At 43.1% G+C, this 57,308-nt stretch carries 60 protein-coding genes and 2 pseudogenes (1 of these 62 running past the window's edge); 16 read left to right on the top strand and 46 right to left on the bottom strand.

Annotation, left to right across the window (positions count from 1 at the left end; translation table 11 throughout):
• From R8O11_RS11175 to R8O11_RS11085, 19 genes are all read right to left on the bottom strand, one after another.
• A protein-coding gene (locus R8O11_RS11175; RefSeq protein WP_005387141.1) for a CesT family type III secretion system chaperone crosses the window boundary here: on the bottom strand, positions 1–348 show its 5' portion. Its footprint begins 111 nt before the window's first position; only the first 348 of its 459 coding nucleotides appear in the window; it begins with the start codon at positions 346–348; its stop codon lies off the left edge, out of view.
• Between the two features lie 230 nt (positions 349–578).
• The gene (gene vopR, locus R8O11_RS11170) at positions 579–1,556 is read right to left on the bottom strand and encodes a type III secretion system effector VopR (RefSeq protein ID WP_205461529.1); all 978 of its coding nucleotides are present in this window, start codon (positions 1,554–1,556) and stop codon (positions 579–581) included.
• 10 nt (positions 1,557–1,566) lie between these two features.
• Positions 1,567–2,013, bottom strand: a complete 447-nt coding sequence (locus tag R8O11_RS11165) for a type III secretion system chaperone (protein ID WP_236147238.1) — start codon at positions 2,011–2,013, stop codon at positions 1,567–1,569.
• Between the two features lie 255 nt (positions 2,014–2,268).
• Positions 2,269–3,432 carry a VopS family T3SS effector adenosine monophosphate-protein transferase gene (locus R8O11_RS11160; RefSeq protein WP_149192510.1) on the bottom strand — a complete coding sequence of 388 codons (1,164 nt, stop codon included), beginning with the start codon at positions 3,430–3,432 and terminating at the stop codon, positions 2,269–2,271.
• Between the two features lie 3 nt (positions 3,433–3,435).
• Positions 3,436–3,867 carry a type III secretion system chaperone gene (locus R8O11_RS11155; protein ID WP_005377206.1) on the bottom strand — a complete coding sequence of 144 codons (432 nt, stop codon included), beginning with the start codon at positions 3,865–3,867 and terminating at the stop codon, positions 3,436–3,438.
• 185 nt (positions 3,868–4,052) lie between these two features.
• On the bottom strand, positions 4,053–4,691 hold the full coding sequence (locus tag R8O11_RS11150; protein ID WP_005387146.1) for an HrpE/YscL family type III secretion apparatus protein: 639 nt from the start codon (positions 4,689–4,691) through the stop codon (positions 4,053–4,055).
• Positions 4,670–5,335, bottom strand: coding sequence for a SctK family type III secretion system sorting platform protein VscK (gene vscK, locus R8O11_RS11145; RefSeq protein ID WP_115386029.1), 666 nt, complete (start codon positions 5,333–5,335; stop codon positions 4,670–4,672). The genes R8O11_RS11150 and vscK overlap by 22 nt, the downstream gene beginning before the upstream one ends.
• Positions 5,328–6,074, bottom strand: coding sequence for a type III secretion system inner membrane ring lipoprotein SctJ (gene sctJ, locus R8O11_RS11140; protein ID WP_086012989.1), 747 nt, complete (start codon positions 6,072–6,074; stop codon positions 5,328–5,330). The genes vscK and sctJ overlap by 8 nt, the downstream gene beginning before the upstream one ends.
• A complete protein-coding gene (gene sctI / locus R8O11_RS11135) occupies positions 6,074–6,418 on the bottom strand; it encodes a type III secretion system inner rod subunit SctI (RefSeq protein WP_005387149.1) in 345 nt (114 codons plus the stop codon). The genes sctJ and sctI overlap by 1 nt, the downstream gene beginning before the upstream one ends.
• Before the next feature lie 8 nt (positions 6,419–6,426).
• Entirely contained in the window at positions 6,427–7,062 is a 636-nt protein-coding gene (locus R8O11_RS11130) for a YopR family T3SS polymerization control protein (RefSeq protein ID WP_025768115.1), read from the bottom strand.
• Positions 7,059–7,418 (bottom strand): YscG family type III secretion system chaperone, encoded by a 360-nt coding sequence (locus R8O11_RS11125; protein ID WP_005377200.1) that lies wholly within the window; start codon positions 7,416–7,418, stop codon positions 7,059–7,061. Before R8O11_RS11125 ends, R8O11_RS11130 begins: the two co-directional genes overlap by 4 nt.
• Positions 7,419–7,421: 3 nt before the next feature.
• Entirely contained in the window at positions 7,422–7,670 is a 249-nt protein-coding gene (gene sctF / locus R8O11_RS11120; RefSeq protein ID WP_005377199.1) for a type III secretion system needle filament subunit SctF, read from the bottom strand.
• A gap of 18 nt (positions 7,671–7,688) precedes the next feature.
• On the bottom strand, positions 7,689–7,892 hold the full coding sequence (locus R8O11_RS11115) for an EscE/YscE/SsaE family type III secretion system needle protein co-chaperone (RefSeq protein WP_005377198.1): 204 nt from the start codon (positions 7,890–7,892) through the stop codon (positions 7,689–7,691).
• Positions 7,879–9,180 (bottom strand): type III secretion system inner membrane ring subunit SctD, encoded by a 1,302-nt coding sequence (sctD, locus tag R8O11_RS11110; RefSeq protein ID WP_005377197.1) that lies wholly within the window; start codon positions 9,178–9,180, stop codon positions 7,879–7,881. Before sctD ends, R8O11_RS11115 begins: the two co-directional genes overlap by 14 nt.
• A gap of 5 nt (positions 9,181–9,185) precedes the next feature.
• Complete coding sequence (gene sctC / locus R8O11_RS11105; RefSeq protein WP_065274579.1) at positions 9,186–11,060, bottom strand: type III secretion system outer membrane ring subunit SctC; 1,875 nt, start codon at positions 11,058–11,060, stop codon at positions 9,186–9,188.
• A 44-nt stretch (positions 11,061–11,104) separates the two neighbouring features.
• Positions 11,105–11,485, bottom strand: a complete 381-nt coding sequence (locus R8O11_RS11100; RefSeq protein WP_318194146.1) for a YscB family type III secretion system chaperone — start codon at positions 11,483–11,485, stop codon at positions 11,105–11,107.
• Positions 11,486–11,497: 12 nt separating this feature from the next.
• Entirely contained in the window at positions 11,498–12,478 is a 981-nt protein-coding gene (locus R8O11_RS11095; RefSeq protein WP_025768113.1) for a T3SS regulon anti-activator ExsD domain-containing protein, read from the bottom strand.
• A 148-nt stretch (positions 12,479–12,626) separates the two neighbouring features.
• Positions 12,627–13,487, bottom strand: coding sequence for an AraC family transcriptional regulator (locus R8O11_RS11090; protein ID WP_005377191.1), 861 nt, complete (start codon positions 13,485–13,487; stop codon positions 12,627–12,629).
• Between the two features lie 609 nt (positions 13,488–14,096).
• Complete coding sequence (locus tag R8O11_RS11085) at positions 14,097–14,510, bottom strand: YscW family type III secretion system pilotin (protein ID WP_318194145.1); 414 nt, start codon at positions 14,508–14,510, stop codon at positions 14,097–14,099.
• Between the two features lie 388 nt (positions 14,511–14,898).
• Between R8O11_RS11085 and exsC the strand changes: the two genes are divergently transcribed.
• Together exsC and exsE2 are read left to right on the top strand one after the other, a co-directional pair.
• The gene (gene exsC, locus R8O11_RS11080) at positions 14,899–15,345 is read left to right on the top strand and encodes a type III secretion system regulatory chaperone ExsC (protein WP_005377174.1); all 447 of its coding nucleotides are present in this window, start codon (positions 14,899–14,901) and stop codon (positions 15,343–15,345) included.
• Between the two features lie 8 nt (positions 15,346–15,353).
• The gene (gene exsE2, locus R8O11_RS11075) at positions 15,354–15,659 is read left to right on the top strand and encodes a T3SS regulon translocated regulator ExsE2 (RefSeq protein ID WP_318194144.1); all 306 of its coding nucleotides are present in this window, start codon (positions 15,354–15,356) and stop codon (positions 15,657–15,659) included.
• Positions 15,660–15,785: 126 nt separating this feature from the next.
• Here exsE2 and R8O11_RS11070 read toward each other — a convergent pair whose 3' ends face one another.
• Entirely contained in the window at positions 15,786–17,306 is a 1,521-nt protein-coding gene (locus R8O11_RS11070) for an aldehyde dehydrogenase family protein (RefSeq protein WP_318194143.1), read from the bottom strand.
• A gap of 239 nt (positions 17,307–17,545) precedes the next feature.
• Between R8O11_RS11070 and R8O11_RS11065 the strand changes: the two genes are divergently transcribed.
• Complete coding sequence (locus R8O11_RS11065) at positions 17,546–19,312, top strand: sigma-54-dependent Fis family transcriptional regulator (protein WP_318194142.1); 1,767 nt, start codon at positions 17,546–17,548, stop codon at positions 19,310–19,312.
• A gap of 61 nt (positions 19,313–19,373) precedes the next feature.
• Here R8O11_RS11065 and R8O11_RS11060 read toward each other — a convergent pair whose 3' ends face one another.
• Positions 19,374–19,511 (bottom strand): hypothetical protein, encoded by a 138-nt coding sequence (locus R8O11_RS11060; RefSeq protein ID WP_005377165.1) that lies wholly within the window; start codon positions 19,509–19,511, stop codon positions 19,374–19,376.
• 578 nt (positions 19,512–20,089) lie between these two features.
• On the opposite strand from R8O11_RS11060, the gene R8O11_RS11055 reads away from it, so the two are divergent.
• The gene (locus tag R8O11_RS11055) at positions 20,090–20,293 is read left to right on the top strand and encodes a hypothetical protein (RefSeq protein ID WP_005377162.1); all 204 of its coding nucleotides are present in this window, start codon (positions 20,090–20,092) and stop codon (positions 20,291–20,293) included.
• 10 nt (positions 20,294–20,303) lie between these two features.
• On the opposite strand, the gene R8O11_RS11050 is transcribed toward R8O11_RS11055, so the two are convergent.
• The 4 genes from R8O11_RS11050 to zwf form a co-directional block, all read right to left on the bottom strand.
• Positions 20,304–20,831, bottom strand: a complete 528-nt coding sequence (locus R8O11_RS11050; protein ID WP_033906174.1) for a hypothetical protein — start codon at positions 20,829–20,831, stop codon at positions 20,304–20,306.
• Between the two features lie 226 nt (positions 20,832–21,057).
• The gene (gene gnd / locus R8O11_RS11045) at positions 21,058–22,506 is read right to left on the bottom strand and encodes a decarboxylating NADP(+)-dependent phosphogluconate dehydrogenase (RefSeq protein ID WP_005377160.1); all 1,449 of its coding nucleotides are present in this window, start codon (positions 22,504–22,506) and stop codon (positions 21,058–21,060) included.
• 38 nt (positions 22,507–22,544) lie between these two features.
• A complete protein-coding gene (pgl, locus tag R8O11_RS11040; protein WP_017634562.1) occupies positions 22,545–23,261 on the bottom strand; it encodes a 6-phosphogluconolactonase in 717 nt (238 codons plus the stop codon).
• Entirely contained in the window at positions 23,258–24,760 is a 1,503-nt protein-coding gene (gene zwf / locus R8O11_RS11035) for a glucose-6-phosphate dehydrogenase (RefSeq protein ID WP_017634563.1), read from the bottom strand. Before zwf ends, pgl begins: the two co-directional genes overlap by 4 nt.
• 537 nt (positions 24,761–25,297) lie before the next feature.
• Here zwf and R8O11_RS11030 point away from each other — a divergent pair.
• Positions 25,298–26,263 (top strand): helix-turn-helix domain-containing protein, encoded by a 966-nt coding sequence (locus tag R8O11_RS11030; RefSeq protein ID WP_033906176.1) that lies wholly within the window; start codon positions 25,298–25,300, stop codon positions 26,261–26,263.
• A 99-nt stretch (positions 26,264–26,362) separates the two neighbouring features.
• Positions 26,363–28,498: a TonB-dependent siderophore receptor gene (locus R8O11_RS11025; RefSeq protein ID WP_033906177.1), complete on the top strand. Its 2,136-nt coding sequence runs from the start codon at positions 26,363–26,365 to the stop codon at positions 28,496–28,498.
• Between the two features lie 91 nt (positions 28,499–28,589).
• Here the strand turns inward: R8O11_RS11025 and R8O11_RS11020 are convergent, their stop codons facing one another.
• Together R8O11_RS11020 and R8O11_RS11015 are read right to left on the bottom strand one after the other, a co-directional pair.
• Positions 28,590–29,276, bottom strand: coding sequence for a response regulator (locus R8O11_RS11020; RefSeq protein WP_033906178.1), 687 nt, complete (start codon positions 29,274–29,276; stop codon positions 28,590–28,592).
• On the bottom strand, positions 29,273–30,892 hold the full coding sequence (locus tag R8O11_RS11015) for a sensor histidine kinase (protein WP_033906179.1): 1,620 nt from the start codon (positions 30,890–30,892) through the stop codon (positions 29,273–29,275). Before R8O11_RS11015 ends, R8O11_RS11020 begins: the two co-directional genes overlap by 4 nt.
• Positions 30,893–31,368: 476 nt before the next feature.
• Between R8O11_RS11015 and R8O11_RS11010 the strand changes: the two genes are divergently transcribed.
• The 5 genes from R8O11_RS11010 to R8O11_RS10990 all read left to right on the top strand — a co-directional run bounded on the left by R8O11_RS11010 (position 31,369) and on the right by R8O11_RS10990 (position 36,463).
• Positions 31,369–31,596, top strand: coding sequence for a hypothetical protein (locus tag R8O11_RS11010; protein ID WP_005377125.1), 228 nt, complete (start codon positions 31,369–31,371; stop codon positions 31,594–31,596).
• Between the two features lie 130 nt (positions 31,597–31,726).
• Complete coding sequence (locus R8O11_RS11005; RefSeq protein WP_005387166.1) at positions 31,727–33,142, top strand: TolC family protein; 1,416 nt, start codon at positions 31,727–31,729, stop codon at positions 33,140–33,142.
• A gap of 3 nt (positions 33,143–33,145) precedes the next feature.
• A complete protein-coding gene (locus R8O11_RS11000) occupies positions 33,146–34,126 on the top strand; it encodes an HlyD family secretion protein (RefSeq protein WP_033906180.1) in 981 nt (326 codons plus the stop codon).
• A gap of 22 nt (positions 34,127–34,148) precedes the next feature.
• The gene (locus tag R8O11_RS10995; RefSeq protein ID WP_033906181.1) at positions 34,149–35,315 is read left to right on the top strand and encodes an ABC transporter permease; all 1,167 of its coding nucleotides are present in this window, start codon (positions 34,149–34,151) and stop codon (positions 35,313–35,315) included.
• Positions 35,312–36,463 (top strand): ABC transporter permease, encoded by a 1,152-nt coding sequence (locus R8O11_RS10990; RefSeq protein WP_033906182.1) that lies wholly within the window; start codon positions 35,312–35,314, stop codon positions 36,461–36,463. Before R8O11_RS10995 ends, R8O11_RS10990 begins: the two co-directional genes overlap by 4 nt.
• A 286-nt stretch (positions 36,464–36,749) precedes the next feature.
• On the opposite strand, the gene R8O11_RS10985 is transcribed toward R8O11_RS10990, so the two are convergent.
• The 6 genes and pseudogenes from R8O11_RS10985 to R8O11_RS10960 form a co-directional block, all read right to left on the bottom strand.
• Positions 36,750–37,658, bottom strand: a complete 909-nt coding sequence (locus tag R8O11_RS10985; protein ID WP_033906183.1) for a LysR family transcriptional regulator — start codon at positions 37,656–37,658, stop codon at positions 36,750–36,752.
• Between the two features lie 142 nt (positions 37,659–37,800).
• The gene (locus R8O11_RS10980; protein WP_033906184.1) at positions 37,801–38,229 is read right to left on the bottom strand and encodes a hypothetical protein; all 429 of its coding nucleotides are present in this window, start codon (positions 38,227–38,229) and stop codon (positions 37,801–37,803) included.
• 17 nt (positions 38,230–38,246) lie between these two features.
• On the bottom strand, positions 38,247–39,416 hold the full coding sequence (locus R8O11_RS10975) for a patatin-like phospholipase family protein (RefSeq protein ID WP_033906185.1): 1,170 nt from the start codon (positions 39,414–39,416) through the stop codon (positions 38,247–38,249).
• Positions 39,417–39,626: 210 nt separating this feature from the next.
• Positions 39,627–40,484, bottom strand: a complete 858-nt coding sequence (pdxY, locus tag R8O11_RS10970; protein WP_033906186.1) for a pyridoxal kinase PdxY — start codon at positions 40,482–40,484, stop codon at positions 39,627–39,629.
• A 125-nt stretch (positions 40,485–40,609) separates the two neighbouring features.
• Positions 40,610–41,653 (bottom strand): annotated as a pseudogene (locus R8O11_RS10965) (bifunctional aspartate transaminase/aspartate 4-decarboxylase); the annotation flags it as partial.
• 609 nt (positions 41,654–42,262) lie between these two features.
• Positions 42,263–43,183, bottom strand: a complete 921-nt coding sequence (locus tag R8O11_RS10960; protein ID WP_161781344.1) for a GntR family transcriptional regulator — start codon at positions 43,181–43,183, stop codon at positions 42,263–42,265.
• Positions 43,184–43,508: 325 nt separating this feature from the next.
• Here R8O11_RS10960 and R8O11_RS10955 point away from each other — a divergent pair, with 325 nt between their 5' ends.
• From R8O11_RS10955 to R8O11_RS10935, 5 genes are all read left to right on the top strand, one after another.
• Positions 43,509–44,162: an aspartate/glutamate racemase family protein gene (locus tag R8O11_RS10955; protein WP_033906188.1), complete on the top strand. Its 654-nt coding sequence runs from the start codon at positions 43,509–43,511 to the stop codon at positions 44,160–44,162.
• A gap of 45 nt (positions 44,163–44,207) precedes the next feature.
• Positions 44,208–45,281 (top strand): isocitrate/isopropylmalate dehydrogenase family protein, encoded by a 1,074-nt coding sequence (locus R8O11_RS10950; protein ID WP_258493736.1) that lies wholly within the window; start codon positions 44,208–44,210, stop codon positions 45,279–45,281.
• Between the two features lie 67 nt (positions 45,282–45,348).
• On the top strand, positions 45,349–46,314 hold the full coding sequence (locus R8O11_RS10945) for a Bug family tripartite tricarboxylate transporter substrate binding protein (protein WP_033906190.1): 966 nt from the start codon (positions 45,349–45,351) through the stop codon (positions 46,312–46,314).
• Positions 46,315–46,363: 49 nt separating this feature from the next.
• Positions 46,364–46,846: a tripartite tricarboxylate transporter TctB family protein gene (locus R8O11_RS10940; protein WP_033906191.1), complete on the top strand. Its 483-nt coding sequence runs from the start codon at positions 46,364–46,366 to the stop codon at positions 46,844–46,846.
• Positions 46,847–46,865: 19 nt separating this feature from the next.
• Positions 46,866–48,416 carry a tripartite tricarboxylate transporter permease gene (locus R8O11_RS10935; RefSeq protein WP_033906192.1) on the top strand — a complete coding sequence of 517 codons (1,551 nt, stop codon included), beginning with the start codon at positions 46,866–46,868 and terminating at the stop codon, positions 48,414–48,416.
• Here the strand turns inward: R8O11_RS10935 and R8O11_RS10930 are convergent.
• The 13 genes and pseudogenes from R8O11_RS10930 to R8O11_RS10870 all read right to left on the bottom strand — a co-directional run.
• Positions 48,387–49,166, bottom strand: a complete 780-nt coding sequence (locus R8O11_RS10930; protein WP_318194141.1) for a hypothetical protein — start codon at positions 49,164–49,166, stop codon at positions 48,387–48,389. The two genes, R8O11_RS10935 and R8O11_RS10930, sit on opposite strands and share 30 nt — an antisense overlap.
• Before the next feature lie 111 nt (positions 49,167–49,277).
• Positions 49,278–50,462, bottom strand: coding sequence for a site-specific integrase (locus R8O11_RS10925; protein WP_318194140.1), 1,185 nt, complete (start codon positions 50,460–50,462; stop codon positions 49,278–49,280).
• A 273-nt stretch (positions 50,463–50,735) separates the two neighbouring features.
• The gene (locus tag R8O11_RS10920; protein ID WP_318194139.1) at positions 50,736–51,269 is read right to left on the bottom strand and encodes a hypothetical protein; all 534 of its coding nucleotides are present in this window, start codon (positions 51,267–51,269) and stop codon (positions 50,736–50,738) included.
• 154 nt (positions 51,270–51,423) lie between these two features.
• Positions 51,424–51,825, bottom strand: a complete 402-nt coding sequence (locus R8O11_RS10915) for an HIT family protein (RefSeq protein ID WP_005377049.1) — start codon at positions 51,823–51,825, stop codon at positions 51,424–51,426.
• A 139-nt stretch (positions 51,826–51,964) separates the two neighbouring features.
• Positions 51,965–52,366 carry a hypothetical protein gene (locus R8O11_RS10910; protein ID WP_050903614.1) on the bottom strand — a complete coding sequence of 134 codons (402 nt, stop codon included), beginning with the start codon at positions 52,364–52,366 and terminating at the stop codon, positions 51,965–51,967.
• 135 nt (positions 52,367–52,501) lie between these two features.
• Positions 52,502–53,062: a hypothetical protein gene (locus R8O11_RS10905; protein ID WP_318194138.1), complete on the bottom strand. Its 561-nt coding sequence runs from the start codon at positions 53,060–53,062 to the stop codon at positions 52,502–52,504.
• Positions 53,063–53,222: 160 nt separating this feature from the next.
• Positions 53,223–53,660, bottom strand: a complete 438-nt coding sequence (locus R8O11_RS10900) for a hypothetical protein (protein WP_171343486.1) — start codon at positions 53,658–53,660, stop codon at positions 53,223–53,225.
• Positions 53,661–53,804: 144 nt separating this feature from the next.
• A complete protein-coding gene (locus R8O11_RS10895) occupies positions 53,805–54,230 on the bottom strand; it encodes an N-acetyltransferase (protein WP_318194137.1) in 426 nt (141 codons plus the stop codon).
• Between the two features lie 160 nt (positions 54,231–54,390).
• On the bottom strand, positions 54,391–54,813 hold the full coding sequence (locus R8O11_RS10890; RefSeq protein WP_140086025.1) for a trypco2 family protein: 423 nt from the start codon (positions 54,811–54,813) through the stop codon (positions 54,391–54,393).
• Positions 54,814–54,964: 151 nt separating this feature from the next.
• A complete protein-coding gene (locus R8O11_RS10885) occupies positions 54,965–55,342 on the bottom strand; it encodes a DUF6979 family protein (protein ID WP_025769001.1) in 378 nt (125 codons plus the stop codon).
• 134 nt (positions 55,343–55,476) lie between these two features.
• Positions 55,477–55,716: a hypothetical protein gene (locus R8O11_RS10880; protein WP_025769052.1), complete on the bottom strand. Its 240-nt coding sequence runs from the start codon at positions 55,714–55,716 to the stop codon at positions 55,477–55,479.
• Between the two features lie 253 nt (positions 55,717–55,969).
• Complete coding sequence (locus tag R8O11_RS10875; protein WP_025769000.1) at positions 55,970–56,695, bottom strand: hypothetical protein; 726 nt, start codon at positions 56,693–56,695, stop codon at positions 55,970–55,972.
• 120 nt (positions 56,696–56,815) lie between these two features.
• A pseudogene (locus tag R8O11_RS10870) lies at positions 56,816–57,232 on the bottom strand (GNAT family N-acetyltransferase); the annotation flags it as partial.
• Positions 57,233–57,308: the final 76 nt, after the last annotated feature.

The following is a 57,308-nucleotide window of genomic DNA, read 5'->3' as shown; positions in this document are numbered from 1 at the left end:
GTGAAACCAAGCGGTAAGGTTCGTCGTATTTAGATGCTCAACGGGTTTACGTCCTGCTAAGACAAGCTGTCGACCGTTTGGAGCCAAAGCAAGTGCGAGGCTGCCACTACCTATTCCTTGATAGTTAGCATGAGCAAGAAGCTCTAAACCTTTTAGTCGTTGTTCACCGGATTTTTCTAACCCTCCGAACGTTACAGACAGCATCAAATCATCCGTATCTGTAGCGATGAAATACAACATGTAGCGATCATCGACCAGTAGCTGACAACGTTCATTTTCTTCAAAATTCAGTTCGGGCAACTCATTGAGTTGGCAAAACTCCAAGAGCAGTTGTTGAATCGTGTTCATAACTTTTTCCTTTTGTTTCAATAACTCTATTGAACAACGATTGCAGATTGAACGATGTCGGTAATGGCTTTATTTTTGTCACTTTTTCGCCTTCATTGTGAGGTTTTCCGCAGAAATCTCGCTCTAAAATCGAGTTGCCAGAGTAATAAAAAAGAGCAGCTCAGAGCTGCTCTTTCAATAAAGGTTAGATGCTTAGCATGATGTATTTGCTCACTTCTTTTGCAGAGTGACTAACCCAGTTTATGGCTATCAAAAATGACTTCTGTTGGCGGGAACATATTCGAAACAGGTGGTCGTTGTGCATCTCCAAACATTGGTGCACCGAATGCAGATGTCGCCCACGGGTCAACAATTTTCACATCCTTACTCCACGTTGATGGATCTTTTATGTCGCTCTCCTCTTGTCGACCAACCAGTACATAAAGGTGTGTACCTGAATGACCCTTTTTAAACGCAACCACTTCTACTTTGGGTTCACTTTCAGGTGTTCCTGACATGCCTTGAATCATCTCAGCGGCGGCAGCAAAGGCAAATGTAGTACAGCAGCCGGCTTTCGCGGTTTGTACTGCCTTAGCAATGTTCTGTAGAGTGCTTAATTGCGGTGCGGTTCCTCTTTGTGCTGCAGCTTGAACTCCGTTTGCGGACATCGTCGCTCTGTGATCTTGCATGATTCGCGCTTGATCCGCGTGAAGCTCTTTTAGTCGTGGCTTTCCTTTTGTTTCATAAAACTGTGACCCCTTAACACCGAACGTATTTAAGTCCGTACAGGCAAAATCACCAAGCTTTTGAAGGTTGGCTTTATGTTCGTTGATAAGCGCGGCACTCGATGAAGCTTTATTGGTTTTGGAAGATGAGGCTGCCGTTTGTGCAGTGGGCCAATTTGAGCTAGGACCAGACGACAATCTCTCAAGATTTTTCAGGCTCCCAAGCGTTAACTTGTTTTCACCGTTCAACACATTTTTCAGCATGAGCTTCGCAACATCTTTAGGAATACCCTGCTTAGTAAGCAGGTTCACTACAATATCTTTCGCTTTATTCTGGTGGCTAATACGCGCGCTGATACTTTTATTTTTTGGTGCGCCCTCTTTAACAAAAATATCTTTACCGTTGTGTGCTCGAACCTCTTTGTCGTCAGCTTGATTTTGTGTCGCCAAATGTGACGTTAACTGACTCAACGAGTGCATGTGCGATGTATTAATATTGACCATGTGTGATGCCTTAAACTTGAATAAATGCGTGTACGTCTGTTTGGCTAAAATCTACAACCGTGTTGTTTTGAAATAACTGTACCCAAGTATCAACTAATTCATTCAACTGAATGATTAAGTTAGCAATGTTGGTGAGTTCACTTCCAGCCGCGATAGCAACTTGAAGAACAACGTCTTTGCGTGTTGGATTCACACAAAACTGCACACCACCTGTTTCTCGATACAAGAAGTTGTATTCAAGTAAAACTTGAAGTTTATCTAGCGTAATATCATCTTGTTCTATAAGCAGTTTTTTGGAAATCAATAACTCGCCTTTTTCCTCTACGAGCAGAACATCGACACTGTTGTTTTCAGCAAAATGCAGTGACCACATTTGATCGTCATACGCTGTCACGCGCTCAAGGTTCAGCACTTCTCCTAGCTCAGAGAGAAGCATATTAATCTTTCCTGTATCCATGTTGTGTCCTGTCTAATTTATTATAACTAAGTGACATCGATATATTTATTGCAGCGAAGCCACTTGGGTATAACGGCTCATTTAAATAAGCGAATAAGGATAAAAGAGATTTTATGGCGAGATAGAAACCGACACTTTATTTCAACGTCTCATTTTTATTGCTATTAGCCGTTTTATTGAGAAGAAAAATTAAGGTTAAGCTGGAAAATAAAAGAGCGGCAATCGCCGCTCCGAAAATTAAATAGAAGTAGAAAATCACTTAATACCGTGAAGGCTATTTTCTGCATCCATAGCTAAAGGATTGAACGAGTCGTTACGAAGTTCTGCTATCGCGTATAGCATGCGACCCATGCGACCATTTCCATCGGTAAAGCCATGGTACCCGATAACTCCGGCGAACAAATGTTTACCTAAGTCTTTATCTTCTACAGGGTTCTCTTTCAAAAAGCCTTCAATGTGCTGCTTTAACATGCCCTCACCGCCAATACTTGAAGGCAAAGTGCCACCCGAAATATTTGGCCCTCGGTAATCACGCTCAACATTAGGCACCAATCGAGTGTGCAGCTCTTTTAGGTTTTCCATATTCAATAAATCTTTACCATTAGACGCGTATTCTTTCAGTAAAGACGTAATATTTTCGGCATCGTTTCCTTTAGAGTTAGAAGCATTAATGATCCACGCCGTAGCTCTTTCAACATTATTGGTTACGCCACTTTTGTTAAACGCGTCCTCTGCCAGTCCTTCAGCGTATACACCTTGGCTTAGATCGGTGCTTGCTAGACCTTCGATATGACGTTGCGCCGATTTAAGATGCATCACCTCCATATCAAACACCGCTTGCATTTGATTAATGCTACCTGCCGGGTTTTTCTGCGCTGCAGATACACCACCGCCGTAGTCTTTTACTACACGTCCAGCAAGCGACTTCGCTGCACTTTCGCCAATCAGTGATGTGAGGTTTTTACCAGAATCGGTTTCTAACATTGCCTCTGTCATCGCTCGCTCTGCTAACTGGTTTAGCTCAGCAGAGTTCGACTGAACTGATTTACTGTCTAACTTCGCAAAGGCATTTAAGACATCTGATGCGGTTTTTATGCTTCCATCTTTGAAGAACATTTGTCCATGCTCAACAGAAGAAGCAGCTTGTAAACGCTGAGCTTGTCCTTGCTCATTATCAAATACGGCTTTTGTAAGGGCTTTCGCTACCGATTGTGGGCTACCTTCGCGAAACAGTTTTCCTGTCGCTTCAAAAAATCGCGCTACTGCACCATTCGTAGGATTGGCGCGAGTAAATTCTTGGGTCGCTGCGTTAATTTGGTATTCTTTGCCACCAATACTCAGCTTACCTTCGTTAAGTATCTCGTTACGAGCTTGCGGCATGGCAGCCTGCAACGCGCTAACACTTCCAAAACTGATCATGTTTTAAACCCTTAATGTGGAAAAATGAGTGGTATTCGTTTCCGGTACTTCGGTTGTTTTATTGGTTACTTCTTGTGTATTCGCACTTTTTAACCACTCGATGAAATTCGCAAATGACTCATCGAAAAAAGATGCAGTTAGCAGTTGCTGAGGCAGGTGTATGAAACCGATATATCCGGTCTCTTCCTCCCAGCATACCGCTGGAGAGCCTTGCGTTAAGGCATCTTTCATATGTTGATGCAAAATATCAGCACTCGGTTTATTACCTGAAATCAGCCCGATAAGCGTCACACGATCTTCTTGTGCACGAATTGTGATTGCTGTGTTTTGCTCAACGAGTAGATGGCAACAATCATCCTCATCAAAAACCAACGGCTCCAATTGGCAGCGGCTGGCAAAATCTGTCAGTAAAGAAGTTATAAATCCATTAGCCATTCGACTAAATAATCCTATTTTTGTTGTTTTAGAGGCGCTGCTTGGTTGCAACACTTATCAACTAAGCAGCTTTCTTAGATGTATTCTTAAGGATTTATGGCAGTGAATATTTTAGAAATGGTCGGATTTTTTTTGTTTAAAGGCATTAAAATGAAAAAACTCAGCAAGTGCTGAGTTTTTGAGGTTTATTCATGAATCGTAATTTTACGCTCGCTGAGCTGCTTCACCATGGCTTGCTTTAATGCATGCAGCTGTCCATCAATACTGGCGTCGATGATCCCAACTTCTGTTTCCAAAATGCAGCCTCCATTTTTCAAGCGCGCATCTGCTACCACGTCAACGTAACCGACTTCAGGGAAATCACTTAATACACCAGCCACCTTTTCCCTCACCTCAACAACCTGCTCTGGGTGGACATGTAAAATGACCTGCTTTTGGTTGCTCACCAGTTGCAACGCTTCTCGAACTACACTCACCGTGGTATCGACATCATCGAAGGTATCGATGATCTTACGTACTGCTTCTAACACCACACCTGTCATTTTTTCTTCGACTTGCTGATAGTAGTCATTACAACGTGCTAAGGTTTCAACCATCGTTTGCGCATTTTCAATCTTGGCTTGTGCAAGGCCATCTTGATAACCACGTTGTTTTTCGGTTTCGTAGGCTTGTTGGGCATTAGCAATGATGCTTTCAGCTTTGGAGTTCGCGGCTTCAACTAAGTGTTGCGAATCCAGATAACTGGCATAATCTTTCGCTTTCAGCACCTTTAAGCCAGGTGCCAGCTGCAAATTGTCTGTTTTTATTTCAACAAATGAAACCATTGAGGAATAACCTGTTTTGCGATTTTTTTTGTGAGTCGATACGCCAGATCTCGTTGATCCGCTTCCAACCAGTTAGCTGTTTCCGCGTTTTCGCTAAGTTGCTTTTCCAATTTGAATTGCCAACGAAGAACAACATCTTCCGGTGAGTTAATCAAAATAAACCTCATCCAAAAATATCCCAGCGCCCTCATGCTTGCTTCAACAGACCTTTCATCCAGTAGTTCTGGTAACGAACGCTGCCAGCCTTGCGGCCAGCTGGATAACAGCATCGGCCCGTTTTGAATTAAGAACCGAGCGCCTTCCAAACCAAAAACGTTGTTCAGAACCTGTTTCGGGTGTTTTAAGACAACGCTTCGCATCGCAACGCAATGCAAAGCTCCACCCACCATCAATACGAGTTGATTCAACGCGTCTGTCGGGAGCAATGCCAAACTATGACAAGGTCTGTTAAAAGCCATCTCAGGAACGGGAGATAACGCCCACTCATTGATACACCATTGGTTGAACATGGGGTTATCTCTCCAGCCTTCGATATTTAGTAACCAAGGCTGCTTTTGCTCTATCCAACTTCTATGGATGTACTGGCAAGGCGCATAGTTAAACTGGTGTTGTACCTGCGCGAGTGGTGTTTCTGGTTTAACCACGCTTCGTGTTCCTACGACACCATGTAAAAGTAGCGATATTCGAGCCGATGAGTGCCGCTACCAAGAACACCAAAATGGCGATAAGATTATTCGCCGTCTCTTTGGTGACCTGAACCGACAAAATGCTTTTAAATTGATTGTTTTGAGTAGCAACTCGAACCTCTGATGAGGGTACCATCACTACGCTGATTCGATCGTAGTTCAACCCCTCAATACTGTTGTTCACTAATAATTTGATCTGCGGAACATATGAATCAAGCGCAATATCTGCCGCGTGTTTAATAAATACGGAGGCAGAAGCTGGAGTTGGACGCTCTCCTGGACGCAGATCTTGATCTTCCAAAACAACATGAACACGTGCCACTAGCACGCCATCAATCTGAGATAAGGTTGAGGAGAGCTCTTGAGATTTCGCGTATACCAAACGTGCTCGTTCTGCTAATGGTGACGAGATCAAATCGTCTTTAGGAAACACCTCTTTCAGTGTAGAAAACTGCTCTCTTGGATAGCCTTTTCGCTTTAGCGCGTCTACCGCGAAGGCGATTTGAGAACTGTCTACCATTAACTTGACGGTGTTGTCTTTGTCAGGTTCTTTTGTTGCAACGACACCTTCGGATAGTAAGATCGACAACATCTCATTACCCTCTTTCTGAGTAACGTTGGTGTATAGCTCGGTCTGACAACCTACCAGAAACAACGTGAGCATGATGAAAACTGCTCTCATTTTATTCATCATCACTATTGTGCCTTCAATAAGGTTTCTACGTTTTGTGTGGTTTTACCCACGGTTTTCGCGATCAGCTCTTCTTGAAAAGTAATGCGTGTCAGCGCCCACTGCATTTGCAGTAATTGCGCCGGATCATCACCCACCATCTTCATGTTGTCTTGCAGGTTACTTTTCGCGTTATCGATAGTGTTTTTCAACTCGCTGATGTTTTCTAGCAAACCTCCCTCCAGGCCATTACTTGCCTCGGGAACCGACATGGCTTGCTCAAAACGTTCGCTTAAACCGTCTTCGACTTGCGCATCCTGCAACTTATCAATGTTGGTTTGCATCACCTCGGTGTACTGCGTGTTTATCATATGTACTCCTAAGATAAATCTAACTTGTGACTGTGAGTCATGATGTTTTTCACCATCGCATTTTTTTGGATCATGAAGCTAAGTTCATCACGAACCATGTCCAGTGTTGATGCCATATCAGGTAACGACTTCAACTCTGCCCAGCAATGCCATAAGGCTTGTTCTTTCTGGGCACCCAGTGGAAAATGCTGCGCTAGCATTGCTTTTAGTGCTGTTTTATCAGCAGGTGGTTCGGCAATAAGCTGTCCCGAAAAATTCCCTAGTAACTCCTGCTTCAACACCTTTAACAAATCAGATTGTGGCTGCTCGTTGCCTTTTGCACTCTTCGCCTCATGAAAGGCGTACCACATTGCCTCTCGTTTAACTTGAGGGTCGGAGAACGCTTCATTTAACGATGATAAGACACTTTGTTTACTGACAACCTCTGCGTCTTTTAATGATTCGTACCACGCTTTAATCTCCGCCAGTTTGGCTTCTGTTTTCTCTAGCGTCTCTTTTGGAGAAACATGTGAAACTTGCTCTTGCTTGTCACTTCGCTCCATGAGTGCTTTCATCTTGTCTTCATCGCTCCGCTCATAATGGCGCGACTCCGACTGACGCAAAGATTGGTGTTGAAGACTTAGGTTGCTTGAATCAATGATCATCCAAGATTCCTAATGTCCTGAGAAAAGCTCGCAGCAAATGCTTGGCTTTCTTCGCTTCCTTGTGACGCAAGTTCTACCCAGCTTTCCGCTTTGCTCAGTAAACCGGCTTTGGCAGAAGCAAGAGCCGCTAAGCTGATCAGATCTGGATAGGCATTACAAAGTGGTTCGAGTAATTGATGAGCCTCTTCATACAAGCCTTTATTCATGAGGCTCATTGCACGAATCATCGCAACGGTCTCTTCAGAACCTGAGCTTGCTTCAAGGCCATCTGCAATCGTGTTGGCTTCTTGATGACGATGCATACCTGTTGCCATCAGCGCGATTTCAGCCAGCAGTTGGCGCGTTTCTCGTTCCATGCTTTACACCTTCTGGAGAATCGACTGCATCACATCTTTAATCGCACGAGTGGTGGTCGCATTGATATTGTAAACAACAGACCATTTGTTGATCGCGTGCTGAAGCTCGGCAAGCTTTGATGGATCATCGGCATTGGTTTCTAGGTTCTTGATGGCTGCCGTCACTTCTGTGTTGGCATCTTTCGCTTGTTGTTCTAACTTAGCTTTAACATCATCAAGGTTTACACTGTTACTAGCATCGTAAAATGACATAAGACTTCCTCGTATTTTTTAGTTAGCTTCGTATGATTCAACGACCGCATGGGCGGCTGTGTAAGCTTCATACTGTTTGAGTAGCAATTGGTACTGCTGTGGTGAGCACCCTAAATCCAACTGACGTTTCACCACCGCTTGTGCTTCTAAGAGCTTGCTCTTAATCTTGTGCACTTCCGCACCGTTTGTGTCGTTATTTAAAATTTGTTCAAGATTTGTCATTGTTCGTCTCACCTTCATATCCAAGTTCTATTGTTATCACCCGCCCGCCTTTAACCAACTCAATACCAGCAGGTGTAACACTGGATATTCGGTAGCCCTGAGGCGTTCTTGCACCGACCATATAGCGAACGTTATCGGTCAGAATCACATATGGAACCTGGCCAAAGTTAACGCTACGAAACGGGAAATCGATGTTGGTGCCTTTACTCACCTTAGGTATGGATTTCAAAACTAAGTACGGCTTCTCACCATATTGTTCCCGGAAGTCTCGGGTCACACCGTAAAATCGAGTCGTTTCGATATCATCAAGCTCACCACGAACTTCGATGCGATCACCGCTGGTGACCAACTGGACTTTTTTCAGTAACTCCGCATCCGTCAATAACGCTTTTAGCGTATCCATGTAGGCACCCGCTCGCTGCAGTTCAACCTTCCACGCAATAAGACCCGGCACGTCTCGCTCCAAGATTTGTTCAACTTGGTTCCAGCGGCTTGCATCATCGATATAGCCCGTCAGCAGCAGTGTGCCGGTCTCATCGCCATTTTCGACTTTCACTTGGTGATAGCCGAGGTTGCGCAAAATAAATCGAACCCCGCGACGGATTTCTTCCATCGTTCTTAAGTCACTTTTGTAATTGATGCCCAATACATCAATTCGACCAAGCAGATCGAGTTTCTGTGTTCGGTCTTCAACATAGCCCTCTAAGACTGCTTGGCGTGCGGCGGCATTCCATTCCACGCGAACGTCGCTAAGTTTGAGCTCGCCTAAGATGTTACGTACCAAAACAATGGGTTCTGCTTCTGTAACAATTTCATTGTTGTTTCCGTTAGCTTGGCTGTACCACATACCGGCAAAAATGACACTCGGGACAAAACTACAAAGCAAAGCGATGAGCGTTGTTTTTTTCCAGCTAGAGCGTTGCACAGCAACCACAGGTGTATTCTGTTGGCTAGATTCGTCGCTGACGTTACTCACAATTAACGCATCTTCCGCGTATCCCAGAGCGAACTTCACAACGCCGACCGAGACAACAGCATGGCGTGACAACTCGATACCATCACCTGCAACAGCGATGTCTTCACTGTTAATATTTGCCTCTTCGCAGCCTCGTAAAATGACCGAGTCTTGCTGGCAAACGAGGGTGAAATGGTTCGCTTCGACCCCAGCATCAGACAATACAAGATCAGCAATAAAGTCGTCACTGCCAAGCACGAGAGCACCTTCAGGTAAGGTGACTTCTACTCCGGTATGCACGCCTGATAAAATACGAATTTTCCATTGCTGCATCGCGGTTAAGACTCCTCTGAAGGGCGCACACACTCACTTTGTGAGTCATCACATTCCAATACTTTCACCCGCCAACCCTTTTGCCCTGTTGGTAATCGGCACTGCGTTAATTGAGACGACTTTTGCTGTGACAATAAGTCTTGTTGATAGCGCTCGGCTTGAACCCTCGATGTGCAGCTATATACTTCCACTACCGATTTAAATTCAGCGCTATTGTTGGAGATGTTGTTAAGCTTGCCGATACTTGGTCGCAAGTCATATTCGTTGCCAATCAACACACTATCGCCAATACCATCCACAACAATTCGAGGTTCTAAAATAAACATTCGTACTGTGCGGCGCTTAGTATTGGTATTACTTCTAAACAGCGCGCCTAAATATGGGATGTCTCCTAGCAATGGCACTTTACGTAACTGATGGCTCACTTCATCTCGGTACACACCACCGATAAGTAAGCTTTGCCCTTGTTTAACCGTCGCTAAGGTGCTGATTTCAGTTTTACGAACGGAAGGAAGATCATCGACGCCACCATCAGCGATCTTTGCACCGTCTTCGAGATGAAGGCTCAGGTTAATTTCAGGTCGTGCAGCAAATCTATCACCAACGATACGTGGGACAATTCTCAGTAACGTGCCATACGTGACCTCTTCCAGCGCTGCGGTTTCTTTACCAACCAGCTTGACGTAAAACGTGCTGCTGTTGTTCAGTACCGCTTCGACATTTTCCTGAGTTAACAATGTTGGTCTTGAAACCACTTGAGCACTGCCTTTGGATTCCAATAAACGAATTTGAGCCAGCAAGTAATTTAGGTTGGTTGAATCAAGCAAGGACTTAAAGTTCTGTCCACTGCCGAGCGTCACATCCCCCGAATTCACATCACCTGTTGTTTTGATATCGACAATGCGGTTGTTTCCGACAGACACTCCTGCTCGCCAATCCACGCCTAACTGACTTAAATCGTTGGCACTGATATCGACAATCGATAGCGCGACTTCAATTCTTGATTGCGGCTGGTCTAATTGCGCGACCAGTTTACGATAGAGCGGTAATCGTGCTTGAGTATCACGAACGATAATCGCATTAAGGCCCGGCTCTGCTTCAACTGTTGCGCCACCATGAACTGAGGCGGTTTTATTACTTTTTACAGGCTTATCTGAACTGGTAACTTCTTTGCTAGACGCACTCGTCACTTGAGTTTGAACACCAGACACGACCCGTTTTAACACCGATGCGATGCCAGGGACCGTAATTGTCTGATCTCGATATGCAATTTCTCTATCCGTTGCAGAAGCGTACTTCAAAGGAATTATCTCAACGAATAATTCGTCGGTTGAATTCGATTTCTGCAGCAAGCGCGTTTCCAATGCCTCCGCCGTTTGTACCACTAAGTCGACATAACGTGGAGGACCCGCAAGATAGACTAACCCTTTGCTCTCAGCAGCTCTCCAACCATAACGAGAATCCCAAACGCCGGTGGAAATTAACGTACTGCGTAGCTCTCTAGCCGTAAGTAATTCCAATTGAAGTAAACGTGAGCGAGTTTCTGTCGCCTTATAGACATGTAAGACGGCACCATCGAAATACCACATCAAGTTGTACACTTGCGATAAGTAATCGAGGAATTCCGCCGGATCTTCAGGGGTAAAACGCCCATTCACTCGATCGTTGACTTTGTCACTAACAGAAACCGAGACACGATAATTTGCACCGAAGTTATTCAACAACTCTTTTAATGAGTCGTTATCTGCATAGTAGCGGAACGGTTGTTCGGGCCAGTGTAAGTCTGTTGCTTGCGCGTATCCCAAAGGAACAACACTCACTGCGCATAACAATGCCTTTGTTGCAGCACGCCTAATGTTGGGAAAGATTTTTAGCATCATGGTAACCACACTGTATGGTTGATTGTGTGGTTCACGCGTGCTTGTTATAGTAATGCAATGTAACGTTCGCATAGATTGACGTGCTTAGAAAGCAAAGCAGAGAACCGTTCCACCGAACGGTCCTCAACCCTTACTTTACTTTGCAAAATCAATTGCTGATCATCATTGGTTGTCAGTACGCCGCCATCCTCACGAATGGTTTTTAATGAGAGCTGCATGCAACGTTGTAACGCTTGTTCTTGTTGATAATCTAGATGCTCTTTAAACTGGAAGGGTAACGTCGCTTCCCATAAAATCCATGACGCATGTTGCTTGATGGTCAGTGATAACTGGTCAACCTCGATGTTGTAAGAACCATTTTCTGAGGCAATAAAATCCCCTACCTTTAGCGCTTCCGCTAAAGATTTCATCATCTTATCTAACATTTAACGCCCTATTTAGATCTGGCTGAGGTGATTGCAAGCCTGGCCGCACTGACCACTTTGAGTATCAAAATAGTAGTGATCGATATCACCAACAGTTTGCATGTTCTTGAACCATTGCCATACTTTCGCAACCGCATTTTGGTCGTTGTAAACCACATCGCATGCATCCCAAACTTCGTTCAGCTCGGGGGCCTCAAGTCGCACTTCCGAACACCAATTTTTCCACTCAGAAATAAATTGTTCGGTTGTAGAGGTGTACTCCGCGAACCCTTTCAGCTCGTCTAAAGACGGTTGCCACTTCTCAATTAACGAACGATGACATTCAATCACTTGCAACTGTTGTTCGCTTAACGTCCCAAGTTGCTTTTTAAGTTGATGCTGCTGGCTCTTAATGAGATCGAGTTGCTGTTGAACAAAGACGGCACTGGTGTCTTCCCCTGATAGCTTCGACCAATATTCCTTCTGAATATCGAGTTGATTGATAAGTTGTTCAACTTTAATCGAAGCATGAAGAGCACTTTGATCGACTTGTCGGTTAATCCACTCGTTGAGTGATAAATGGAAACAAAGCATCAACGTTTTTGGGACAGCCAAATTAAAGCGAAAGCCCAGACGAGAGTTGATGTAGTCCAGCCTTTGTTCGAACGTTGTGATTGTGCTGCTATCACTGAGCTGCGATCCAATTTCCAAAAATAAACGCATGGCAAACCGGTCTATCGAAGCACCAAGTTTTTGATACGTTTTTACTAACTGGCTAGCGCACAGGCTATCGACGACATTTCTATCCAACAAGCGTTGAAGTAAAGATAACTGCTCATAATTTATGACGCCTTCACTCAACAATTGTCGGTGATTGACGTGCACAACATTGAGATCCTGCGTAGGTTTCGAGGCGCTTTCATAACGAGCTCCTCTTTGTAAAACAGTCACTTTCCGCTGTGTCACTATGCTGTCTGGAAAAAGCGAACGGCGTCGCCAATGCTGCTTTTTCATTTATGTTCGTCTCCGCACCCCTTTCGAACAATCCAGAAAGAAAGAGATGTAATAATTTTTAATCGTTCGTTGTTACACGATACATAATAGAATTTACACTGGTGAGTGACTTTCAAAATTAGTCAGAAAATTTTAGTCCCAAGTCATTTCATTTCGCGATAGCCACTTGATCGTCTCCCGAACGTACGCGGCTTGGGGTCGTTCCAAAACGACGACGGTAACTCTGCGTAAAGTAAGACTGGCTGGAAAACCCTGCCTCCATCGCCACATCTACAATGCTCATCTTGCTCGTCAACAGCAGTTTATGAGCATGCAGTAGTCGACGCTCACTGATCCAAGCTCTTGGAGAAATGCCATAGTGCTCATTAAAAAGCTCTTTAAAAGTGGTTAAGCTGGCACCAAACTCCTGCGCGTAGTCTGTCAACTTCCATTCTTTTAAGTAATGCTGTTCCATAAATCGACGTAACCGTTCCGACGTACGGTTTGTTTGTTGTGACAGCAACGCATACAGTGATTCTCCTCCTTTGCTGTGTAGCAAGAGAATGAGTAGTTCTTCGTATTTTAGGCACATAATGGCATCAGGGTACGCTTGTTGCTCAAGCGTCTGCATGCTGGAAAGCACTTGTTCAACGAGTATGTTCAAACCAAAAGTAAACAAACCAGAACAAACTTTGTCTACCTTAGGCAGCATCATCAAGAGATCACTGTGTTTTTGCAGCAACTGACTAACGAGTTCATTGTCGTAGGCAATAATCGACGCTTTGTATGCCCCATCTAGCGGAGAGTACTCTAACAAGTAATCTCCTTGGGATAGAAATACCCCATTTTCTGCAGCAACATCGATTGTGCAATCACCTGTTTGAACTCGAAGCTGACCATTGTGAACGACAACAATGTGAGACTGGTCTGAGTGAAATACTTCGTCAGATTTTTCATAGCAGGAAAAACTACGAATTTTTCGTGAACTCGAGTCGACCCTTTCTGAGTTTAGTTGGCCTGACACATCCATTTTCTACCCTTCATTATTTTGAGTTTCTCAGTGCAAATGTTGAGAAACTTTCAAAGCACTACTTTGATTGTTGTTATTTCTAAGTACTGCTGTATGAATTAAAGAAGCAAAGAAAAGAGCATAGAAGTTCTATCACTTACCATACCCCCCGAATAATTAGCGAATAACCCAAGCATTACCTTTACCTAAAGGTAAAAGTTTGACTTAGTAAATTTCTGCTGTCCGTCTTTATTATTTTTATCAGATAGCGTTTATCATTAGCCAAAACTTAAATATCATTTCGTTATTTAAGTTTGGTTGTTTTGTTATACATTAGAATACAATTAAATAGATTTCGGCATCGTTTCGAGAACAAAATTAAATTTCCAAAATCATAAAAATGTATGTTTTATAGCCTAAAACGCCAAGCCAACGTGTTCAAGGAGCGAGATATAATCATAAAAAATACTGTTTTTGCAACAAGTATGAGTCTAAAAAACAACTGACCCGATGACTTCAAAGTCATGTAATTAATGTTTATAAAAGACAACAAATCTTTCACAACAGGAAAGATATAGTCTTTATTTTTATAAATTAGAAAATTCTAATAAAAATGTAGTACTTAAAATTTTATCTGTTTATTTTTGGAACAAGAATCAAGTTTTCTTGTTTATTTCCCTCTAAAAATAAATAGTTCTTTTCTTTTTCCGCAACGAGCTCACCGTTTGAATAAAGCTTTCCAATAATCTTCATTTTTCCTTCACCAGCTTGAATTGGTGCAATTAAAAACGAATACTGCACAGGCAACTGAACGCCTTGGTAGCTCTGAGATGCCGATTTAAAACATTGATTATCAATAACTTTACATATTTCCACCTCAAGAGAAGTAATCGAAGGTGGAAAGTAGCCGTCGACAGAAACCCAACCATAGACTGATGCCTGACTCTGTGTATCAAAGTCATCCACCCCATTGACGGACACAGTCTGACTGCACCCACTCAGTATGAATAACCCAATAAAACCAGCCCATATAGAATTGTTCATTATGACCCCATAAACTTATTTTATATAATCTAGCTCATTTGAAATCCACACAATTCTTTATGTAAAAATATAAAAGATCAACTTATATTTATACTACAAGCGGACAATAAATCGCATTTTTCAACAACACGTAGTTAACATGGACTGTAATTTCAAAAGCAGTTTCTGCTCACTTTCATTCCTTCCTTAATTGAAGTTTATTAGAGAAAAATGATATTCATATATATCATTACCATCGAGATATGCATCTGAACACATTTACTTTTGCCTTTCTATTTCTCTCAACACATTTAAAAGCCAAAATATAATAACAACCGACTAATATTGATAAACATGAAGAGATACATCTAATATTTTCCTTGATAAAATTTCAAAAGGGACTATTCCTATGTCAGCACGCCAAACTATCGATGAGATTTTGCTAAAGTTTGCTCATCAAATAGGCTTGCCTGCACTGCATCTAACGGAAAATGAAGTAAGCTTAGCCTTTGATGATAATCTAAGGGTGCATATCATCTTTCATCCTGAATCGACAACTCTGCAGCTCGAAGCTGAGATTGTTGGCCTTCAAATTGTAAATTCCGATCTTTATCGTTCTTTCTTGGCCTTTAATTATCACTGGCCTGAGCACCAGTTATTTTTTAGTTTAGATAACCACCGACATGTCCTATGTTTAAACCGACTCATTAACATTAGGCGACTGGATTACGAATATTTTGAAACAGCTTTAGCAGAATTGCTGACGCACAGCGAGTCGTGGGAAGCGTTATTGTCTTCTCATGTAACCATTGATGAGGCACCACCGATGCCACAAACTTTAGACTTGAGAGTTTAGGTGTCTTTATGTCCAATGACATCCAATCCACATACACCAATTCATCGGTTCATGACGCTCAACAAGCGCAGCAAAGTGATGCAGTGCCGCAAGGAACGTTTCATGGCCGTAAAGTCACCCTACTCTCCTCATCAGAAAGCAGTCTGATGCGAACAAGCTCTAAAAGAGAGCTTGGTGAATGTTTAAATCAATTTGCCAGTCTCGAATCTTGCAATCGCGTTTTGGACTTTGATCCACAACTCAATATTGACGAGCAAAACGCCGCCGTAGAAAAGCTTATGGAACGAAAAGTGGCGATAATTCAACGTTCCTGATATCACAATATAAGCAGGTTAAACATCTAAGTTACCCTTCAGCCGACAAGCTCACGCTAATAAAAAACCCCGAAGATTCGGGGTTTTGATTCATACTGCTTTTTCTTTATTAATTACTTAGTTTCACTAGAAGAAGCCTAACGGGTCGATGCTGTAGCTAATCAGCAAGTTCTTCGTGTTCTGGTAGTGATCCAGCATCATCTTGTGCGTTTCGCGCCCGATACCCGATTTTTTGTAACCACCGAACGCTGCGTGTGCAGGGTAAGCGTGGTAACAGTTAATCCAGATCCGACCAGCTTCAATATTACGGCCCATACGATATGCAACGTTCGCATCACGTGTCCAAACACCTGCGCCTAAGCCATATTCAGTGTCGTTTGCGATTTCCAACGCTTCAGCCTCATCTTTGAATTTGGTGATAGCGATCACTGGGCCAAAGATTTCTTCTTGGAAGATTCGCATCTTGTTGTGGCCTTCCAACATGGTTGGCTGAATGTAGTACCCCTGGTTGATAGACTCTGGCTGTTCTGACACTCCACCACCAAAGACCACTTTTGCGCCTTCTTCACGGCCGATTTCTAGGTAACTTAAAATCTTATCAAACTGTTCTTGAGAAGCCTGAGCACCAACTTGAGTATCGGTATCGAGCGGATTACCTTGTTTAATCAGCTGTGCACGTTCCGTCAGTTTCTCTACAAACTTGTCATAAATCGCTTCATGAACCAGTACGCGAGATGGACAAGTACAAACTTCACCTTGGTTGAAGAAACCAAGTAACGTACCTTCGATACACTTATCAAGATACTCATCTTCGTAATCGAAGATATCTGAGAAGTAGATGTTTGGAGATTTACCACCTAACTCAACTGTCGATGGGATCAAGTTGTCTGCTGCACATTTCAGAATGTGGTTGCCAACTTGCGTAGACCCGGTAAACGCGAGTTTCGCAATGCGGTTGCTGGTTGCTAATGCTTGACCCGCTTCAGAACCATATCCGTTTACAACGTTGATGACACCAGGAGGAAGAAGGTCACCGATTTTTTCCATCAGAACCAGAATGGACGTTGGGGTTTGCTCTGCTGGCTTCAATACCACACAGCAACCCGCCGCTAGTGCCGGTGCTAGTTTCCAAGCCGCCATCAACATTGGGAAGTTCCAAGGAATAATTTGACCCACCACACCAATCGGCTCTGGGAAGTGGTAGCTTGCGGTGTGCTCATCCAGTTCTGCCGCACTGCCTTCTTGTGCGCGAATACAGCCAGCGAAGTAACGGAAGTGATCCACTACTAAAGGTAAATCTGCCGCCAGGGTTTCGCGAACTGGTTTGCCGTTTTCCCAAGTTTCTGCAACTGCAAGCTCTTCTAGATGCTGCTCAATACGGTCAGCAATTTTCAGCAAGATGTTCGAACGTTCTGTCACGCTAGTTTTGGCCCATTTTGCTCTGATGTTGTGCGCGGCATCCAGTGCTAAATTAATATCTTCCTCGCCAGAGCGAGCAACTTTACAATACGCTTGTCCGTTGATTGGTGAGATATTGTCAAAGTACTCACCACCCGTTGGTTTTAGCCATTCCCCACCGATAAAGTTATCGTAATGCGATTTAAAGTTAACAATGGCATTTTCACTACCTGGCTGTGCATAGATCATAACTCTTCCTTTTGTTTCTCGTTCAATGTGTTATTGCAGTGTCGTATCGCACTGTTCACAAAGAGCATTACGCAAGTCACACGCCAACTACGCCACACTTGTTGTTAATTAAATGTAAAACTATGATTACCAAGCGATAACAAACCAAGTGAGCGATGTTTGAGCGGATGTATGGTGTGAACACCAATGTTCAAGTGTTCCAAAATGGCACACCCTCACTGTGACAAAATGGTACAGTCATGGAACTTCAACACATTAGCGATAACAACTGGCTTTCAACTTCATGGGTCAGAAGTGAACAAGCGGGTTTAAAACAGCGTCGACGCCCTGAAGATATTCGAGTAACGCCAGCAACGCTCCAAGATAGGCGTCACCAACTCAATTTCTTGCTAGAGGCAGTCACTCAATTTGCGCTCCCTTTGTTTAATCAGCTATTTGCTCATAGCGACAGTCGCTTAATTTTGACGGACTCAGATGGTGTCATCATCGGCAGTTGGGGACAGCCTAGATTTCGTGAGAAGTTGACGGAAATCTCGCTAAGCTCTGGAGCATGCTGGCAAGAAAAGGTCAAAGGCACCAACGCCATTGGTACAGCCTTGGTTGAAGCAAAGCCCGTTTCTGTTATTGGTGATCAGCACTTTATCCAACACCATCGTTTTATTAGCTGTTCGGCTAATCCTATTTTCGATCATCTTGGTAACCTCATTGGCGTATTAGATATTACGAGCGAGCAAAAGAGACATGACTTCTCAACGCAAGTACTAGTACAAAACATGGTCCAGCAAGTGGAGAATCAACTACTTAACTTGATTCCACAAGGGCATATTCGTGTGGATTTAGCGTGCGAAAAAGGTTTACTGAATAGTGGTTGGCAAGGAATTATCATTGCAAATGAAGACGGACAAGTTTTGGCTCACAATCAAGTAGCCTCTCAACTTTTTGCGCAAAAAAGTATCATTGGGCAATCCTTAGACGACATTCTATCCACTCGGGGAAATGAGCACCCTTTCGTTTTCAAAACAAAACCGCTTACCGATAAAGATAGCAAGGTCAAGTCTCGTGCTGTAGCGGCGTCCAATGATCTTCATTATGGCGACTCCGCTGTTGAGCACTGTTGGCAGCAAGCTAATCGCGTCATCGATAAAGACATCAGTTTGTTGATTCTCGGAGAGACTGGTGTTGGCAAAAACGAGTTTGTAAAAGCACTCCATAAAAACAGCCAGAGAAAAACGGGACCGTTAGTTTCCGTCAACTGCGGAGCGCTACCAAAAGATCTGGTTGAATCTGAATTATTTGGCTACGTAGCCGGTGCCTTTACTGGCGCAAACAGCAAAGGCTATCAGGGAAAAATTCGCCAAGCACACAAAGGGATTTTGTTTCTAGATGAAATCGCGGATTTACCCTTGGAAGCTCAAAGCCGATTGCTCCATGTATTGCAAGATAAAACCGTGCTTCCCGTGGGTTCCAACCAAAGCATTCAAGTCGATACGCAAATCATTGCAGCCACGCATAAAGATCTGGAACATTTGGTCAGCGAAGGATTGTTCCGCCAAGATTTGTATTATCGCCTTAATGGCTTGATCATTGAGCTACCTCGCTTTGAGGAGCGTGAAGATAAACGACAACTGATTGAGAACATTCATCGGCGTCACGCCGAATCTGAACAACAGCTTTGCCCTCACCTCCTTTCTCTGATGCTGTCTTACTCATGGCCAGGAAATTTGCGTGAACTCGATAGTTTAATCAAAGTATCCGCCTTAATGGCGCAAGGTGAAGAAATATTGGAACTCAAACACGTCCCAGCCCACCTAAGTAAGAAACTCAGCCAAGCTCAAGAAGGAGCAGCATCGGCTGAACCAACTTCAGAACTGCGTGCAACCGTCGAAGATAAGTTGCTCAAAACATATCAAGCTAACCAGGGGAACATTAGCAAAACGTCTCGTATGCTTGGTGTGAGCCGAAATACCATTTACAGAAAGTTGAAAAGCCTTGGCATATTAAGTTAATTCTACGACCTCAGATACAAAAAGAGCACCGTTGCGGTGCTCTTTCTCTTTGAAACCTAGCTTACAGGCCGCCTTGTTGTTGTGCCTGTTTTACTAATGCCTGACGTTGAGTTTCCTTCTCAGAGATCACTTGATTGTCCTTGTGCATTTCCTGTTCCAATTCTGCTGGAATGAAAACAAAGTACTTGTTAAGAGTCATCTTAGAACCTCAATTTGCTGTGTTAATTACCTTCTTGGTCGACGTAAACAAAACCAGAAAAACATGTTTTACTGGATCCTTGTTGCTAGTTTCAAAAAATAAAGGATGTTCATATAATAAACATCCTCCATGTGGGCGCTAATTATAGGCGTAGTTTAAAGGCTTACCTAGCACTCTTTTTCACCTTTTGTGCAATCTGAGTTTCGATCGAAAAACGGGTTTAATTGCCCGTAGTTACTAAGATATTGTTAAAAAGAGAAAAAAGCTTTTACTGTAACCGACGACAGGGATGAGCTTACGAGTGTAGTTTCACTTGCAATTGTGCATCGTAGAGTTCGAAGACGATAATAATAACGCTACATGCCCTTAATCTGCGTAGTTAAAAACTTTGAAGTGATAGACAACCGAAGTCATATCTGTGCAACTCAGTTTAACGATTTGTCTACCAGTTCAATATTTCACCTTTTTTGAGAAATCTTTAGCCACTTTTTTGTGTGAAACGCCCCAAAAGAGCAGACAATTAAAAGTGTGGCATATGACCACAATTGTCTACCCCCACTTAGCTTCGGGAGGCGTTTATGAAAAGTAACAAACTTGGCCATGTGATGTCTTTCAGCAGGATGTTTTCCTTCATTGCATTCTTGACGGCCACATTCGCATGGATTCTCAGCATGTACGCCCTATTTACTGTTTCTTTAGTGGCTCTTGTGGTCAGTGCAATTCTCTACCTAAAAGACAGGTTTTATCAAAACAAGAAAACGACCACTGAAAAGAGCGCCTAGGCGCTCTTTTCTATTGGATGTCATTTCCGTGTGACTTGATATAGTTATCAATCCGTTCGAGTTCGTGAAAATAACCATACATACCAATACGATTAATTTCTGGTTCTATACAGTATTTTTCTTCTTTTACCATAGCTTCTACAAACATTCCGCTTGATGCAATTGTGAAAGGTGGACACGCTGAGTAACCATTACTTTCTGCAATATATTTCAATCGCCCAAATTCAAAAATTTGACCTGGAATAGCAACGATAAGGGACAAGACAATTGTTATAGTTATCACTTTAATCGGCACTTTGACTAACTGAGTCATTCGATCAAATAAAATATAGACCAATAATGTAGGGCATAAGAGTAAGCTTGCGATACTTAAAACATATGACGCATCAATGTAGAGCACTTGAAAACCACTACTGAGCTGAAGCGGTAGAGATTCGAAAACGAAATGATGATAAAGGCGATAGATAGAGTAAGTAATCAGTAATATGAACATAAGCAACACGAAAGCTGTGTGAAATGGATGCTTCTGTTGTGTCATTTCTATTACCTTATAGTTGAGGAGACGACAGAGAGCGGCTTAGCTTCACTCTTCGAAGAGAAATATTAAACTGCTAGCAAATGCATGCTCTCCCATTTCTGAGAAGTGCGTGACGAATCAACGTTTAATGTAACTTTTAAATCTACCAATATCTTACAGACACAAAAAAGGATGCCACTTGGGCATCCCTTTATATCTTTATATTTAGTCGGTTTACTTAAAACGATTACACGTCGTAAGTTGTAGACGCTGTGTCGCCGCCTGTACCAGTCCAGTTAGTGTGGAAGAATTCACCACGTGGACGGTCAATACGCTCATAAGTGTGAGCACCGAAGTAGTCACGTTGAGCTTGAAGCAGGTTCGCTGGTAGACGAGCTGTTGTGTAACCGTCTAGGAAAGATAGCGCAGAAATCGTACATGGCATTGGGATACCAGACTCTAGAGATTTCGCTGCTACTTTACGCCATGCTGCTAGGCTGCCTTGTAGGATGTTTTTGAAGTACTCATCAGAACCAAGGAAAGCGATGTCTGGGTTCGCTTCGTACGCATCACGGATGTTGCCTAGAAACGCAGAGCGGATGATACAACCACCACGCCACATTAGTGCTACGTTACCGTAGTTTAGGTCCCAACCGTTCTCGTTAGACGCTTCGCGCATTAGCATGAAGCCTTGAGCGTAAGAGATGATCTTAGAAGCTAGTAGCGCTTGACGTAGTGCATCAACCCACTCTTGCTTGTCGCCTTCAACTGGAGTGATTGTCTTACCGAATAGAGACTCGGCTTCAACACGTTGGTCTTTCAGTGCAGATAGACAACGAGAGAATACAGACTCAGAGATAAGCGTTAGTGGAATACCTAGGTCTAGTGCGTTGATACCAGTCCATTTACCAGTACCTTTTTGGCCTGCTGTGTCTAGGATCTTTTCAACGAGAGGCTCACCGTCTTCATCTTTGTAGCCAAGAATGTCAGCCGTGATTTCAACAAGGTAGCTGTCTAGCTCAGTCTTGTTCCAATCAGCGAATACTGCTTGCATCTCGTCTGCAGACATACCAAGACCGTCTTTCATGAACTGGTAAGCTTCTGTGATAAGCTGCATGTCACCGTATTCGATACCGTTGTGTACCATCTTAACGAAGTGACCAGCACCGTCGTTACCAACCCAGTCACAACATGGCTCACCAGCGTCAGTTTTCGCAGCGATACCTTGGAAGATAGGCTTAACCGCTTCCCATGCTTCAGCAGCACCGCCAGGCATGATAGATGGACCGAAGCGCGCACCTTCTTCACCACCAGATACACCAGTACCGATGAAGTGGATACCTTTTTCACGTAGTGCAGCAACACGACGGTTTGTATCTGGGTAGTTAGTGTTACCACCGTCAATAATGATGTCGCCTTTGTCTAGCAGAGGTACTAGCGCTTCGATGAACTTGTCTACAACGTCACCAGCGCGAACCATCAACATTACTTTACGCGGCGTTTCTAGCTTCTCTACTAGTTCTTCTAGAGAGTATGCACCGATGATGTTCGTGCCTTTTGCTGGACCTTCCAGGAACTCGTCTACTTTAGCAGCAGTACGGTTGTGAGCAACCACTTTAAAGCCGTGATCGTTCATGTTTAGGATAAGGTTTTGACCCATTACTGCTAGGCCAATTACACCGATATCACCTTTCATTGTTTCTCTCCAATTTTATTTCATCGACGAGCAGCGTCTTAAGCAATTTTTGCTGCCGCGTCTAAATCTAAATACCATTCCGTTAGGCCCGATTTCGCTTGAATCTTAGCCGCTGGGTATGGCAGTGCGTGTGCTGGTGAACTGTTAATTTCTTCAACAATGTCCGCTTTTCCTGCACCAAGCACTAAGTAACTAATGCGTTTCGCTGCTTCTAATACGCGTGCGGTTTTCGACACACGAAGTTGGCCCGATTCAGGATGCGACGCCACAAGAGATAGGTTCGCATCATCATAATTCGTTTGGCCAGGGAACAGAGAAGCTGTATGACCATCTGCACCAACGCCTAATAAGATCCAGTCAAACACAGGTGTGCCGTTTTCACTCGGGATCACCTCTGCCATCTCTTTTGCAAAGCGCTCGGCTTCTGCTTTAGGCTCATCTTCGCCACGGATGCGGTGAATGTTTTCCGCAGGAATATTTACTTGGCTAAACAACAACGTGTTCGCTTCACCGTAGTTGCTTTCTGCATCGTCAGGGGCAACACAACGTTCGTCACCCCACCAAAAGTGGAGGTTTTCCCATTGAATGGAGGTTGCGTAAGCCTCTGAAGCCAGTAGTTTAAACAGCATTTTAGGAGTGCTGCCGCCAGAAAGAGAGATGTGAACAGGTCTGCCCATTTCGCTAAACGCTTTCATATCGTTAGCTAGGCTTTCAACTACCTGTTCTGCTGTTTGGTAGATCTTATGGTTGATCATAGTTCACAGTAATCCGTATCTGTTAAGTTTTTACATGGGAAACGCCAAGCGCGGCCATCACGCTGTAACAAGTCATCTGACTCTTTAGGTCCCCAAGTGCCGCATGCGTACCCGAAGAGGGATTGTGGATCTTGCTTAAAATCTAAGATTGGCTGTACGTATTGCCAGCACGCTTCCACCGCATCACTACGTGCAAATAGCGTAGCATCACCATTCAAAGCATCAAGTAGAAGGCGCTCGTATGCCGTCAGCATTTGCGTTTCTTGCAAGTCAGCGTAATGGAAGTTCATTTTCACTTCCTTCGCTTCAAAGCCTGCGCCTGGCTCTTTCAAGCCAAAGCTCATTTGAATGCCTTCGTCTGGTTGAATACGAATGATCAGCTTGTTTTCTGGTGCGTTTTGACCAAACACAGGATGCGGTGTTTGTTTAAAGTGGATAACCACCTCAGTAACGCGTGTTGGAAGACGCTTACCAGTACGCACGTAAAATGGCACGCCATTCCAACGCCAGTTGTTGATGTACGCTTTCAAACCGATGTAAGTCTCTGTACGAGAATCGTCTGCAACTCCCGGCTCTTCACGGTAGCCGCGTAGGCTTTGCCCACGAACTTCAGACGCCGTGTATTGGCCTAATACTAGGTCGTTGCGCAGAGCGTTTTCGTCTAATGGCTTTAAGCATTGAAGCACTTTTACCACTTCATCACGCATCGAGTCTGCATTGATTTGCGCTGGTGGTTCCATACCTACCATTGCTAATACTTGTAGCAAGTGGTTTTGGAACATGTCGCGCACAGCGCCAGAGTTGTCGTAGTAACCACCACGCTCCTCTACGCCAAGGAATTCTGCGCCTGTGATTTCAACGTAATCAATGAAGTTACGGTTCCAAAGCGGCTCAAACATCGCATTAGAGAAACGAAGCACAAGTAGGTTTTGTACCGTTTCTTTACCTAAGTAATGGTCAATTCGGTAGATTTGATGCTCTTGGAAGTGCTCGTGAATTTCTTTGTCCAGAATACGCGCCGATTCAAGATCATAGCCAAATGGTTTCTCAATGATCAGGCGTTTCCAGCCATCCTCTTCACTGTTAAGACCATGTGCTGCAAGACTTGCAGGGATCACACTGTATAAACTTGGTGGGGTTGCTAAGTAAAAAAGCGTATTGCGTTGCTCGAATTGATATTCGTCCGCAAGTTGGTCTAAGCGAGAAGATAGCTTACCGTAATCTTGTGTGTCAGAAGTATTAATTGCTTGGTAGTGCAGATGGTTAATAAATGCATCAAGCGTTTCTGGCTCAGTCTTTTCCATTTCCTGAAGCGATTTTTTCAGCTTCGCGCGGTAAGACTCATCACTGTATTCAGTGCGACTTACACCCAGAATGGCAAAATTCTCTGGAAGCTGCTTGTTCGCGTAGAGGTGGTATAAAGCAGGAATGAGCTTACGGTACGTAAGGTCACCTGAAGCACCAAAAATAACGATGCTGCTGTTTTCTGGTATTACCATCATCTTTCCCTTAAAAACGAGGTACTTATTGTGTGCCCGGATACGGCTAGAGAATGAGCCAACCCTATCAATGGCACCTCAAAATAGAAAATTGGTCTTACCTATTACGTTGATAGGTAAAGTCTATGGGCCCAAAGAACCTCAAGAAGTTGCATTTCCGATTCTTGAAAACACGACGTATTGAGGTCATTTAAGTCACTTATGTCTCAAAAGTACACACTGTACTCGCTGGAGGAGAGTCCGACACGGGGCAATATTGTCTACGACTATTTGATTTACATCAACACTTGCCAGTGCAAACGTTTAAATAAGTTGCACAAAACGTCATAAGCGATTGTATTTTATTGATAAAAAAAGTTTCATCTGAACACTCCAAAATTTAAGCAAAAACTCTAATGTGGGCAATAATTACTCATCCTTGCAAGCCATTACAGTTTTATCGTGATCTGTGTTACTTACTTTTTATTTCATCACCCTATTGATAATGATACTCAATTAAAGATAATGAAATCACTATTAATGTGAAAGTAGAACGCCATGAAATCAAGCGCCATTAACCCACATCCCATAAACCGAATACAATCGGTGCTTGACTACATTCACACCAACTTAGACAGCACTCTGAGCGTAGATGAAATATCGAAAGCAAGTTGTTGGTCGCGCTGGCAACTGCAACGCGTATTTCAACAACACACTGGCGTATCCGTCGCTCACTACATCAGAGAGCTTAAACTTAGCCTTGCGGCTGAGCGCTTAATCCATACTTCTGACCGCTCGTTAGATATAGCGATAGAAATGGGATTTACATCTGAACACGCATTTAGCCGTGCGTTCAGGAATATGTTTTCAAAAAGCCCCCGCGAATATCGAAAAACGCAACAACTCTCCGGGTTGAGGCAACCTTTGACGCTGCGTAAGACACCAGAAGAAGAGAAAAAACATCAGCGCTTTATTGAAGTTCGAATAGAAACAAAACCGGCTTTTGAACTTGCTGGTTATCATGAACCTATTCACGGATTGTTTTCCGCTACGCCCGATTTCCAATCCAAAGTACCGTCACTTTGGTCACGTCTTTATTCATCTGAAAACCTTAACAATTCGGAAAGTAGTTACTTTGGCGTGATTGATGTGACGCAAGCGTATTCAAACAACCAACAACTTGAGTATTGGGCAGGTTATGAGTGCAGTCCAACAGCAAACGCACCAAGATCAACGAACTCTTCCAACTCGGGGTTAGACCTCTTGGCTGTTCCTGAGCAAACCTACGCCGTCATTACACACATAGGCAAAGCATCAGAGCTCGCCTCAACGCTGGAATGGTTTATTTTACATTGGCTACCCTACTCTAATTATCATGCTATCGATGGTTATGAGTTAGAGCTTTATCCAGAAGGTTATGATGTTGATAGCGAACAAGCACAAATGCAGTATTGGATTCCTGTAGAGCCAAACGACGCGCTATCTTTAAAACCTAAGAACAGAAGAATAAGTTCCAAAGATTAGTGTTTTGCACCAAATTGTTAACTTTTCCTATTTCTTTGAATATAGAATACAAATAACAATCATTATCAATAAATAGAAAAAGTAGTGGAATTTATAAATATGGAAAGTCCGATTCGATTTCATCGTTCAGCGGTTGCTGTCGTCGTATCCGCATTGCTCGCTGGCCACGCCAATGCAACTGAGAGCACATCCCAACACGAAACGATTACGGTGCTAGGAGAAACATACCGAAACACCGCAACTAAAACCGTTTTAGAACCGGAGGAAACACCGCAAGCGATCACGGTAATCACTAAAGATGACATGGACCTGCGCGGCGTAAACTCGGTGAGCGAAGCATTGCGTTATGCACCTGGCGTAAATACAGAATTGCGTGGCGGTGCCGTTTCCCGACTTGACCTATTCAATATTCGTGGTTTTATTAACTACACCAACTTTTATGATGGTCTTCCTTTGCTGTACAACGGTTGGAACCTTCAACCGCAGGTCGATTCCGTTGCTCTTGAGCAAATCGAGGTTTTTAAAGGGCCAACGTCTGTTCTTTACGGCAATATTCCACCAGGAGGTATGGTCAACATTATCGCCAAGGCGCCTCAGTCAACACCCTCGCACTCTGTCTCGATTAGTACAGGGACTAACAGCCTAAAAGAACTGACGTTCGACACCACAGGACAAGTTGGTGATTCTAATGTTGATTACCGTATCGTCGGCCTGGCAAAACAGCGAGATGGTCAAGCCGATACGTCTGAAGATGAACGTTACGTACTCGCCCCATCTTTCAATTGGCAAGCGACAGAAAGCACATTAGTGAACGTGAATGTTTACTATCAAAATGATCCATCAGCAGGTATCTACACGACTGTGCCTGCGTCTGGCTCAGTGATTAAAAACCCACTTGGCTCGATGTCACCAAGCACTTATTTAGGGGATGAGGACTGGAACACTTACGAACGCGAAGTTCTGATGATGGGTTACAAAGTCCAACACGACTTTAACAACAATTGGCAATTTCTACAGAATGCCCGCTACATGACCGCCGATGCCTATCAGGAAAACACATATAACGGTGCACTTGAAGCGGATAACCGTACCGTTGGTCGAAATGCCTATTTAACCGATGAAAAATCCAAATCCTTTGTGATTGACAACCAACTATCTGGCTACGTTAAAACAGGAAATTTTGAACATAACTTATTGTTCGGGCTTGATTATCAGTATCTAGATTCAGATGTAAAATACAAAGACACGCTTGGGTATTCGCTAACTCAGGACATTTTTAATCCTGACCACAACAGCATTGATCGTAATGCACTGAATTTCCAATACAAACAAAACTTAGATATCAAAACGAAGCAGATTGGCGTTTATTTCCAAGATCAAGTTCGTTACGACCAACTTGTAATGATTGCAGGTCTTCGTTGGGATAAATACGATTCAAATACAGACGCCGTTAGCGATTATCTAGGAGCAGTATCCAAGAGCAAGGAAGAGTTAGACGATACCAACGTATCTTTCCGAGTCGGTGGTTTGTATGAGCTAGATTTTGGTCTCTCGCCATATCTTACTTACTCGGAAAGTTTTGAGCCAATTGCGGGTGCCGACTCTTCTGGTAAAGCATTTGAGCCATCAACCGGTCATCAATGGGAGTTAGGCTTTAAATACGCCCCATTATCTGGTGATATCTCAGGTAACTTAGCACTCTTCCATATTACGAAGAAAAACGCGATCTTGACCGATCCGAATAATCCATATGCACCGAACTATCAAGCGGGCGAAGTGGTATCACAAGGTATTGAACTTGAGGCAAAATGGCAAGCCACAGCACAAGCTGATTTCACTCTAGGCTATACATATACCGATATGGAGATTACCGAGGACAGTTATTACAACCAAGAAGGTAAAACGCCGGTTTGGGTACCTGAGCAAACGGCCTCTCTATGGGCCAATTACTTCTTTGAAGGAAATCTTTCAGGCCTTCGTACCAGTGCTGGCGTTCGCTATGTCGGAGAAGCACAAATTGATGCACAGAATAGTCAAAACGTACCGGACTACACCTTGTTTGATTTAGCAGCAAGTTACGATTTCTCAACGGTATCTGAATCAATGAAAGGGGCTAGCGTCACGCTTTCTGCAAGCAATCTATTCGATAAAGAATACTATTCTTGTTACGACAAAAATAACTGTTGGTTTGGCGCTGAGCGCTCTATCGAAGCGAAGTTAGAATACAACTTCTAACCTCTTAGAGCGGAACAGCAGTAATTTGTAAAGCGATGGTTTCTAAAACAAGCCATCGCTTTTTATTTTGCATAGAGCATCAATGTAAACGCTACCGTGTCACTTTTTTATAGCACCTTTCTGGCCTACCTACCGACCCATAGTTTAAATCAGCCTCTAGTTCACCAGTACTAATAAGAAACTCAAGATAACGTCTAGCGGTTGTTCGACTCACTCCGATTTTTTCACCTGCCTCATCAGCGGTCAGCGCACTTCCATTTGAGAACAACTCTCTGATCTTGTCTAGGGTTACACCATCAATCCCTTTTGGTAATCGGTTCGGCAAGTTGTCTTGATTGGCGTGAGACTGCAGCATTTTATCAACGAGGTTCTGATCCAAACTCTCTACGATGTCTAGTTGTTGGCGTTGGGACACATACTTTTTCAGTGCGGCATCTAAGCGTGGAAACATCACTGGTTTTAACAGGTAATCGACAACGCCACCCCTCATCGCCTGTTGTAATGTATCGACATCCCTTGCGGCTGTAATCAAAATGACATCACACGTTTGGTTACTTGCACGCAGTGTATTTAGTATCTCAAGCCCTGTGCCATCGGGAAGATAGACATCCATCAATAGTAAATCTGGCTTAAGAATGTCGAGTTGCATTTCTGCTTCCATTCTCGTGGTCGCAATTCCAACCACTTCCAAACCTGTCAGTTGGCTTAAGTATTTGTGGTGCAGCTCAGCAATAGCCAGATCATCTTCAATGATCATTACGCGAGTCGCCATACTCATAATTGTTCTTCCTTGGGTAAGTACACCGTTATTCTTGTCCCATAATTTGTATTGGGTATCATCTCAACATGGCCGTGATATCGAGTAGCAAGCTGATTGACAAGGTGTAACCCAACACCTCGATTTTGACGAGATTTCGTCGAAACGCCTTTTGTAAATAATGTTTGTGGATCCACTGTTTTTGGGAGGCCACAGCCATGATCTATCACCTCAAGTATCACTTCATTTCCGTAATCGCTAACGGACACATCAATGTTTCTGCGTTCTGACGCAACATTTGATTCATCGCGAATTGAAGTTAACGTGGCATCGAAAGCGTTATCAATCAAATTACCCAAAATTGTGACTAGGTCTTCCGAATTTAGCCACTCAGGCAGGGGCTCCAGACGACTGCCTTCCTCAACCACCAGTTGTAAGCCTAACTCGCGAGCACGTTCAGTTTTTCCAAGCAACATACCTGCAATTAGCGGGTCCTTAACGGTATCTCTTAAAAACTCAATCATTGCTTGATAGTGTGCGGTTTCTTGTCCAATTAACTTTTGCACCGCATCAAGCTCACCCATTTGTACTAGCCCGCTGATAGTGTTTAGCTTATTGCGATGCTCATGGGTTTGCGAACGTAACAAATCTGCATATTCCTTGGTTTGTGATAGCTGCTCGGTTAGATCATTGATTTCATCCCTTAAACGGAAACTCGATACCGCCCCCACGATTTTTCCATCAACATAAATTGGAGAGCGATTTGCAATCAGGCGCTTATGATTAAGGAATATTTCAATATCATGATCTTCCTGCCCGCTTTCTAACACTGTATATAGATCGCTATCACGCAGCGTGTCAGTCAAAGGTTTATTGAGCGCTGATTCTCTATCAATACCGAGAATCTGGCAGGCACTACGATTTATCGAGCGAAGTATCCCTTGGGCATCAATGCTTAACACGCCCTCTTTGATAGTGCTCATCGTCACTTCTAATTCGCCGTACAACCGCCCTATTTCTTCAGGCTCAAAGCCTAAAATCGCGCGCTGAAACTTTCTCGACGCATAATTGGATACAATGGCATTAGCGACGACAACTACGATGACCATTAAAATCAAAAAGGCCAAAAATGGTTCGATGCGGTCTTGCAGTCGGTCGAGCAAATAGCCAACCGAAACCACACCAATGATGTTCCCTTGCTCGTCAAAAATCGCAGCTTTACCACGAACTGAATAACCTAACGAACCCTGTGCCGTCGAAACATAAGACAATCCCCGTTCTAGCGCTCGACGATTGTCGCCACCTCTCATTGGCTTGCCCAACCGCTCATCAACAGGGTGGATTAAGCGTACTCCCTTATGGTCGCCAATAACGATGAATGCAGCACCTATGGCTTCGGTTAATTCTCTAAAGCGAAGTTGGTATGGCTGGGGGTTTTGGGTTTCGATCATTTCACGAACAACCGCTGAGTCCGCTAAAAAACGGGCAACACCCAGTGCTTTTTCTCCCATTTCTTGCTCTTGATTGATTTTGAGATAAGTGAAACCCGCGGCGACGAGCAATAACAGCTCTATCAACCCCGATAGCGTCATGATAATGAGCATCCGCTTACGAAAGCTGATGGTTTTCCAACTCATTGATACATCCTTGTGATTCACTCTTGAGCGTAACGTTAACACTCAGTTAACAGCATGACGTTGTCGCGGTGATAAATCTGTGAGGAAGGCAAGCAAACCGCAGAGTTTACGGTTAATTAATCGACGAGCTGAAACATAAAATTACAACCATTCACCAAATTTAGCATTCCTCTCTGATACTCAATTCCATACATAAATTGCCCTTAAAATCATGATCGCGATCACATCGATTTTAGCGGTTTTTGAGGCGTTTTTAGACTTTACAACGTATAATTTTTAATCAACGAAACCAATGAGAGTTTCGGTTTGAAAGCAGTGAAGCTGGAAGTCTATTAAAAGCTCAACATTGATGTCAGTGATTTGGACACAAATAAAACAAAACACCAATACTGACTATATGACAAACACTTAGACACCATCTGAAAACTGGAAAACTATAAACAGAGGTGCATTTATAGTTAGAAGGAACACCAAACATGGAACGCGATACCTTTGGAATATGCCTGAATAAGGCGATGCTGTCAGAGAATATGTATTCAACATTTACACACGTCAGGGCTTATGAAAAAAACGGAGGCGGTACTTCTGATCTCAAAGTCCTGTTATCGTTCCCTCAAATGAGCGGAAAAGATCTATTGAATACGATGCGAGGTTCTCGTCAGCTCGAGTGGAGAGCGGAGTTTCACTGTCCATATACGAAATAAATTTGTAACATCTCCCGCGCCCAGCACAAATATAACTGGGCGCATACTACTGCCCAATTTTCCCTCCTACTTAACACGCAGTTACGAATCCTTTATATTAGAGCTAATACTCTACGACAAAGCAGCCATTATGAAAAAAACAGGAAAGTTTTGGATACTGGGCTTACTTAGCAGCTCGATTTCCCTTGCCTGTCATGCGGCACCGATCACTTTTGATACCGCATGGCAGCTATTGCTAGAAAACAACTATTCTCTCAAAGCTCAACGCTCAAACGTCGAGAACTACCAATACCAAGAGAGTGCCACCAGCAATCTCAACTTACCTCAGGTTACTATTGGCGCGAATTACACGCGTTTAGATACCGATATCACGCTGTCGGGAAAACAGATCCTAGACAGCACAGGAGCACACATTAACGTACCTCCTGCTTTTCAGCCTATTTTTGGTGCCTTAGCTAATACCACTTCGACCATAACCGAGCGCGATATTTTCTCTTCGTCTATTCGTGCGATTTGGCCGATTTTTACTGGTGGTCGAATTTCTGCGGCTCAATCAGCTGCAGAAGGCAAAACGGATGAGGCGAAAAGTCAGCTTCTAATGGAACAACAAGCGCGTTTTGAAGATTTATCGAAGTACTACTTTTCTGTCGTACTGGCAAAGGAAGTACTCGCAACGCGGCAAGCGGTTGAAGCAGGGCTAAAAAAGCATCGAGATTTTGCCATTAAGCTTGAAGAGCAAGGACAAATCGCGCACGTTGAGCGCCTGCAAGCCGAGGCTTCTTTAGATAAAGCATCCGTAGAAACACGTAAAGCAGCCAGTGATTTGAGTATCGCTCAGGCTGCATTAGGTAAATTACTCGCGCAAGATGATGCCGTAGAGCCCGCTGAATCTTTGTTTATCAACGACAGTCTTCCCCCTCTTACTGCTTTTGTCGATCAAACGTTGCTTACCTATCCGGGGTTGGAGCTTCTGAGCGCTAAACACAAACAAGCCTCTAGCTTAATCAAAGCAGAAAAAGGGAAATACTACCCTGAAGTTTATCTTTACGGCGACTACAGCTTGTATGAAGACGATTCTCTCGCAAGCCAAATGAAGCCTGACTGGTTAGTTGGTGTTGGTGTCAGCATTCCACTGATTGAATCATCAGGGCGAAGCGAAAAAGTCAAAGCCGCTCAAAGCGTCGTCTCGCAGGTCGACTCATTAAAGTCCCAAGCCAAACAAGACTTATCGCTGTTAGTCCAAAAAACATACTTGGAGGCTCAGCAAGCCATTGATGAAGTACAAGGGCTCGCATCTAGCATTGAACTCGCTAACGAAAACCTGCGCTTGCGTGAAAAAGCATTTACTCAGGGTCTGTCGTCTTCTCTGGATGTTGTGGATGCACAACTTTATGTCGCGAGTATAGAAACACAACGTTCAGCGGCGCGTTTCCGCTATTTAATATCTTTAACCAAGCTACTCGCATTGAGCAGTGAAATGAACAGCTTCGAACAATATCAAAATACCGCTTATATCCCTGCTTCAACATCCAAAGAGGTGAAATAAATCATGGCAGCTAAATCACTAAAACCCGTTTTACTCTCACTTTGTGCTTTGGGTGTTGCCTCTTGGGTTGGGTATCAATTTTACCAAGCCTATCAACCGGAACCGATCCGCTTACAGGGATTAATTGAAGCCCAGCAATACAGTATTTCCTCAAAAGTTCCAGGGCGTATTGATGAGGTCATGGTACGTAAAGGCGACGATGTAGAGAAAGGTCAGCTTATTTTTACCCTTCATAGTCCTGAAATTGAAGCGAAGTTAGAACAAGCAAAAGCAGGTGAAAAAGCGGCGGACGCCTTAGCTCAAGAAGCTGAGAAAGGCGCACGTGAGCAACAAATCCAAGCAGCAAAAGATCAGTGGATGAAAGCCAAAGCCGCTGCGAATTTAATGGAAAAAACCTACAATCGTGTGAATAACCTTTATAACGATGGCGTGGTTGCAGAACAAAAACGCGATGAAGCTTTAACTCAGTGGCAAGCAGCGAAATACACAGAAAGTGCCGCGTTTCAAATGTACGAAATGGCAAAAGAAGGCGCTAGAAGTGAAACCAAAGTGGCTGCGGCGGAAAAAGCGCGCATGGCATCAGGTGCCGTAGCCGAAGTAGAAGCGTATGCGAAAGATACTCAGATCTACAGCTGGTTCGACGGCGAAGTCTCTCAAGTTCTGCTTCAAAGTGGTGAATTAGCACCTCAGGGCTTCCCAGTAGTTACTGTGATAGATACAGAAGATGCCTGGGCGACACTTAATGTGCGTGAAGATTACCTTCAACACTTTAGAAAAGGAGCAACCTTTGATGCCTATTTGCCTGCCTTAAACAAAAATGTTGAGTTCAAAGTAACGCATGTTGCCGTTATGGGTGACTTTGCAACGTGGAGAGCAACCGATGCTTCTCAAGGTTTTGATCTTCGTACCTTTGAAGTAGAAGCTCGTCCAGCTCAACCCGAACCTGAACTGCGTATGGGAATGAGTGTTGTCGTTGAACTTTAATCACAACCACTAGGTTAATGCTATGACGATTAAGATTTCACAGCGGCATATCTTACGACGAGACAAGTGGTTGCTTTCGTGCCTTACTTGGATACCGATTTTGCTCGCGATGATGATTTGGGGAGTGTTCTCTGCGGGCATTGCCCGGGATCTGCCAATCGGTGTGGTTGATCTACAACATTCCCAACTTTCTCGAAAGCTCATTCAATCTTTGGATGCGTCGTCGAGTCTGGCTGTTAACTATCACTACACCAGTGCAAGCGAAGCAAAAAATGCGATGATTGAAGGCGATATCTACGCTTACGCGGTCATCCCATCTAAGTTCGACCAAGATATTCTCCAGCACCGCCAACCTCAACTTTCTGTCTTTTACAACAGTCAGTACATTTTGGTAGCGAAACTGATCAACTCTGCCGTTGCGCAAGCACAAGGCTATTTCGACGCTCAGGTTGAAGTAATGGGCAACTTGGCTAAGGGTAACACCACAACGTTAGCAGCGGCTGGACAGGCTGTACCCGTGTCGACACAAATAACCGCATTATTTAACCGTAACAATAACTACGCACAATTTTTGGTAACGGCTATCGTGCCATCCATTTGGCAAATATGTATTGTAGTAAGCACTATTTTGATTCTTGCCGCGCACTTTCGCATTTATGGTGGAAAGAATGGCTTTGCATTTTTGGGCGAAAAGCCATACGCCAGGCTCACTACCCTATTAAGTCAGTACATTCCGGTCTTTATGGCGCAAGGTGCGTTGTTCTTGTACTGGTTTTATTCTGTGCTTGATTGGCCAATGGAAGGCAGTTTTGTGGTTATGCTACTAGCACAATTGGCGACGGTTATCGCCTGTATCATTATGGGAGCGTTGTTCTTCTTCTTGTCGATGGAGCCTGCACGTGCGATGAGTTTTGCTGGCGCATTTACGGCTCCAAGCTTCGCGTTCATGGGAATTACATTCCCAGTTTCTGACATGAACACGCTCGCTTATGCATGGCGTTCATTATTGCCGATTACCCATTACATTGAAGTACAAGTGAGTCAAGCAAGCTATGGAGCATCGGCCGCACAATCTTTAAGCTCGCTATGGCCTATGATTGGTTACGTTGTGCCCCTGCTCATTACCGCAGCCTTGATGGGTAAACATCGAACAGCTTCATCAACACGCCAAGCGAAGGAGGCGGTATGACATTGTGGCAACTGATTAAAGCGGAACTTAAGGCCGTTCTAACCAATCCAGTCGTTACGTTGACCGTGTTTGGTGGTGTCGTATTTTACTCGTTTTTATACCCTTTGCCTTATGCACAACAAACGCCTCGTGAACAACCAATCGCGATTGTTAATCTAGATGGTAGTCAGACGAGTTTAAAGCTGGAACGTATGGTTGATGCCACCCCGCAAGTCAACGTAGTCACTCGACTTCATACGATTGCCGATGCAAAGCAAGCATTTTTACAACGAGAGATCACCGGTTTTTTAGTCATACCAGAACACTTTTACAAAGACCTAATGCTAGGTAAAAGCCCGACTCTAGCCTACGCTGCGGACGCCTCGTATTTTCTCGTGTACGGAACCGTGGTAGAAGGATTGGCCCAAGCGGGAGGCACATTAGGGGCCCAAGTGAAAGTCAGTAAAATGGTGATAGATGGTGTGCCCATGAGTATGGCTAGCCATAATTACTCTGCTATTAAGCTTAATATGAAACCGACGTTCAACCCAACCATGGGTTACATCGAATACGTAGTGCCGGCAGTATTTGTTCTGATTTTACAACAAACGTTGATCATGGCGGTTGGATTACAAACGGGAACACAGCGTCATGGTCGTGGCTATTGGTCACAAGTATCAACGGGATCGCTGCTGCTTGTGAGAACGTTAGTATTTGTGGCAATTTATTATTTACTCGGCGCCTATTATTTTGGTTTTAGCTTCGAACGCTTAAACGTAAACCATATCGCCAACGCGGGCGAATTGCTGGCTATGTTGTTCCCGTTCTTTTTAGGTTGTTGCGGACTAGGCTTCTGGCTAGGCTACTTATTACCTCGGCGTGAACTTGTCACCTTAGTCGTCTTAGTGAGCTCTATGCCGCTCATTTTCTTGGCTGGTTTTATTTGGCCGATTGAAGCCATACCTACTCCCTTACTATGGATTGCTGATTTAAGCCCAAGCACTTGGGCGATCAAAGCTTTCTTAGCACTAAACCAAATGGGGGCAACCTGGCAACAAGTCGCTCCACATTGGACAGCACTTTGGGCACTCACTGTGCTTTGGGGTAGCGTTGCGTACTGGATTGCTAAGCGAAGTAACAAGCCAGTTGTAACAGAGAGCTTGGGGTGATAGCTGACATTTTTATTACTATAAAAAAAGCCGGGTAACTAAACCCGGCTGAAAATCTGCGTCCTTGCAGCGGACATATGGTAAAAACACTTTTTGCTCTGGGCTTACCCATTGAGCGAGGTTAGATTAAGCCAAAAAGTATGGACTCCATACTCTCATATAGAGGGTTATATCCTTCCAATAGACATTAGCTCTTCGCTAGAACGATAACGTTTTTCAGACACAAAAAAACAAGACTCACGTTGAGTCTTGTTGTTGAGAGGGATGAGCAGGATACATGTCGCCGCTAAGTCATATCACGGATTATTTTCTCTCGGTATTCTGTAACGACCTTCATGATTGAATTTTTTACATCACCGACTTGCTTAGAGGGTTGGCACCATAGGCCAAAACCAAACTTAAAACCTTCCAATAATTCAGAAGCTTCCACTGGCTCTATATGATTATTAGAAAACTCCGAATGGGCAAACGTTCTGGGGAGAATCGCCCATCCTAAACCTGCTTCAACCATTTTCACTACAAGGGCCAATTGGTCGACCTCTTCATGGTTCGAACTTACGATGACTTTTTCGCCCATTCCCTCTTCAATAAGAGACCGCAATACAAATTGTTTACTATTCCTCAAGGCTGTCAATACTCGATCTGGTGCAACAGAAGCGAGTTCACCACCTTTCTGGACGAAAGGAACAAATTCAAAATGACCTAAAAACGTCGCATCCAGACTATGTATTGCTCGACTATCATGCACATTGACAATACCGAATTGATACTCACCATTCTGTAAACCCTCTTTAATTTCGTTGCGATTACGAACAAGAAAGTTAACTCGCATCATCGGAAAATCTGCCGCTAATTGAATACGAAGCAATACAAGAAAACGGTGTGGTATAGCGCTTGAATAGGCGATACTAACATTCTCTAATCCACCGTAAGAAAGACTCAGTGCGACTTTATCGAAAGTACGAGCCTGTTCGATGGTTTGCTTAGCATAGTGGTACAGATGGTGGCCATCTTCTGTTGGTTCTACCGAACGACCGACTCGCTCAAACAAGTTAACGGCTAGTTGGTCTTCAAGATTGGTGATCACCTGCCCTATAGTGGTTCGGTGCTTATTGAGTTTGACCGCCGCCTTACTAAATGAAAGCTGTTCATAAACGGTCACGAACGCGAGAAGTTGTTCAAAACTAAAATTCATAGGTTGTGCTTACTTTTTAGAGTTATCTAATTAAATTATCACAAGATAGTAGAATTGCTACTCGGTAACGGTAACAAGCTGCGTTTGACTTCCTTCTCGACGACATAAAAAAACCTACTAAAGTCTGTAGGTTTCTTCCATCTTAGTTGTACTCAACAACGCGAGCCAAATAGTTAAATTCACCCGAGTCACCATGATAATCGCGGTAAACATCCACACTAAAATACTTAGGTTGATCGGCTTGAATATGGTCAACGATCTTCTGTTCTAATGACGTTAGCGTTTCACCCGTTTGCGAATACACAAACTGTTTGTTCACTTTTTCCAATTTGCGTTGCTTTGCTTCTTTGTGTGAGACATAGTTGTTGATCTCTTCCCACTTACCCACGTACTCGACTGCCACGTAACTCGAGTTCTCATCAATCATGATGAAGGCTGCACCTTCTTCTTTAATGGCAGACAGTTGCTGCATGTCGCTGTCGACTTTTTGCTGGTCAAGGTGAGCACCACTTTGTGCAAATGCAGTCGCAGAAGCAGTGAGCATCATTAACGTTAGAACGGCTTTTTTCATTGTGTTTTTTTCCTGTATTAAGGGAGTTCAGTCACCCAAAGTTGTCCTTGGGTGGCTTTTTTGAATCCATATTCGTAAATCGTTAGCAAGTAATGTTGGTCGAACATGTCTTTCGTCACTTTGGCGTACCCGAAGTCTTGGTCGATGTAAGTAAACTGCATCTCAATATCGTTGATTTCACTGATGTATTTCATTCGATACAGATCACCACGAGTTTGCGCTAACGTAAGGCTTGAGACGCTTTTCGATACCAAATCCAACCCTTTGTCTTTTAGTGGTCGATACGGTGCTTTCAAAGCACCATTGCGAATCACATCCAACTGAGGTGCTTTTTCTAACCCCAGAGCCTCTGAAATTTGTTGATAGTTGAAGTTAGACGGATTAAAGAACACCTGCGCTGCAAGACCACCATCTACGTGTAACTCTTCAAGTGTTTCCCCATCATGTTCAACATCGATAAATTGTGGAGGGAAAACGCCAGGGATCGATGCACTTGCGGCAAGCACTTTGTAGATCAATTCAGATTTGTCCACTAAGTCACTATTCGCAATCGCGCCGATGTTCCAAATTACTAATTCACCTGAATCAAAATGGGTACTGCCGATAAAGAGGCGTTTACCATTGCGATGTTGCTGTGCCATCGCCTCAATCATTGGCTCAGGGTAAGCGTCCGCAATGAAGTCATAGAGGTTCTCGCCATCGGTAAACGCGTCCTTAAACAATGTGTTTAAAAAGTTCTTTTTACCCAGGACGCTTTTGTCGTTGATGTTGAGCATGACTTCTTTCATCTTTGGCATTGCATCACCACCGATGAAAACAAATGGCGCAATTAACGCACCTGCGCTGATGCCCGTAATGATGGTGTAGTCTTTCAGCTCACCCTTTTCCTGTAAGCCCATCAAAACGCCAGCACCGTACGCGCCGTTTACGCCACCACCCGATAAGGCCAAAATATTGAGCTGTTCACCCTCTACTTTGATCGGTGTGGTTTGATTGTGCGACGAGTAGAGAAAATCCGGAGCTTCATTGGCCCACATTCGAAGTGGCTCATTTGGTGTCGAACTCGCGATCTCGACATCTTTATAGTTGCTTTGAGAAACACGAACATCCAGCGTATGGGGTGAACTACAAGCTACTATCAGCAGCGAAAGTACAACCGTCACACCAGAGGAAATTAAACGATTCATAATCAGTCTCATTTAATGTTCTCTGGCGTATGACCAGAGACTCAGTTTGAAGTTAATTGGGTCAAAATGAAGTCCGTTTCGTTGTTTGGAGTTACTATAGCTAGGCACGGCTAAACCCCATAATCGCGATTGTAGGATGCTATCCATCAAAGCAATTATGCCAAGTTTCTATATGCTAACTTTACGCTTCTCCGTTAATTAGGTACTGCGCTAAGCAATTTTCACGACGTTGAACTCATGCGTCGGTTCGACAAATTCGTATTGGGCATTGATCGTCTGTAGCTCCCATGTGCCATAGCCTTTGGTGATCTCCAATACACCGTAAACGGCGTTATGTGTATGACGAAAGGCTGCGACAGGAGACATCTTCTTCACCAAACAAGAAGTAAAAATCGCAGAAATCAAATCACCGACACCGACTGGCTGCATAGCAAATTCAACACTAGGGCGTTGGGCCAAATAGCTTGCTTTCGGCGTCGCTAAAATCATACTGAAGGCGTCATCTGTTAGTGCATGCAGGTGTTTCACCAATACCATTTTCGGTCCTAACTCTAAGGCTTTTTTACATGCAGTGACTGCATCATAGAGAGAGTTAATTTTCACACCTGTTAACTCGCTCAGTTCAAACTGGTTAGGAACAATCACATCAGCGATGGGCAACAAGCTATGGCTTATCGCTTCTTTGACACCGTCTGCCACAATGCAACCTTTGTCTGGATCACCCATAACTGGGTCACACACATAAAGCGCGCTGTGGTTACGCGATTTGACTAAACTTACCGCTTCGGCCACCGCACGACATTGCTCTGCGCTGCCTTGATAACCGGACAGTATCGCGCCACATTCGCCTAACTTCTCAATGTTATCTAAGCCTCTCATTAGAGAATGAATTTCATCTGCCCCAAACTTCTGTCCAGTCCAACCTTGCTGGTACTGAGTGTGATTTGAAAACTGAACCGTGTGAATTGGCCAGACTTCGAGGCCCATTCTCTGCATCGGAAAGACTGCAGAACTGTTTCCTGCGTGGCCATAAACCACATGAGATTGAATAGAAATAATGCTTTTCATAAGTCACTCTTAATTGAGAAGTTTGTTAGCTTGGCGACTAAATAAACACAATATCGCGCACTGTGCTTATTTGGTCGGAATAGCCTCGACAACGCCGAGGCTTATTCTTAATCAGGCTGGATTCATTAGCCTTTGAATTCAGCAAAGTACTCATCCAACACTTTGCGTGTTGCACGACCGATAAGCTCGTATTCGTGGTGAGTAAGATTTGCTAGCGAAACTCGAACTGATGCATGCACTACATCGAAGCCTTGGCCTGGAAGTAGGATAACGCCGGTTTCATGTGCAAGGCGGAACAGGAAGTCTTTGCCTTTCTCGCTCGCTTTGAACCATTCAACGAATGCTGGTCCGTACAATTTGCCGCCCAGAGTGTCGAGCTCAAGCAGTGTGTAGTAGTCCACACGATCTTTGTTTTCTTCAATTTCTACACCCATGTTTTTGTACAGAGTTTTGTAACGCTCGCGAATGATGCGTTTACATGCTTCTTTGTAGTTTTTCTCTGAGTCCATCAGACAATTCAATGAGAACAGCGCCATTTGAACTTGTTGAGGAAGCGACAAACCTGCTGTGTGGTTAAGCGCTACGCTACGGCTGTCGGCAACGATACGGTCAATAAACTTGATCTCACGAGGTTCCGGAGTCAGCGTTTTGTAACGATCGTCCAACTCAAGTTGACGCACTTCAGGAAGGCTACGCATTGCATCGTCAAACACGTTGTTGTGTTGAATCGCAATCGAGCCTAAACGCCAGCCTGTTGCACCGAAGTACTTAGAGAACGAATACACACAAAGCGTGTTGTATGGCAGTTTTGCAAACAGTGAGACAAAGTCGTCCGCAAATGTGCCGTATACATCGTCAGTCACAATGAACAGGTCGCTACGTTCGTTGTTCACAAAATTTGATAGGTTATCCAGAGTCTCATCCGAGAACTTCACAGACGCTGGGTTTGCCGGGTTAACAACACAAAGCAGTTTGATGCCTGTATCTGCAAGCTTTTCGATTTCAGACATCGGCAGTTGCCATGTTGTCTCATCCAGACGTAGTTCAACGATTTCCAGTTCGTATTCACTCAGTTCTGGAATCTCTAGGTAAGGCGTAAAGATTGGAGTGATTAGCGCAACCTTGTCACCTTTCTTCAATAGACCGTTGTTGAACATAGTTTGGAACGTTTTTACAAGACATAAATTTTGCACATTTCGCTGATACATTTTGGTTAAAAAATCAAATTCAATATATGCAAAAAAATTATTGCACATAAGAAGCTATTACTGTGCACTTTCATCTAATTTATACAAATGATTCATAGCAGAAAGGTTGCCACGATATAATTTCATAAACAGGAAATTGTTGGGCCCAATGACACAACCAAGGTAAGCATTTGATTTAAAAAGCAATAGTTAAATATACGACAGTGGTAGTTAATAGCTGAGGAAATTGGATGGCAGATGGTGTGAAGAGTAATAAAGATTCATACTGGGTAATAGGGTATCATACTAAAATGGCCGCGATCGCAATCGATACTCTGTCATTCCTAAAACATTTTTGCCCCATTGTGATTTAGTTCTGAAAATTGTTTATATCTATTCAATACGAGTTTGCCCTACCCAAAGTTATCCGAAATTAGGTGTGACAACTCAAAAGGTTTACAACCTAGTAACAAATTTGGTTGGGGTGGACCAATTATTCATGCAGATTCAAAAGGAAAACATGGACGTTTAAAAAGTAGCGATTTTTATCAGTGGTGGCAAAGGTATGCCTAACAACTTCCAAATATGCATTCATCCAAACAACTCGGCTGCAATACTTTCTTTCTCCGCCGCAGTACGACCTAAATGTTTTTCTAAGAATGCTGCGGCTTCCTCCATCTGACCATTTTCAACCAATGTCAATAGCGTTAAGTGCTCTTCGCATTCTTTCCTCGGGATCGCTCTTTTCGTATTGACGTTGTATTCAATCAAACGGCGTAACCGGTTTATTCGTTTTAATGAATCAAGCAGAAAAATATTGCCAGACATTGAGACTAAAGTTTCATGGAATAAGACTCCTGCATTAAACATGTCGCCAGCGGAAACCAGTTTGTTATTGTTATTGAGGATTTCAATTTGGGACATACGTAACATTTGTATTTTAGTCGAATTGACAACGAAATCAGTCTCTCTTAGTGCCTGTGTTTCGATTAATTGACGGAATCGGTAGCTCTGTGCATACGCTTTTGGGGAGGAGATAAACTCGTTAAACTCCCATCCATAGCCAAGACTGCGACTCATCCAGCCTTCTTTTTCCATGGTAATTAGGGCTTCTTGAATGATCTTCCGACTTTTTTCATAACGGGCCATCAGTTCATTTTCAGTAAAACTTTTTGTCAACTTTCCACTTAGATAATCCTGACCTATCAGGTAACAAAGTGGGCTGAGAGTTGATGCCTCTGGGCTCAAAATCTCTAATTCTGACAATGACTTGGAATCAGCAGATTCTGCGAGAAAATATCCTTGATTAGGCCTCTTTACTAGAAAACCCTCTTTTTCTAAATGCGCAAATGCATTCCTGATTGGTGTTCTTGAAACTTTAAGTCTATTTGAAAATTCGACTTCTTTGACATGTGCGCCAATAGCTAAGCCTTCTTTTGCTATTTCGCTAAGCACTTTGCTGGCCAACAAAAGTGTTGAATCCTGCTTTTTATCTTTTGTTGATGTGGTCATCCAGATCACTCTTTTTATACAAGTCATGATCATTATCCTTCATAAATTGTATTTTGTGAATACTAATGATGGCTTGATATGAAGCATGGGCTAAATTGTGATGTATTTAACAACCACAAAAAACAATTTTACAATGTTTTTGTTTGAATGCATTGATTGCCCACATAGCAATTAAGCTTAAATCATTGATAAATAACTATTAGTTTTTATTGTTGGCTATATATCATGTTAATTTAGGGTTTATTTTTGTGTTTAACATCTTGTTGACAAATTTAGCGCTTAAAATAAAAATGTTTTTAATGAACACAAAATACAATCATGGTTTATGAAAACAATTACCCTAATTCACGCTGTAGATATCGCAATTGAGCCGATAAAGAAAGCCTTCGAAGAGCTATGGTCTGAAGCTCAGCTGGTACATTTGTGGGATCAGTCGTTAAGTATTGAACGTGCTAAATCTGAACACATTACACCCGCGCTATATCGTCGGATCGCTGATCTTACCGAGATGGCTGAGCAAACAGGTACTGATGCGATCATGTTCACGTGCTCTGCATTTGGTGACGCAATAGAACAAGTCGCATTGAAGACCTCAATCCCTGTTCTGAAGCCAAACGAAGCGATGTTTAAGCAAGCCCTAAGCTTGAATTCCCCCATATCTATGATCGGCTCTTTTGCTCCAGCGATGGAAGGTATGGAAAGAGAGTACTACCTAGAGGCCCACTCCCAAGGTATTGCTGCTGAATTAACCTGTGTCTGCGTGCCAGAATCACGCATAGCACTAAGTCATGGAGATGTTGATAAGCACAACCAATTGGTGGTTGAAGCGGCTAAAGCACTGCCGAATGAGTCTGCCTATATGCTGGCGCACTTCTCGTCTTCGTATGCCAAAACTGAATTGGAAAAAGCGACAGGAAAGCCAGTCTTATCTAGCCCGCACTGTGCGGTGCTTCATTTGAAATCTTTACTGGAAGGCTAATGCTCCATTTTTTAATAACAACCAACGCTCGAATAGAGGAACACTATGAAACTTATCGTTTTACCAGGGGATGGTATCGGCCCAGAAATCGTCAACGCATCTATCAATGTGCTTAACGCAGCCGACCAAAAGTTTGGGTTAGATCTGACTTTAGATTATGAAGATGTTGGCTTTGAAAGTCTGAATAAATATGGAACAACGTTGCGACAAGAAGTACTAGAAAAAGCCAAATCGTATGACGGCATTATTTTAGGTACACAGTCACATGCAGATTACCCTAAACCAGAACAGGGGGGGCGCAACGTATCTGCTGGTTTTAGAATCGGTTTGGATCTCTATGCAAACGTTCGTCCAGCTCGATCACGTTCGTTTCTTCCTACCAACATGAGTGAAGGGAAATCTATCGACTTAGTCATCATGCGAGAAGCGACCGAAGGTTTCTACCCAGATCGCAACATGACAGAAGGTTGGGGCGAAGTAAAACCTTCACCTGATATGGCTCTGTCTATTCGTAAAATTACTCGCCATTGTAGTGAACGTATTGCACGTAAAGCGTTTGAGCTAGCGATGACTCGCCGTAAAAAAGTGACCGCTATTCACAAAGCAAACAGTTTCCACATGACAGATGGTTTGTTTTTAGAAGCTGTGCGTGATGTTGCTAAAGAGTACCCAGAAGTCGAGTTGGACGATCTGCTGGTTGATGCGTCCACCGCGCATTTAGTCCGTAACCCGGAGCGCTTTGATGTACTGGTTGCGACCAACTTCTATGGTGACATCATCAGTGATCTAGCGAGTGAGTTATCCGGAAGCCTCGGGCTTGCAGGATCAGTAATGGCTAATGATGAAATTTGTTGTGCTCAGGCTCAACATGGTTCAGCGCCTGATATTGCTGGGAAAGACATTGCCAACCCGGTTTCGATGATTCTATCGGTTGCGATGCTCATTGACTGGATGGGACAAAAACATGATCGCTCTGATTTTGTATCGGCGTCGAAAGCCATCATCTCTGCGGTTGATGCGGCACTAGAAAATCCGTCTTACCGAACGCCCGATCTTGGTGGTTCGTTGGGATGCCAAGCATTCAGCAATATTGTTGCTGAAATTATCAAGACAAACTAAACAAACTCCAAGGACTTAGGACATCAAATAAGTATAGCGCCTTACCCTACATTATAAGGAATATAACATGTCATTACTTAAACGCTTAACGATTTTGCCATTGACTCTATCAGTTCTGGCAACGGCACCAAGCTTTGCTAAGGATCTGGATTATCCAAAAGAACGTCTGAATTACACCATCGCCTTTGGTCCTGGCGGTGGTAACGATCTTATGTCACGGACGGTTGTTGATATTCTGAAGAAATATGATTTCTACCCTAAAAATATTCGTGTTGACAACTTAGCTGGCGGTAGTGGTGCGGTTGGTTTTAATTACGTTGCGCAGCAACAAGGGAACCCCTACCACCTTACATCAACTAGCGGAAATTTTTTAGGCACGCCGTTGATTTCAAACACAGGTTGGACGTACGAAGATTTTACACCGATCGGTCTATTAGCTCAGGATGCAATGTTTTTAGTTGTAAGAGCTGATTCAGAGTTTAAAACAGCACAAGACTTTGTCGAATATGCTAAGAAAAATCGTGTAGTTATGGGCGGAACTGGAGCGGCTGGCCCTGAGCGTGTTGTCGCCAGTTTGTTCGCTGAAAAGGCTGGCTTTACATTTGATTATGTACCATCTCAGGATGGTGGTGGGATGGTTACTTCTCTTACGTCGCATAGTGTTGATGCTATTGTTGCCAACCCATCTGAGGTGTCTGGACAAATTAAAGCTGGTAACTTCCGCCCTCTTGCATACTCAGAAGAGCAACGTAGTACGGTTTATACCAATGTACCTACTTTTAAAGAACAAGGCTACGATTTTGCATTTGCGTTGCCTAGAGGGGTTGTGATGCCAAAAGGCGTGGACTCCGATGTACAGAAATGGTGGGTGGAAACGTTAAAGAAAGTGGTTGCTACTGAAGAGTGGAAATCTTATTTAACAACGAACAGTCTTTCTGGAAACACCGTTTGGGGTGATGATTTTGAAAAAAATCTAGCTCATACCAACTCGGATTTCAAACGGGTGCTAACCCAGATTGGTGCTATTAAGTAAAAGCGATAGGCAAGCGGTAACGAGAGTTATCGCTTGTATAGGGATGATTATGCGATTTTTATTTTCAGTTGCAACGTTAGTATTTTCTGTTGCCTTCGTTGCATATGGAATGGCAACGCTTGATTTATATGACATTAGTGATAGGCCGGGGCCAGGTTATTTTCCGCTGATTATTGGTGTCATGTTAATCATTGCAACTTCTATCAATGTTGTTAAAGACTTCAAGATTGTACAAAAGCTGAAGGCAGATCGAGAATTAAACGAGATTGTACGCAAAGGTCACGATTCGCACTATGCAAAAGATGCAATAGTTGCGGTCGCCTGTTTAAGTCTGCTTATTTTTACCTTGAATAGCTTAGGTGCAATTTTATCCATGGTATTGTTCTGTCTAGTTTTTCTAAGTTATTTCAATCAAGGGAAGATTTTACAGAATATTATTTATTCGATTGTTTTTCCTGCATCGGTTTACCTACTTTTTGATGTTTGGTTACAGGCAGGGTTGCCTGATGGATTGCTAAGCGCATTCAATTGATCGATGGAGATGTATCATTATGTTTATTAGCGAATTATTCGGTAACCTTTCTTATGGATTATCGGTAGCATTTACCACAACCAATATATTGTTCCTACTTATCGGGGCTTTAGTTGGTATGGTGGTTGGACTCTTTCCTGGATTTGGTCCCGCAGCAGGAATTGCCATCCTAATTCCAATGACCTTTGGCTTAAATCCTACGACAGCCATTATCATGTTATCGGGGATCTATTATGGCTCTATGTATGGAGGAACGATTACCTCTATTTTGATTAATACACCTGGAGAGTCAGCGACCGTGGCATCCACGCTCGATGGTTATCCACTGGCGCAAAATGGGCGTGCTGGCCCAGCACTTGTTATGCAAGCGATTGCGTCATTTGTGGGTGGCACGCTTGGGGTTATATTAATTTGTGGCTTCGCACCTATTCTTGCCGATTTTGCGTCCCAGTTTGGGCCGTCGGAATATTTTCTCATAATTATGTTGGGTATGCTACTTCTGACAACAATGATGGGCGAAAATCGATTAAATGGCGTTATCTCTGCATTGTTTGGTTTTGTAATTTCTGTCGTTGGTGTTGATTCAGTTAGTGGCGCTCAAAGGTATACGTTTGGTTCTCCAGAGTTAATTGGAGGTATTTATTTTGTACCAGTAGCTATCGGTCTATTTGGTATTGGTGAATTACTCCATTGTATTTACACCGGGCAGCACAAACGTTCAAATGAAAGACTAGAGTTTAGCTTCCGTTCAAAAGATTTCTGGCCAACAGCAAAAGATTATATCGAATCAAAATGGACATTTCTTCGTGGTTCTGTGATCGGTTTTGTTGCGGGTGTCCTTCCTGGCTCTGGTGCAACAATAGGTTCTATTCTTGCCTATTCGGTTGAAAAGAAAGTCGCTAAAGAACCAGAGAAATTTGGTAAAGGCGAAATGCGTGGCTTAGTCGCTCCTGAAACCGCTAATAACGCGGCATCCGCAGGGGCTATGGTTCCATTGATTTCACTAGGGATTCCTGGCTCCGGAGCAACGGCCGTACTTCTTGGTGCTCTAATGATGTGGGGATTACAACCTGGACCGATGTTGATAGATACTAATCCAGATCTTGTTTGGGGATTAGTGGCCAGCATGTATATGGGTAATATGATATTGGTAGCGCTGAGTATTGTTGCTATTCCTATCTTCGTGAAGTTTCTAGATGTACCTTATCGCCTAGTCGTACCTGTCATTGTGATTTTATGTGTCGTTGGCGCATATGCAATGAACAACAGCATTATTGAAACATCCATGTTGTTGATTATGGGGATCATTGGCTTTGGAATGAAAGTCTACGGCTATTCGCCTGCTGCTACAGTACTTGCTTTGGTATTAGGTGGGATGGCTGAAAGTAATTTCTTGCAGTCTCTCATTATCAGTCAGGGCAGTTTATCGATTTTTGTTGAGCGTCCGATATCTCTTGTTTTAACTCTTGTCATGTTTATATCTGTGGCTATTTCTATGGGGTTAAAAGCATACAAGCGTGCGAAGGCAAAGAAGGCCGCCTCAGCACATTGTGAACCGGCCACTAAGTAATGCATTTATAGGCAGTGGGGTAACCGAATCCAACCGGAGTTCAGTAGGCGCATTAACCGACTCAATACACTGTTCAGCAATCTGGATAACCGTTGAGTCTAATGTTGCCTTAACCGTATCAACCGCTTGGCAACCACGATTCAATAGTACTGCTTTACCAAAAACATCAACGACCTGCTCCATATCAACGCGTATTTGACTGGGTTTAACCGTTAACGCATTGGTTGAAAGGCGTTGACCGCGTTGACTTGGGTAGCGTTCAGCAAGTTGATGCGTTACGTCATTAGAGAAAATGGCGGATGCTTTAGTAATGAACTCTCCAACCACGCTCTCTGTGGTTAGAGAGGCATTAACCGCAGCATAAGCAACAAACGCTTTGTTCGGTTGGGAGAGTGCATTAGGTGTGTATTTAAAGTGCGCTTGTAATACATTGTCGAACGCTTCAGTAACCGAACGCCAACGGTTGATACCATGCATCTCAACGATGATGACGTGTTTAACCGGTATAGATTCTAATGAAAGCGCAAACCGCTTGGATGAGCGTTCAGTTAGTTGGACAATGCCTTTATAGTCGAAGATAGCAGCCACAGATTGGCTGGGTGGATGAATTGCACCAAGACTCGAAGCAGAAATATCGGCAAACAAACACAACTTCTCTTCTTCAATTGCTTCTAGTATGTCCCATTGGGTTAAATAGGTTTTATCGCAGACTTCCTCAAGCCTTACATAGCGGCGTTTAAACTGGCTCACTTCAATCCCTTGTTGAGTTAACAATTTCAACAACGAATTACAGCACCAAGACCACTGTATATAAAACCATAACTTTAATGCTTCGAGTGATATCTCGATTTATCTTGCAATTTAACCAATAAGATTCACCGCCGCCGCTTTGTGCTCTGGAGCTAAGTGTGCATAACGCAGCGTCATCTTGAGGTCAGCATGCCCAAGCAACTCACGCACGATATTCAAATCAACGCCCGCCATCACTAACTTGCTCGCGAAATGGTGCCGCAAGTCATGGAACCTAAAATTCTCGATAGCAGCCTCTTTCAATAATGATTGCCACGGATATTGAAAGAACTCAACGGGCTGGTTATTCGATATAAAGACATAGTCAGCATCAGGATTCTGTGCTCGCCAGCGTTCAAAAAGCTTTAATACCGTGTCATTGAGCGGTATTGTTCGCGTCTTCTTCGACTTGGCATTTTCAGAACGAATTGTTAAGTAGCGATTAGGCAGTGAAACGTGTTCCCATCGAAGACTTAATAGCTCTCCTTTACGCATTCCTGTATTCATTGCGGTGATCACTAACGGCTCGAAGAAATCAACGAACTGAAGATGCTCTATCTTGTTATTGGACTTTCGAACGCGTTGATTTCGGCCTTCAAGGGTATCGAGTAAGCGCTTCTCTTCTTCCTTAGAGAGATACCGTATTCGAGTGTTATCTTGCTTAATGAGTTTAACACTGCTTAAGTTGTGGCTATCGATGAATTCCCACTCTACCGCACGATTTAAAGCGGCTCGAAGTCGGTTCACACAATACTCTATCGTTGCTGGGGCACGCCCTAATTTGCGACGCTCCGTGATCCACTGCTGAATATCCCACGCTTTTATCTCCTCTAACGGTTTGTCTAGGAGGTGAACAAATGAATGAGCGATGCAAGCATAAGCCTGATCCGCCCGCTTGGGGTTCATTGAGATAAGGTAGTCTTTATAGTGCTCAGAGAGAAAACGGCCAAGCGTCAGGTTTTTGCGCATCTCTGTCTTTTTAGCTTCATGACGAGATTCTTGGATATCCACCCCGCTCGCCACTAATCCCGCTTTCTCTTTGACTAAATCTCTCGCTTGAGCGGGTGTGAGTGAATCCGCCGAGCCGATGAAGTAATTTCGTTGTTTGCCATTTAAACGGTAGTAAAAGTAATACTTGATTGCGCCTTTAGGTGAAATGCGAGCATGAAACCCGCTGATTTCAGTGTCGTTGAGCCGTCCCTGTTCGACAGTTAGCGCCTTGATTGAGGTGTTGGTTATCTTCTTCTTAATGGGCATGCACAAGTCCTTTGTGTAGCGTATATGTAGCAGAATAATTGTACATACACACATCCTCATGAACAACAAAGCACAAACAACATACATATAACTACATGTTTTTATGCGAGTATTCGCTCATTCTTGTTCATTGCTGTTTACTGAAGATTTTTGCCCATTCCCACTGTTAAGGGGTGAGCAACGCAATACCGATGCTACCGCATGCCACCTTAATCACTTAAATCAACGCATAGTAAAAATGCCACGCGTTGCGAATCCCTCTTGAACAGTTTGTTATAAGCCCTTTTTATATGACTTGGCTAGCTCTTCGAAAATTAACTTTCGCTTGTTTAACAATTCTTCTCTCACGTCGTCCATGTCACTCTCTTTTAGAGACTGCTTGCCGTCATAGTATTTTCTACGCAATTCTTTTAGGAATTCGCCATAGTCTCGAACTTGCGAGGAAATATTAGTTAAGCCCAATAACATTAACTTAGATTCTGCTACGGTTAAGTTTTTAAACTGATCGAAAAGTTCCGATTTCGTGCGTTCTAACTCTTCATAACGCTTTTCAGTTAAGTCCATATCTTGAGCGTTATTTCGAACCCATTCAATTATTAATGCCCAATATCGCAATGAAACATGCGTGACCTCTTCAATATTTGAGCTCACCGATTCGAGTGAATCATAGAATCTTTTACGACTTTCCTTTTTTCGTTCATTTCGGTGATTTAACCATGTAACTAAAAACGTACCAACTAGTGTAATGAGACTGCCTAACCCAATTTTGATGGCTGTATCGATTACTTGTAACTCTGTGATTTCCATAATACTCCTAGGGCTTATAACGCCTTGTTAAGGTGTGAGGCACGCAATACCGAAGCTTCCGCATACCACCTTAACCGCTAAAACCAACGCATAGTCAAAATGCCACGCGTGCCGAATCACTCTTGAACAATTTGTTAGCTTACTTTTTCAACGCTCATAGATCTTTAAGTGATTCTCTAAGTTTATCCATAGGTTGAATTCCAAGTTCACTACTAACCCAACCATACTGGTCGCCATGGAACCGAGGGAAAATATGCAAATGGTAATGGTCGAGCTCGTTGAAATGAGGTGCCTCTCCGTTGTTTTGCATAAAGCCGATACCATCGGGATTGAACTTAGCTTCTATACGCTTATATAAATCTCTTGCGACGTCGGTGATCTCTAAAAACACAGACTCGGGCAAGTCGATGAAAGTACGATATTGAGTCTTAGGACAAATTAAAATATGTCCAAAGTTGATTGGGTCATGGTCTGCAAAAGCTATAACTTTGTCAGATTCGTACACGATGACCGAGTCAATTTCACGATTAACAATTTGTTCGACTATCGTGGTCATCTAAACTCCTATCAAAGTATGCTAACGCTCTGTTAAGGGGTGAGCAACGCAATACCGATGCCGCCGCATACCACCTTAAACACCAAAATCAACGCATAGTGAAAATGCCACGCGTTGCGAATCCCTCTTAAACAGTTTGTTATGCGCCAGTTAAAGTTAACCAGTTGTCCCTATATTTTTCTAACTCAGGTTTTATTGTCGACACCCCACTCTGCTTAAAAGAACAGCTAAACTTCACTGAACTTCCTTTTAGAGCAAGAGCCTCTTCACGAGACATGATGAATAAATGATCAGTATTCTTATCCATTATTACCAACACTAAAAAGTCATATCTTTTCTCAACACCTGATATTGAGTTATTAGTATTTTGGTTATGCAGATCTGTAGTTTTCACTTGAATTCTAAGAACTCTTGAGCTTTCAAGCACAACGGTAATGTCGTAATCTTCTTGGTTCGATTTAATAGCTAGATAAGCTTCAATATCTAACTTTAAAAGTTGAGAAAGCACTAAGTGCTCTCCATATTTTCCAATAAACTTCATGACTTCCTTATTGGCGCATAACGCCCTGTTAAGGTGTGAGCAACGCAATGCCGAAGCTCCCGCATACCACCTTAAACACCAATCGTAACGCATAGTAAAAATGCCACGCGTTGCGAATCACTCTTAAACAGATTGTTATGTGCTAGCGATATCCGCTGTTTCACATTCTCTATAGAGGCGCTTCAAGTTTTCGTGAAACCATTCTACAGCCTCAAGGCTTACTTTATTTTTGATCTCGGTCATTTCGAAATCTTCAATCGATTTAGGGTGCATCAACGAGTTCCTGATTTCGATAAACTCACCTAGACTTGCCCATCGATGGTCACTGGTATTAGGTTCAAAGTCTAATTTGTGTAACTTCCCAAAACACCTGAAAAGAAAGAGAATATTAGACTTAAGTGATTGAAAAGAATCACGCTCTTTGATTCTTCCTTTGTAGTCTAGGCCTACGGATTTTTCCCTCAGCAACATAATTTCGTTAGCATCAAAAATATCCGGGACATCTTCTAGGGCAGCTAGACAAACTAACCTAAGTTGATAGGTAAGTCCTTCAATGTATGCCGCGCTTGTTCGATAAAGGGTTCGCAGAGCAAAACGAGATTTAACGCTTAATCCAAAGTCTCTTGCTGCACGTACGTCTTCTAGAAGTAGTTGATGAAACATCCACATTTCATCATTTGCTTTCTCAACTTTCACTCAAAATTCCTTCTGACACATAACGCCCAATTAAGGTGTGAAGCACGCGACCACGATCCCCAATTTGACCACCGTAATCACTGAACTCAATCCAAACCCAAAATGCCAAGCGTGCTGAATCACTCTTAAATTGTTTGTTAGCACTATGGGTTCAGCTTCTTCATGGTTTTAGTGATTCTTTACCATGACTTAATTTTACACTTTTATATACAAGTACTTTTCCGACTACAATAAAGACTGCAGACAAAGCAACTAGAATAAAAGCGATTACTGAGAAAAGGTTTGCTTGCTCTTTGAGTCGTTTATCTCTTTGCAGTCTTTCTGTGATAATTTCCCAAATTGCATCGTTAGCTTCTTGAGATATACGGCTAGCTCTTTTTTTCAGTTCTTCTTTATCATCTATAGCTTGCAAAAGAGCGATATCTTTAAGCGTTCCCAATACTGCTAAGTTTGCCTCTTCCTGAATTGAATATTGCCATTCAACTCTTTCAGTGTCCCACCACCCAGAAAAATTTGCTTGCCAAACGACGGCTAAAACAGCAAATACTAGACCTGTTATCTCAAATCTATATCCAAGTAGTTCTAATTTATTTTTCAAGATGACTCCATATATCGAGATAGTGCTAACGCCGCGTTAAGGGGTGAACAACGCCACCACCTAACCTAAACCATTGTGCCGTAAACACTAAAGCTGAATTAAACTGAAAATGCCAAGCGTTGGGAATCCCTCTTGAACGCTTTGTTATGTGCCCAAACTCATTGTGTACTCTGGATGCCCAGTATGCTCGTCCAATTGTTCACCGACTACTGTAAACCCTTGAGACAAATAGAACTGATAACTAGCCTGATTTTCTTTGTATACCGAGAGACTTAATACCGCTCTTTGAGCTTTAGCATGATTTAACAATTGCTTACCGATACCTTTACCCTGAAACGCAGGAAGCACGAATATAGCAGCCAAGTTATTTTCATACATCGCGTAAAAGCCAACTATTTTTGACTCGATTTCGTAAACAAAAACCTCTGAAGCTGGAATATAAATATTACGCATGTTCTCAGCTTGAGATACCCAGAAGTCAGCAGAGACGAAATCGTGAGCTTTAACGGAAGCTTCAAGCCAGATTTCAAGAACTGAATCTAAGTCGATTGAATTGTATTTTCTTATCATTTTTGAACTCTGGATTGTCAAATTTATCGGGGCAACATAACGCCCTGTTAAGGGGTGAGCAATGCAATACAAAAGCCACCGCATACCACCTTAATCACTAAAATCAACGCATAGTAAAAATGCCACGCGTTGCGAATCCCTCTTGAACAGTTTGTTATATTTATCTCTGAAACCTTGGTTTTATCGGCTTTTGTGATTTTACTGCACCACCATTACAGGTTACGACATTTCTTTTTTGTTTATCTTTTACGGTGTCATTACGCTTTTCACGTTGCTGAAGTAATGCTTTAGGTTTCTGAGGGTTAGTAACTCGTAGATTTGATTTCTTAGCGGCCTCATTTACTTCCTGGTTCTTGTAGGGAGTCAACTTCAATTTTACTTTATGCATTTGTGAGGCATTGGTCTCTGCCCCTAGTTCAAATACAACAAATTTACCTCCAGCCTTACCTTTAGCATTAAGCCCGAAGCTTACCTCTAATTCCACCTCATCCATGGTAAAGAAGGGAGAGTCACTCTCAGAAGCTTCCATTAGCTCCTTTTTAACATCATCAATAAACTCTTTAAGACTTATGTTTCCCTTCACGTGGTTCTCCTAGTCTGAATAAAATATAACGCCCTGTTAAGGGGTGAGCAACGCAATACCAAAGTTGCCGCATACCACCTTAATCACTAAAACCAACGCATAGTGAAAATGCCACGCGTTGCGAATCCCTCTTGAACAGTTTGTTATGTGCTTACTCCAGCAACCCTAGAGACAACAACGACACAACAACATCCATTTGGCTATTATGCACTTTAGACTCGGAGCCACATGACTGAACCCAGAGTTTTTTGATGTTATTTTGCATGCTTGGATTTTCGTTTAGCAGCCTAACTGCCTCTAAAGCATATTGTTTATTTAAAACTGATTTTGTATAGCTTCCTTTGGGCACGCCAACGACAAAGCCACTTTCGGCTAAACCTAGAAAAGCGTTTTTTGGACACTCTTTTTTGATGGAAGTAGCATTGTCCTTGAACTCTTTTTCTGCAGCTGTATTCCAAGCTTCAACTGGACAGACTCCAGTTTGAGCGATGTGAGTAGCTGCTACAGCAACATCACCATATTTGTTCATTTGAACTCCTGCACATAACGCCGCATTAAGGGGTGAACAACGCTAACCACCTAACTTAAACCATTGTGCCGTAAACACTAAAGCTAATTCAAACCAAAACTGCCAAGCGTTGTGAATCCCTCTTGAATGCTTTGTTAGTTGCCAAACTTAAAGCTTTGATTTGAAGTTGATTGCCGCTTTGCCAACACTAACTTTACGTACGTTGAAAAACTAAAATCAGGCGCAGATCCAAAGCGCCTGTCACTGAAACCACTTGGAACAGATAGCGCCGCAGAAAGCGGACTAACAACACCAAAAAGATCTTTTGAGAAGACAATATTACAAAGCTGACTTTCAACAAGTAAATCGGTTTCTGAAACAGAAAATCCAACCACAAAAGAAACCTGAGAACGATTTTCACAAACTCGAACGATTCAAAATTGAAGTACGAAACCCCACCAAAACACACTGACTTTAACTCTAAACATTCTGTTTAAGCTGCATTTTCCTCGTTGGCAACTAACGCCCTGTTAAGGGGTGAGCAACGCAATACCAAAGCCGCCGCATACCACCTTAATCACTTAAACCAACGCATAGTAAAAATGCCACGCGTTGCGAATCCCTCTTGAACAGTTTGTTAGTTTTATTTTACAAGATCCGTATTGTTGAATACTCAAATGTCCCTAAATCTACAGCTAATTCATTTGTGAATGCTTCTTTGTATGCGTTTGCATCAAAGCCGACAAACTTTACACCTTGATCATTGAGAGCTTTAAAGACTTTAACAGCTGCTGATATATAAATTGGGATTATATTTACATAAACCTGCTTTAGCGGATATCTTTCACCTTGGGCATACTTTTTAAGTTCGCCAAAGCTCAGATCATTTTCAAGCTGGTTTAACAATTTCTGGCGATTTTTATCACTCATACGATCTTCAAGAAATGGTGAGCCTAATGAAGCATCAACTCGGAGGTAGAAGTCCTCTAGCTTATATAAGTGCTTCATTTTATGACCACTAGTCAATATGTCGTGGCTTGCGAGCAAAAACTCTCCACCTAGATACTTCTTGTGCCCATCATTTAAGCCCATTTCTTGATTCCAAGTTTTAAATAACAAATGGTTACGGTGATGAACCGCATTTCTCAATAAAATCAGAACTGCTGTATCTGCATGGTCAAAGTAATCAAAAAGATCCTTTGTTACATCATACAAGCTATGGAAAGCTTCAAGCTTTGCTTCCATAGCCCTATCTAAGTTATCAATAGCCTCTTCGGCATCAACCAACTTTAAACGATTGAAATTCATATGTGCTTCGCCATAAATCCTCATGGCATTCGCTAATTTGCTTAACGCTTGTTCTTGTATAACCACTATTTTTCCTACGATAAACTGACGGATAAAACTAACGCCGCATTAAGGTGTGAGCGGCGCTTGGCTATACTTGAGCGAAGCGAAACTGCCAAGCGTTGCGAATCACTCTTGAATGCTTTGTTATGTGCGTGCTAAACGATAGCGCCTTACTGTACCCTCATTATCGTCTGTATAGTTACCCAAATATACGCCACCGCAGTTTTCTATAACCTTTTGAGATGCTGGGTTATCAATTGAACAGGTAACAATAACCGAGTCAGTTACCACATGATCACGTACCCAAGCTAGAAGAAACGAAGCAATGCCTTTGCCACGAGCTGATGGTCTAGTCTCGTAACCAATGTGCCCTATTACATTCTCTACGTTCGCATTCGTCCCTGTACGGACTCGAATAGCACCTAAGATTTCAGAGTTCGAAATGCAGTAGTACGTTGTACTTGGTAAATATCCGTTTGGTAATTCGGAGGTTGCCTTAGAGCGCTCAACCAAACCCGACAAATAAGCTTCAGGGTTTAACTCAACATCTGAATACTTTGGGCTATGTTCCCTTTAATTGTTGCTGAAGACTTAACATCCTGTTTTCATTAAGTTCTTCAGTAACTTCCATGTAACG

Source organism: Vibrio sp. 1288 (genome assembly GCF_033344475.1).
Note: the sequence above shows the minus strand (reverse complement) of the source record. Positions and strands in the feature narration are given on the sequence as shown.

What these genes read in the sequence shown, in the direction of transcription:
- R8O11_RS11025 (WP_033906177.1), top strand. Translation starts at nt 26,363, where the DNA reads ATGGAAAGTCCGATTCGATTTCATCGTTCAGCGGTTGCTGTCGTCGTA.
- R8O11_RS11020 (WP_033906178.1), bottom strand. Translation starts at nt 29,276, where the DNA reads ATGAGTATGGCGACTCGCGTAATGATCATTGAAGATGATCTGGCTATT.
- sctD (WP_005377197.1), bottom strand. Translation starts at nt 9,180, where the DNA reads ATGCAGCAATGGAAAATTCGTATTTTATCAGGCGTGCATACCGGAGTA.
- R8O11_RS10960 (WP_161781344.1), bottom strand. Translation starts at nt 43,183, where the DNA reads ATGACCACATCAACAAAAGATAAAAAGCAGGATTCAACACTTTTGTTG.
- R8O11_RS10995 (WP_033906181.1), top strand. Translation starts at nt 34,149, where the DNA reads ATGACGATTAAGATTTCACAGCGGCATATCTTACGACGAGACAAGTGG.
- R8O11_RS11165 (WP_236147238.1), bottom strand. Translation starts at nt 2,013, where the DNA reads ATGGATACAGGAAAGATTAATATGCTTCTCTCTGAGCTAGGAGAAGTG.
- R8O11_RS11065 (WP_318194142.1), top strand. Translation starts at nt 17,546, where the DNA reads ATGGAACTTCAACACATTAGCGATAACAACTGGCTTTCAACTTCATGG.
- exsE2 (WP_318194144.1), top strand. Translation starts at nt 15,354, where the DNA reads ATGTCCAATGACATCCAATCCACATACACCAATTCATCGGTTCATGAC.
- R8O11_RS10990 (WP_033906182.1), top strand. Translation starts at nt 35,312, where the DNA reads ATGACATTGTGGCAACTGATTAAAGCGGAACTTAAGGCCGTTCTAACC.
- R8O11_RS11000 (WP_033906180.1), top strand. Translation starts at nt 33,146, where the DNA reads ATGGCAGCTAAATCACTAAAACCCGTTTTACTCTCACTTTGTGCTTTG.
- R8O11_RS11150 (WP_005387146.1), bottom strand. Translation starts at nt 4,691, where the DNA reads ATGGTTTCATTTGTTGAAATAAAAACAGACAATTTGCAGCTGGCACCT.
- R8O11_RS10920 (WP_318194139.1), bottom strand. Translation starts at nt 51,269, where the DNA reads ATGGAAATCACAGAGTTACAAGTAATCGATACAGCCATCAAAATTGGG.
- R8O11_RS11030 (WP_033906176.1), top strand. Translation starts at nt 25,298, where the DNA reads ATGAAATCAAGCGCCATTAACCCACATCCCATAAACCGAATACAATCG.
- R8O11_RS10980 (WP_033906184.1), bottom strand. Translation starts at nt 38,229, where the DNA reads ATGAAAAAAGCCGTTCTAACGTTAATGATGCTCACTGCTTCTGCGACT.
- R8O11_RS10985 (WP_033906183.1), bottom strand. Translation starts at nt 37,658, where the DNA reads ATGAATTTTAGTTTTGAACAACTTCTCGCGTTCGTGACCGTTTATGAA.
- pdxY (WP_033906186.1), bottom strand. Translation starts at nt 40,484, where the DNA reads ATGAAAAGCATTATTTCTATTCAATCTCATGTGGTTTATGGCCACGCA.
- R8O11_RS10975 (WP_033906185.1), bottom strand. Translation starts at nt 39,416, where the DNA reads ATGAATCGTTTAATTTCCTCTGGTGTGACGGTTGTACTTTCGCTGCTG.
- zwf (WP_017634563.1), bottom strand. Translation starts at nt 24,760, where the DNA reads ATGGTAATACCAGAAAACAGCAGCATCGTTATTTTTGGTGCTTCAGGT.
- sctF (WP_005377199.1), bottom strand. Translation starts at nt 7,670, where the DNA reads ATGTCATTTTACGATGCTAGTAACAGTGTAAACCTTGATGATGTTAAA.
- pgl (WP_017634562.1), bottom strand. Translation starts at nt 23,261, where the DNA reads ATGATCAACCATAAGATCTACCAAACAGCAGAACAGGTAGTTGAAAGC.
- R8O11_RS10885 (WP_025769001.1), bottom strand. Translation starts at nt 55,342, where the DNA reads ATGAACAAATATGGTGATGTTGCTGTAGCAGCTACTCACATCGCTCAA.
- exsC (WP_005377174.1), top strand. Translation starts at nt 14,899, where the DNA reads ATGTCAGCACGCCAAACTATCGATGAGATTTTGCTAAAGTTTGCTCAT.
- R8O11_RS11070 (WP_318194143.1), bottom strand. Translation starts at nt 17,306, where the DNA reads ATGATCTATGCACAGCCAGGTAGTGAAAATGCCATTGTTAACTTTAAA.
- sctC (WP_065274579.1), bottom strand. Translation starts at nt 11,060, where the DNA reads ATGATGCTAAAAATCTTTCCCAACATTAGGCGTGCTGCAACAAAGGCA.
- R8O11_RS11095 (WP_025768113.1), bottom strand. Translation starts at nt 12,478, where the DNA reads ATGAAAAAGCAGCATTGGCGACGCCGTTCGCTTTTTCCAGACAGCATA.
- R8O11_RS10950 (WP_258493736.1), top strand. Translation starts at nt 44,208, where the DNA reads ATGAAACTTATCGTTTTACCAGGGGATGGTATCGGCCCAGAAATCGTC.
- R8O11_RS10940 (WP_033906191.1), top strand. Translation starts at nt 46,364, where the DNA reads ATGCGATTTTTATTTTCAGTTGCAACGTTAGTATTTTCTGTTGCCTTC.
- R8O11_RS11100 (WP_318194146.1), bottom strand. Translation starts at nt 11,485, where the DNA reads ATGTTAGATAAGATGATGAAATCTTTAGCGGAAGCGCTAAAGGTAGGG.
- sctI (WP_005387149.1), bottom strand. Translation starts at nt 6,418, where the DNA reads ATGATAAACACGCAGTACACCGAGGTGATGCAAACCAACATTGATAAG.
- R8O11_RS10910 (WP_050903614.1), bottom strand. Translation starts at nt 52,366, where the DNA reads ATGAAGTTTATTGGAAAATATGGAGAGCACTTAGTGCTTTCTCAACTT.
- R8O11_RS11090 (WP_005377191.1), bottom strand. Translation starts at nt 13,487, where the DNA reads ATGGATGTGTCAGGCCAACTAAACTCAGAAAGGGTCGACTCGAGTTCA.
- R8O11_RS11130 (WP_025768115.1), bottom strand. Translation starts at nt 7,062, where the DNA reads ATGATCATTGATTCAAGCAACCTAAGTCTTCAACACCAATCTTTGCGT.
- R8O11_RS11050 (WP_033906174.1), bottom strand. Translation starts at nt 20,831, where the DNA reads ATGACACAACAGAAGCATCCATTTCACACAGCTTTCGTGTTGCTTATG.
- R8O11_RS10895 (WP_318194137.1), bottom strand. Translation starts at nt 54,230, where the DNA reads ATGATAAGAAAATACAATTCAATCGACTTAGATTCAGTTCTTGAAATC.
- R8O11_RS11010 (WP_005377125.1), top strand. Translation starts at nt 31,369, where the DNA reads ATGGAACGCGATACCTTTGGAATATGCCTGAATAAGGCGATGCTGTCA.
- R8O11_RS11155 (WP_005377206.1), bottom strand. Translation starts at nt 3,867, where the DNA reads ATGGCTAATGGATTTATAACTTCTTTACTGACAGATTTTGCCAGCCGC.
- R8O11_RS10955 (WP_033906188.1), top strand. Translation starts at nt 43,509, where the DNA reads ATGAAAACAATTACCCTAATTCACGCTGTAGATATCGCAATTGAGCCG.
- R8O11_RS11160 (WP_149192510.1), bottom strand. Translation starts at nt 3,432, where the DNA reads ATGATCAGTTTTGGAAGTGTTAGCGCGTTGCAGGCTGCCATGCCGCAA.
- R8O11_RS10945 (WP_033906190.1), top strand. Translation starts at nt 45,349, where the DNA reads ATGTCATTACTTAAACGCTTAACGATTTTGCCATTGACTCTATCAGTT.
- R8O11_RS11055 (WP_005377162.1), top strand. Translation starts at nt 20,090, where the DNA reads ATGAAAAGTAACAAACTTGGCCATGTGATGTCTTTCAGCAGGATGTTT.
- R8O11_RS10915 (WP_005377049.1), bottom strand. Translation starts at nt 51,825, where the DNA reads ATGACCACGATAGTCGAACAAATTGTTAATCGTGAAATTGACTCGGTC.
- R8O11_RS11060 (WP_005377165.1), bottom strand. Translation starts at nt 19,511, where the DNA reads ATGACTCTTAACAAGTACTTTGTTTTCATTCCAGCAGAATTGGAACAG.
- R8O11_RS10935 (WP_033906192.1), top strand. Translation starts at nt 46,866, where the DNA reads ATGTTTATTAGCGAATTATTCGGTAACCTTTCTTATGGATTATCGGTA.
- R8O11_RS11015 (WP_033906179.1), bottom strand. Translation starts at nt 30,892, where the DNA reads ATGAGTTGGAAAACCATCAGCTTTCGTAAGCGGATGCTCATTATCATG.
- gnd (WP_005377160.1), bottom strand. Translation starts at nt 22,506, where the DNA reads ATGAAAGGTGATATCGGTGTAATTGGCCTAGCAGTAATGGGTCAAAAC.
- vopR (WP_205461529.1), bottom strand. Translation starts at nt 1,556, where the DNA reads ATGGTCAATATTAATACATCGCACATGCACTCGTTGAGTCAGTTAACG.
- R8O11_RS11115 (WP_005377198.1), bottom strand. Translation starts at nt 7,892, where the DNA reads ATGACAAATCTTGAACAAATTTTAAATAACGACACAAACGGTGCGGAA.
- R8O11_RS10925 (WP_318194140.1), bottom strand. Translation starts at nt 50,462, where the DNA reads ATGCCCATTAAGAAGAAGATAACCAACACCTCAATCAAGGCGCTAACT.
- R8O11_RS11125 (WP_005377200.1), bottom strand. Translation starts at nt 7,418, where the DNA reads ATGGAACGAGAAACGCGCCAACTGCTGGCTGAAATCGCGCTGATGGCA.
- R8O11_RS11005 (WP_005387166.1), top strand. Translation starts at nt 31,727, where the DNA reads ATGAAAAAAACAGGAAAGTTTTGGATACTGGGCTTACTTAGCAGCTCG.
- R8O11_RS11085 (WP_318194145.1), bottom strand. Translation starts at nt 14,510, where the DNA reads ATGAACAATTCTATATGGGCTGGTTTTATTGGGTTATTCATACTGAGT.